Below are 56,452 nucleotides of genomic sequence, written 5' to 3' on the forward strand. Positions count from 1 at the left end.
AACACCGAAACAAGAAAAAGTTTTCCTCTTTTCGGTCTTCCTGCTAGCGTCCGCGGCCTTTTCAGGTGACTTGGCTAACCAGAGTGAAAGCGCTTCCGGTTGAAGCGGGGTGCAAAGGTAGTAAAACATTTCCAACTTCCGCAACTCTATTGGGCAACTTTTTTTTCAAGCAGCTTTCCCGGGAGAGAAGCCAGCCCGACCGCGTTCCGGTTGGGGATGCAAAAGTGCGGCATTACGCTGGATTACGCAACCCCAGGGGGTAAAATACCCGTTCAAGGCCCGCTTCGCCCCACAGAATCAGGCACTTTGTTTTTGCGGCCGACTTAGCGAATGGCTTCCGATTGGCTGAATCCGGCCGGTAGGTAGGCCGTGGGGCGGTAGCGGGTGGCTTCGTAGCGGCGGATTTGCTGACCTAGTGCGGCTAGAAAAGGCAGGCCTACGGTGTCATATTCGTAGGTGCCGTCGTTGATGACGCCGTTTTTGTTGACGTAGAGAACGGCACTAAGCATGAATTCCGACTGATTGGTGGAGTCGGCGAAGTAGGCGACGTCGGATAGGTAGCCGTGCGACATGCCTACTATGTTATAGATGCGCAGGCCGGGCTCGGCAGTCAGGGCAGGTTTACGGCCGTAGTACAGATATTTTTTATAGGCGTCGAAGTAGCGGGCGGGCTGGTACAAGGAGTAGCCCGAGCTGTGGGGCGTTTGGTACAGGTAGTAGCGCAGGAAGCTGTAATCGTCGGGGGTGAGCTGGAAACGCTGGCTGGCGGGCACGGCCTCGGGGAAGATCAGGGTACGCAACATACCGGTAATGGAATGCAGCGGCAGGTAGTTGGCCGTGGTGAAATCGTAGGGGCCGGGTACGATGCGGCCGCCGGCCTGGTGGGCGCGGCCTTTGCTGATCCGGCCCAGCGGGAAATCGAAGGGGCGGGGGTTGACGGCGGCGGGCTGCCGGTAGCTAACCTGGCCGGTGGCCGGGTCGCGGAACTCGATGGGGTTGGTATAACGGTTGGCGGCAGTGTCGCAGGGGGCAAAACGGCGCACGATACGGGTTTCGGGGTAGCCCAGTTCGGCCAGCCGCTCGTTGAGTGGGCGCTGACCCAGAAATTCGTAGAGGCGATTATAGGCTAGGTTGTCGCTGACAAGCAGCATGCGCTTGGCGTAGTTGCCGACGGTATTGACACGGTCAGAATCGGCGGTGGCAATATAGGGGACGGGCGTCTGGCAGCGGAAGGCAGTGCCGGTACTCATGGGCGAGCGGCGGGTTAGGCCGGGATGGTGCAGGCGGTTAAGTTTTTCGAGGGCCAGGGCCACGGTAGGCAGCTTCACGAGGCTGGCCGGGTTGAAGTATTGACCGGCATCGAGGCGGTAGGTGTGCTCGACGAAAGTGGGCCGCTGCTGAGCGTCGCGGTTGATTTGGGTGTAGATAATCTGCAGTTCGAACTCCTCGGCCCGCTCCACCACGGGCAGCAAACGGGCATCGGCGTGGAGCAGGCTATCGAGTAGCGGGCTGTCGGGGCGAGCTGGGGCGAGGCTACTTGGCAGGGCAGCCGGGCCGGAAGCAGACAGCAGAGTGCCAAGGAAGCCGCAGGCAAGCAGGGCAAGAGGGCGCATCATAACTTAAAGGTCGGCAAAAACTGTTCCCCCCTCCTATTAAACTACTCTGCCGCAATACCCGAAGTGTGGCCGCTGCTTTCCCCGACTTGGCGCACCTATATATAAGGTAGTACTCCGCTGCATTGGCAACGGCAGAAATACCCCAACCAGAAAGTCAGGTAACCCCTTCTTGTCTCCTACAAGAGAAAGCGCCGGGCCCCTGCTGGAACCCGGCACTGGTGTTTCTATGCTACCTCCCTGCTACTCCGCTACGGGGCTGGCGCGGCGGGCGAGCAGCAGGTTAGAATCGTTTTCGCGCCAGTTGTAGCCCGTGCCGAAGGGCAGCGGGCGAGGCGGATTGGCCTTGTCGGTGTAGGCAGCCGTCATTTCGGGCTGGTACTGTTTGGCGAACAGGTTGATGGGGCGTTTGTAGGTGCCGTAATAGGTCAGCTGCCAATCGGCGGGCTTGAAGTACTTCATGGCAATGCCCGAATCGTCCTGCAAAACGTAGTTGCTGCGCTCCAGCACCAGGTTGCGCACTTTGCTGAAGTAGGTTTTGTGCATGAGGTAGGTGGCCGACTTCACGTAGGTGGTCAGCGGACCAAGCGTGCGCACGTATTTGAGGGCCGCCTCCTGGGTCTGGCCCAGTTTCCAGTCGCTGATATCGGCCGAGAAGTACTGCACCGTTTTGGACTGGCCGCTGGCGGAGCGCAGTTTCAGTTCGACACCGGGCACGACTTTCGGGCCGGGCTTGCGGATGAGGGCCGAGTCGGCTTCAGCGAGCTGACCGTCGGGCAGTAGCTGCACGTAGCGCACGGCCTCCACCTGGTGCTGGGTGCGGGCGGCGAAAAGCAACATCAGCGGCAGCGCCCCATCCAGCTCCACCGATTTGAGGTTGACGGCCATCGAGTTGGTACGAAAGAAGCTGAAGTTCAGCACCGACCACAACGACTCCTTGAGGGCCGGGAAGAGCTTGCTGTTTTCGAGGTTGGCGCGGCTGGGCACGGTGCCCACGGGTTCGAGGCCCAGCAGCACGTAGGTTTGGCTGCCGGGGAACATGGTGGTCACGTTCAGCAGGTCGGGGCCGCTGAAGGGGTAGAAAATAGTAGGGCTGGCCGCCCGGACCGTGTCCAGCTCGGTGGCGGCCCAGGCTTCGATTTTGGCTGTGCGGGCGGCATGGTATTTCGCCCAACTCTTATCCGCGTCGGTGGCGTAGGCTTGCCAAGTGGGCTGAGCTGTCAGCTGTTGCAGGTCGCTGCCCCGGCTCACTGGCAGACCAGCCAGATAGCCAGCCACATCATGGATAGCCGCGGTATCGGGCACGGCGGGCTTGGCTGGTGCCACGGCTACGGCAGTATCGGGCGCGGCAGTTGGGGCGGCGGGCTGCTCGGTTTTGGTGGTCGAAGGCTCGTTGCAGGCCGCTAAAAGCACCAGCAGGGCTGGCAGCAGGCGTTGAGTAGTAGGAAAACGCATATAGGGATGTTGAGAAGTTGCTAATTTTTCCGCAGCCGGCTGAGGCCGTACACCAGCAGGCCGGCTACCAAGGTGGCGAGGCCGTAGAGGGTTTCTGTGGGTTTGTCGCGGGCGATGTACCAGAGCGTCCAGCCGTTGAGCAGCAGAAACAGCAGCGGCGTGAGCGGGTAGCCCCAGGCGCGGTATGGCCTTACCAGCTCCGGCTGCCGCACCCGTAGCACAAACAGGCCCAGCACCGTTAGGAAAGTGAACAGCGTCAGGATGAAGCCCGCGTACACCACCACCTGCGCAAACGATGACTCCATAACGAACAGGAGTGTGAGAGCCAACTGAAACAGCAGCGCCCGCACCGGCACACCGGCCGCGCTGCGTTTGGCCAGGAACCGCAGCGCCGGCAAATCTTCGCCCATCACCTGCACAATGCGGGGGCCGGCGAAAATCATGGAGCTGATGGTGGACACGAGCAACGCTGCAATCAGCCCGCCCATGAGCCGGCCGCCGCCGGGCCCGAATAGGCTGGTGGCCGCCACAAAGCCGACTTCCACTTGGCCCTTCAGCGCACTTATAGGCGTAGAATACAGGAAAATGAAGTTCAACGCCACGTAAAGTACCAGTACCAGCGCGGTGCCCGTCAGCAGAATCCGGGGCAGATTGCGCTGGGGCTGGTCGATTTCGCCGGTCAGGTACACGGCCGCGTTCCAGCCCGAGTAGGCATACGACACGAAGATGAGCGACACGGCGAAGGCCGGGCTCAGCAGCAGCTGCCAGTCGGCCGGGCCCTGGGGTGTAAAGGCTAGCGGCTGGGGCATGGCCACCAGCAGCCCCACCCCAATAAAGCATACCAGCACCACCACTTTCAGGGCGGTTACCGCTACTTGCAGACGGCTGCCCGCGCGGCTGCTGATGCCGTGCACCAGCGTGAGCAACAGCACCACGCTCACGGCCAGCAGCTTGGGCGGCAGGCCGGGCCACACGCTGCTGGCATACTGCTCCAGAGCCAGCGCAGCGGCGGCCGTTGGGGCGGCAAAGCCCACCGTGGCCGATACCCAGCCCGACAGAAACCCCAGCGCCGGATGGTAAATCTTCGACAAATAGTGGTACTCGCCCCCCGAGCGGGGCAGCGCGGCCGCCAGCTCGCCGTAGCTCAGGGCACCGCACAGGGCAATTATGCCGCCCACCACCCAGAGCATCAGTAGCGCGAACCCGCTTTGGATGTCGAGCACCTGAAACCCGAGGCTGGTAAAAACGCCGGTGCCCACCATGTTGGCCACCACAATGGACACGCCCGTCAGGACGCTGATTTTGTAAGCTGGGGCAGTCGGTTGGCTCATGATGGGCGGTTGGCGGGCCAAAGATGCGGAATTCAATCCGGGCCCGCCCGACCTGTCTTGGCAGGAAGCATTTCCCGGCGACGTGGCTTTTCGCTGTTTCCTGAGCATCTTTAGTTTTGCTGTTGCTCAGTCCTTCTATCAAATTCAGCTTCCGGTTTTGCGCCTCATGCCTTCTGTTGTCAAATCTGCGGCGCCCATTGTGCACGGGCTGCTGGCCGGACTACTATTCGCCCTGCCCGCTTGCAAGGCCAGTAAATCGGGGGCTGATGCGGCTAAGCGCGCACCCGTCCCGAGCGAGTATCGTTTCGACCCGGCGGCGGCTAAGCGGCAATTTGCCATCCCCCCAACCCAAGTGATGGTGTTCGGCCTTGAGCATCTGGATAATGCGGCGCCCGCTTTTCAGGTGGCGTGGCTGGAACCCATTTTGTGCCGTTTGCGGGCGTACAAGCCTGATATTATTCTAACCGAGGCCATGTCTGGCGAGCAGGTGATGGGCCTTGATGCCTATGCCGACTACCACGGCACGGCCGGCCGGTACGCCGGCCCCACGCTGCAAATGGCCAAAACAGCCCAAGCTGACCTCAAGCTGACAGCGGCCCAGGCGCTGGTGCGGGCAAATGTGCTTAGCGGGCAGCCCAACCTAACCTCCGCGCAACGGCGGCAGCTGGCCCACCTGTTTGTTGCGGCGGCAGAACCGTTTTCCGCCACCGTGCAATGGATGCGCCTGGCGAAGACAGAGCGAATGGCAGCCGACGGCATTTCGCCAAACCTGGTGAAAATGCTGAATGGCTTTGCGGGAATTCGGAGCGAGCTGGCCTCGATAGGTGTTCGGCTGGCAGTTGACTTAGGCCTGGAGCGGATTTATGGCGCCGGCGACCACCGGAGCGACGTAACGCTGCCCGCCGACTCCGCCTGGAACACCGCCCTTACCGCCGAGCCGGGCCTGAAGGATTCATTCAGCCATAGAATCCCCGCCTTCCATTCGATTCCCGAGGATACCATGAAGCTCCGGACGGCGGCCCAGGTGATGCCAGTTATGAAGTGGCACAATTCGCCACGCTATGCGGAACTGGATGCCGACGCCCAATGGCTCGCCATGCTCCGCAGTGAGAAGATGGGCCGCGTGGGCCGGCAGCGCGTGGCCGCCTGGGAGGCGCAGAACCTGCGAATGGCGGTGGCCATCCGCGAAGCAACAGCCCCGATTGCCGGCGGCCGGGCGCTCCTGATCGTCGGAGCGGCGCATAAATCGTTTATCGAAGCCTACCTGCGCACTTTTACCGATATAGAACTGGTTTCCGTTCCAGCCATGCTTGATGCCAAATCGGCGGGCTGTAATGAGTAGCAAGGCCGTTATTAATGATGGTTGAACCCCACGAAAAGACCCCGCAATCTGCATTACGGGGTCTTTTTACAAAAGATAAAGACCAGAAAAACAGGCCCGCGGAACGTCAGCTAACAGCTCAACCAACCGCTACTTTGGGGCGCTTGTAGAGCGGGACGGTGCTACACGGCTCGCCGTACATGATGCTGCTGGCGATGGGCAGCAGCTTCTGCATGATGGCGACGTAAGCGTAGGTGGGCACGGGCTTCTCGCCGCAGCCTTTAATAACCAGCTTGGCATCACGGTACTGCTCGGCGTCGATGGCGAGAATGGCCTCGTGGAACAGGTCCTGCTCCAGCGCGGCCAGGTCGCCGAACACGTAGCGGTGGGCGTGGCCCTGGAGCTTGCCGGCCAGTACCATGTAGGCCCAGGTGGGCACAATGGCATCGGCCGAGCAGATAACGGCCACGTTCTGGCCGTCGTACTGGCTCCAGTCGTGGTCTTTCACGAAGGCGCGGAAGTCCTTTTCGCGCAGCATCAGGCCCTGAAACAGGTTGTCCTTGATGTCGTACACCACCCGCTCGCCGGGGTGGATGAATTCTTCGAGGTTGAGCGTAACGAGGGCGCTTTGCGCAACCCGGTTGGTGAAGTCTTCCATAGTATTGAGATGTGAGACTGTGAGAAGTGGGAGGTGAGATGATTGAGAACTTTCGACAGCACTCAACTCTCCACTCTTATTTCTCACTTCCCTTTTGGCGTTGTCGTGTACACTTCCTTCAGGTAAAACGGCTCGTAGTAGGCCACGTCGCGGAATTCCTGGCGCTGGTAGGCTTCGAGCCCCAGCTCGCCCACGGCCACGGCCGAAGGTTCGATACCGGTCAGGAACACGGCGTGGGGCTGCCCGGCCACCAGGGGCTGGAACTTGGCGGCCCCGCTCCCAAAGAACAACACCGGCTGACCGGCCATTTGTTCGGCCAGCGTAGTTTCGTCGAGCAACAGGGGCGCGGGCGGTAGCACTTCGGTACCATCGGCGCGGTAGAGGGCGGCGTACACTTCGAGGCGGCGGGCGTCGAGCATGGGGCAGTAATGGTACTGCCCGGGCCGGGCGGTGTGGCCCGCCACCTGCCGGGCCAGCGCGGGCAGAGTACCCACGGCCAGCAACGGCACATCGAGCGCATAACATAGCCCCTTGGCCGCGGCGGCCCCGATGCGCAGGCCGGTATAGGAGCCAGGCCCGTCGGACACGGCCACGGCTGCCACATCGGCCAGCGAATGCAACGTATTTTCCAGCAGCTGGCTGATAAGTACGCTCAGGTGCGAGGAGTGCGACTTATCCAGCCGCAGTTCGGTCTGGCCCAGCAGCCGGCCCGTTTCGAGGTGATGCACCGCCACCGAGCAGATGGGCGATGAGGTTTCTAAAGACAGCAACAACGAGGACATGGCGCAAAGGTACGGCCCGGCAAGCTGGCGGGGCCTGCACCCAGGTGCGGACACGTACCTTGGCGCTACTTCTAATCTGTTCCGTTATGCGCTTCACCGTCGCGGCCGTGCAGGCTGCCCCCATTTACCTCGACCTGCCTGCCTCGCTGGCCAAAGCCGAAAACCTGATTGCCCGGGCCGCCGCCCAGGGCGCGAAACTGGTGGTGTTTCCCGAAACCTGGCTGCCCGGCTACCCCGCCTGGCTCGACTCCTGCCGCGACGTGAACCGCTGGGATTCGCCGGCCGTGAAGCAGGTGTACCGCCGCCTCGCCGACAACAGCGTGGTAGTGCCTGGCCCCGTTACCGAGGCTTTGGGGGCCGCCGCTCGCGCCCACGGCGTGGTTCTGAACATGAGCGTGCACGAGCGGGTGGAAGTCGGGCCGGCCGGGGCACGCTCTACAACACCATGCTGCTGTTCGGCGACGATGGCACCCTGCTGCACGTGCACCGCAAGCTGATGCCCACCTACACCGAACGCCTCATCTGGGGCCAGGGCGACGGCCAAAGTCTGCAGGCTGCTGCTACGCCGTTGGGTCGCGTGGGCGGGCTTATCTGCTGGGAACACTGGATGCCGCCCGCCCGCCAACGCCTGCACGAATCGGGCGAGGACGTGCACATAGCGGCCTGGCCCCACGTCAAGGAAATGAACCTGATAGCCAGCCGCCACTATGCCTTCGAGGGCCGCTGCTTCGTAGTGGCGGCCGGGGCCCTGATGGCCGTGCGCGACTTGCCAGCCGAGCTTGAACCCCTCCTCGAACTGCAAGCCGACCCCGACGCCCTGCTGCTGCGCGGCGGCAGCGCCATCATCGGCCCCGACGGCACCGTACTGGCCGGCCCCGTTTTCGACGAAGAAATCATCCTGACCGCCGAAATAGACCTCGGCCGCATCCGCGAGGAGCAGTTGACGCTCGACGTAACCGGCCACTACGCCCGCCCCGATGTGTTCGGCCCGTTTTAAAGGCCCGGTGAGGCGGGCGTTGGCCTAAGAACCACTCCTTACCGGCAGACGTTGGTTTAGGTACGCCCGGAGTTTTACTGAGTCGCCGGGCGCCCCGGCGGCTATTCGGCGGGTTGTTTTGCCATTTTCCCTCGCTTATGAAACGTGCGCTGCTTTTGCTGACTCCCGTCCTCCCGCTTGCCGCCGCCGCGCTGCTCATGAACTCCCACCCCGCACCCGGCCCGCTGGCCGCCGCAGACACCCCAATCCGGGTGCCGGTAATAGTGGAGCTGTTCACGTCGGAAGGCTGCTCTAGCTGCCCGGCGGCCGATGCGGCGCTTCGGGAGCTGGAAATAGCCCAATCGGTGCCCGGCGTGGAGATTATTGCCTTGGGCGAGCACGTGGACTACTGGAACCGGCTGGGTTGGAAGGACCCGTTTTCTTCGTCGCAATTCACCGGGCGCCAGCGCGACTACGCCGCGGGTTTTGGTACCGGCTCCTACACGCCCCAGGCCGTGGTAAACGGCCGCTACGAGTTTGTGGGCAGCCAGCGCGCCAAGCTGGCCGACGCTATAACCCGCGCCGCCCAGGCCCCACGCGCCACCGTCGCGCTTAGCCGCCCTACCGCTGGCACGCTGGCCGTCAGGGTCAGCGACCTGCCCACCGGCACCAGCGCCACCGAAGTGTTACTGGCTCTCACTGAAACCGGCCTTTCGAGCCAAGTCGGCCGGGGCGAAAATTCGGGTCGGCTGTTGCGCCACGCCGCCGTGGTCCGGTCCCTTCGCCCCCTGGGCTCCCCGGCTGCCAACGGCACGTTTGCAGCTAACGCGTCGCTCCAACTCAACCCAAATTGGAAAACCGAGAATTTGCGGGCCGTGGTGCTGGTGCAGGAAAAGGCCTCGCACCGCATTGTGGGCGTGAGGGCGCTGCCGCTGGGGATAGGGGCTGCGGTACGTCAATAAGAACAATACCCAGAACTGCTGTACAAATCAATAAAAAAGCAGCCGCGACTTGCGGCTGCTTTTTTAGTTATACACGTTTGGCCAGCCAACTTACCGCCCGCCGCTCCCATCCCCGCTACCGTTGCGCTTAGCTTCGGGGCGGGTTTTGGCTTCCACGGTGCCGGTTCGCAGCAGGGCCGTGTAGCGGGGCTGGTCGTTGAGCACGCTCAGGGCCGTCAGAATATTGGGGTCGTCGTCGAAGGTGGCCTCGATGCTGCCCTTCTGGAAGTAATAGCGCGACACGATTTCCTGCTCCAGCAACTCCCGGATTTCGGGCTTGAAGCGGGTCAGGTCGTTGGCCTTATTGGTTGTGACTTTGCGGCGCGTGGCTTCCAGCTCCGTTTTCACGTCGTCGTAGTGCTTTTCAGCCTTGAGCTTCTTAGCGAGGCTGGTCAAGGCCTTTTCAGTTTCGGTTTCGTAGCTGATGTCCTTGCCTTTGAGGTAGTCGACGAACTGCTGGTAATCGGTATCAGTAAGTTTGAACTGCCGGGCCGTAGCGATGGTCGGGTGCTGAGCGCGGTAACGGGTGGCGTAGTCGAAGAGGTAGCTTTTCTGAAGCAGTATCCGAGTGATGTCGGCAATTTCGCGCTCCTGCACCGCCACATCGGGGGCCACACCGCCGCCGTCGTACACGGCGCGGCCGGCCTGGGTTTTGAAGGCGGTACGCAATGAGTCGGGCACTTTGCCCAGCGTGCCATCGTCGGCGCGATGGGTGTAGTCGATTTCCTGGATGCAGCGCCCGCTCGGGATGTAGTATTTGGCGGTCGTCACCTTCAACTGCGAGTTATAGCTCAGCGGCCGGGTGGCCTGCACCAGCCCTTTGCCAAACGTGCGCTCTCCCACCAGCACGGCCCGGTCGTAGTCCTGCAGCACGCCCGACACGATTTCCGAGGCCGAGGCCGAGCGGTTGCTCGTAATAACCACTATTGGAATCTGGGTGTCCAGCGGCATATCCAAGGCCTTGTAGGTCTTGTTCCAATCGGCCACCTTGCCCTTGGTGCTCACAATGTCGCGGCCCTTGTCCACGAACAGGTTGGAGATGTTGACGGCCTCGTTGAGCAGGCCGCCGGGGTTGTCGCGGATATCAAAAATCAGCTTTTTGGCGCCCTGTTCCTTGAGCTTGGTAACGGCCAGCCGCACTTCCTTGCCCGCATCCACCGTAAAGCCGCTTAGCTGGAAGTAGCCGATTTCGGGCGTCAGCATGCCGTAATAGGGCACGTTGTCGACCTGGATTTTGTCGCGGGTGATGTTGATTTCCACCGGGGCCTCCTGCCCGAAGCGGGTCACGAGCAGTTTCACCACCGAGTTGGCCTGGCCCTTGAGCAGCTTGCTCACGTCGGCGTTCGACTTCTTGTCGACGACCACGCCGTTGATGTTAAGGATTTCGTCGCCGGGCAGCAGGCCGGCTTTCTGGGCCGGATAGCCCTCGTAGGCGGCCTGCACCACGGTTTTGCCGTTGCGCTTGCTCACCACCGCCCCAATGCCGCCGTACTGCCCGGTCGTCATCGTGCGGAAATCCTCGATATCGTCCTCGGCGATATAGTTGGTGTAGGGGTCGAGCGACTTGAGCATGGCGTCGATTCCCGTTTTCACCAGCTTGGCCGGCGGCACCTCGTCCACATAGTAGGTGTTCACCTCCTTGAACAGGGTGGCGAAAATGTCGAGGTTCTTGGCAATTTCGAAATACCGCTCGTTATCGGCGGCCGGAAAGATACGAGCAGCGCGGCTCCACCCAAAAAGGTGGCCGCCAGAATAGACTTTTTGCGCATAGGAAGGGCTGAATAACAACGCAACGATTCGGCCATGCCGGATTGTTCCGGTCGGCCCGCTGCAATGCGCGTCGGTTACACTAGGAACCGCTGCCGGCACCGGGGGTTGCACCGGCGTCGGTCAGTAAACGCTCCAGCCCTGAATTTAGCTTTTTTTCGAGCAGCGCCAAGGGCTTTTTTTCCTTGCCGGTATAAATAATGGCCAGCTGGGCCACCAAATGGCCGCCTTCGGCTTCCACGAGCTGGTACTTATTGAGGCGCCAGGCCTCGCGCATCAGCCGCTTGAGATAATTGCGGTCGACGGCCCGTTTGAAATTGCGCTTGCTCACGCTCACCAGCACCTGCGGCGGGGCTGTGGTGGGTTCGGGCGCGGCCAGCCACACTAGCCGCAGGGGGTATAAACCAAAAGAAGAACCCCGGCCGAAAAGCTCTTCAATAAGCTTTTTGCGGCACAGATGTTCTTCTTTCGGAAACGAATAGGAGCGCGAATCCGGCATTGAAACGAGATGATTCAGCAACGGAAACAGCGGCGTAGCGGCCCGGAGGCGCAGCTTACCGCTTGTGACGGCCTTCGTCAGATACGGTCAGGCGCTTGCGGCCTTTGGCCCGGCGGCGAGCAATTACATTGCGGCCGTTAACGGTTTCCATGCGCGAGCGGAACCCGTGCTTGTTGCGGCGCTTGCGCTGCGAGGGCTGAAAAGTACGTTTCATGGTATTGGTGATTGACTCAGTTACAACTAGGGCGGGCAAAGGTAGCGCACTGATTTTAAAAAGACAAGTTGCCGGGCAAGTTTTGGTGGACGTTGTTGGTCAGATTTGTTAGAGAACGGCAGACGGATTGAAAGCGAACGTCATGCAGAGCGGAGCGAAGCATCTCGCGTGCTGACATTGATTGACCATTACAACGTTAGCACGCGAGATGCTTCGCTCCGCTCTGCATGACGTTCTATGACTCGCATTTTATGACGTTCTATGTTATCCAACGCCTCCCCCAAACAACCAGCCCCTACCTTCGCTTAGCCTTTCCAAAGCCCTTTCCATGCTACACTACCACGTTTCCTTCGATAACCCGCTTACCGCTTACCTGCAGATTCAGATGACGTTTGAGGTGCCGGCCGACGCAGCCGCGCCGCTGGAGCTGCAACTGCCGGCGTGGCGGCCGGGGCGCTACGAGCTGCAGAACTTCGCCCAGAAGCTGCAGCACGTGGTGCTGGAGGACGCGGCCTCGGGCGAGGCGCTGGAAGCCCGCAAAATTACCAAGGACCGGTGGCGGCTGAGCGGCGCGGCGGGCCGGATGGTGCGGGTGCGCTACAATTTCTACGCCCACCAGATGGACGCCGGCGGCTCCTGGCTCGATGAAAGCCAACTCTACCTCAACCCCGTGCAGGCTTTTATGTACATCGAGGGCCGCCAGAACGAAACCTGCCAGCTGCTGCTCGACATTCCCGACGACTGGCAGATTGCCTGCGGACTGCCCCAGCGAGGTCCCCGGCTGCTGGAGGCCCAGAGCTTCGACCACCTCGCCGACTCGCCCCTGATTGCCAGTCCCACGCTGCAGTATCGCAACTACGAGGTGCAGGGCATCCCGTTCTACCTGTGGATTCAGGGCGAGTGTCCCATCGACTGGGCGCGGCTAGTGCGCGACTTCCGGGCTTTCAGCGAGGAGCAGCTGCAGCTGTTCGGCAGTTTCCCGGCCCAAGATTTCCATTTTCTGAACGAAATTCTGCCCTACCCCCACTACCACGGCGTCGAGCACCTGAACTCGACTGTTATTACGCTGGGGCCGGGCGAGCTACTGATGAGCGACGGGCTGTACAAAGAGCTACTGGGCGTGAGCTGCCACGAGCTGTTCCACGTCTGGAACATCAAGAGCATCCGGCCCATCGAGCTACAGCCCTACGATTTCAGCCGCGAAAACTATTTCCGCACCTGCTTTGTGGCCGAGGGCCTGACTACGTATTACGGCGACTACCTGCTGGCCCGCGCCGGCGTGTTTACAGCCGCGCAGTATTTCCAGGAGCTGAACGGGGTGCTGCGCAAGCACTACGACGACTACGGCCGCTACCACCTCTCGGTGGCCGACGCCAGCATGGACCTCTGGCTCGACGGCTACAAGCCCGGCGCGCCCGACCGCAAGGTGTCAGTCTACCACAAAGGCGCGCTGGCGGCCCTGCTGCTCGACCTGACCCTGCGCCAGCTTTCGGCCCACAAGAAAAGCCTCGACGACGTGCTGCGCCAGCTCTGGACCGAATTCGGGCAGACCGGCACGGGCTATACTGAGGAGGACTACCAGCGGGTGGTGACTGAGGTGGCCGGGCGCGACATGCAGGCCTATTTCGACAAGTTCATCTACGGCACGGCCCCCCTCGAGGAGCCGCTTAACCGGGTGCTGGGCTTCGTGGGCTGCCGGCTGCTGACGGAGGAAAACGTTTCGGCCGCCGAGGGCACCTACGGCTTCCGGGCCGTGCTGCGCGAGGGCCGCACCGAGGTAACCAACATTCTGCCCGATGCGCCCGCCGCCCTGGCCCTGACCGTGGACGACGAGATAGTAGCCGTAAACGGCCGCCGCGTGGCCCAAAACCTGCACACCTTGCTCGCCGATGGCGCCGACCGCCACGAGCTGACCGTGTTCCGCCAGCACCGACTGCTGACGGTGGAGCTGCAGGCCGACCCGGCGCACCGCTTCTGGCAGAAGTTCACGGTGGAGAAACTGACCACGGCCACGCCCGAGCAGCAGGCCAGCTTTAAGCAGTGGCTGAAGCAGGATTTCTAGCCTCCAATCAACTCCGGCAATCCGCGTATCGGGGGCTGCAGGCAGGCAATATGTCGGCCCCGCCCGATAATTGGCCTCATGGCAGCGGCCGGGCCGCGCGGCGCTGAAAATGTTGGGTTTATCCGAATGATTTCCCGCCGTACCATGCGTAACGAGCGGGCAGTTTTGGTACCTTTGCAGGACGGATTTTGCCTGGCTGGTGAAGTTCTGTTTTATCTGCGTAGCCCCCAATTTTGCGCCGCCGGCTTTTAGGCATTTAGTAGCTTGTTCCTATCCCTCCGCTTCCTGTCTGCCCGACAACGCCGCGCCTTCCGATTCACCTCGACTCTGCCTGTCATGTTCCGGTTTCGTACCGTCGCCGCCGCCTTGCCCCTGGCACTGGCGTTGCCGGCCTGTTCGTTGCGGATGCAGCCGGCGGAAAAGCCCCGCCCCAATATTCCGGTGTTGGCGCGCCGGCGCCCAAGCCACCCCGTATCTACCAGCTCGAGCGGCTCGATACGCTGGTGCAGCTTTCGGGCCGGGTGCTGCGCATTTACCCCGCCGCCCGCCCCGTATACGAGCGACTGAGTAGCCCCGCCTGGGTGGTAGCCAAGCCAGTCTCATCCGAGGAAGAAGAGGATTCTTTTCTGGATTTTGCGGCCGAGGAGCGGCAGCGGCTGGCTCAGGCCGGACCGCGCGTAGTACGGGTCGGCCGCACCCTGCACCTGCGCCCTGGCAAGGCCCCCGAGCTGCGGCTGGCCAACAGGCCCGCCGATGATGAGCGCCACATTGCCTACGAGTACGTGGCGGCGCTGCCCGAAATCCGGCAGTGGCTACTGTCGGTGCATCTTTACGAGGGCGGCTACTTCCTGCTCGTCGACCAGCGCACCGGCCGCCGCACCCAGCTCATGGCCGCGCCCGTTATTGCCCCCGACGGCCGCCATTTTGTGTGTGGCAACTCCGATGTGCTGGCCCACTTCGAGCCCAGCGGCCTGCAACTCTGGAGCCTCGATGAAGCCGCCCCGCGCCTGCTCTGGGAGCGGCAAACCGACTGGGGCTGCACCCAGCCGCGCTGGCTCGACAACCGCACCATCCTCTTCGAGCAGGACTTCTTCGACAAAGGCGACGTGGACACGCGGGTAGTGCGACTACAGGTTCTCCCCTAAGCTGTTAGCTGTTAGCTGTTAGCTGTTAGCTGTTAGCTGAAAAAACGAAGAAGGCCCCGCACTTGGCTAAGTGCGGGGCCTTCTTCGTTTTTTCAGCTAACAGCTTAAATTAGTTGTCCTTGCTGTTGTCGCTGCCTTTACCGGCTTTGCCGTTGCCATCAACGGAGGCAGGCTTATTGTTCTGGGGGTTGCTACGGGGCTTGTTGTAGGGCGCCTGCGTGGTTTCGTTAAGGTTGCCGCCGGCCGTGTTGCCCTTAGTGGGGTTGCCGTCCTGGGTTATCGAGTTGCGGCTCGGGTTCTGCACTACCGAATTATTACTGTCGGTATTGGCCGGATGCGTATTTTCGGCGCCGCCGTCGGGGTTTTGCAGGTTCGGTACCTCGGGGTTCTCTTTGTACTGCGTGTCCTTGCTCATGACTATAGGATTTTACGAGTGAGAAGAAAATCTTTCTGTGCTGCAGCAAATGCGTGAAACAGAGAAACGCACAGGGCTGCTTTTCAGCCGAACAAAGCGCGTTCCGTGCGCTTTCACATTCGCTACCCTGTTATTTACCCCTTCACGTCCCGAAAGGTTGTACGCCCCGGGCCTAACATTCGGGCCATAAAAAAGCGTCGCGCCGGCCAGCTGGCCAACGCGACGCTTCAGATACAATAAGTCGTAGCGGCTTTTAACCCTGCGACACAGCCATAGCGGGCTGCACGGCCACGAGGTCGGCAAAAAGCTGCTCGCGGGCCTCAATTTCCTCCTGGCTCAGGTTGAGCAGGCGCTCGGTGCCGAACTTCTCGACGCAAAACGAAGCCATGGCCGAACCGTGCACAACGGCCCGCTTCATGTTCTCGAAGCTGATGTCGTCGGTGGCGGCCAGGTGGCCGATGAAGCCACCCGCGAAGGTGTCACCGGCGCCGGTTGGGTCGAATACTTCCTCCAGCGGCAGGGCCGGGGCGTAGAACACGTGGTTGGTGTTGCCCTTACGGTGGAACAGCAGCGCACCGTGCTCGCCCTTCTTGATGATGAGGTATTTCGGACCCATGGCCATAATCACGTTGGCGGCCTTCACCAGCGAGTGCTCGCCCGAAAGCTGGCGGGCTTCCTCGTCGTTGATGCTGAGCACGTCCACCATCTCAATGGTCGTTTTCAGCTCGTCCAGGGCAATATCCATCCAGAAATTCATCGTGTCCATCACGATGAGCTTGGGGCGGTTGACGAGGCGCTGAATCACGAGGCGCTGGACCTGGGGCGAGAGGTTGCCTAGCATCAGGTACTTGCAATCCTGGTAGGAGTCGGGCAGCACCGGGTCGAAATCGGCCAGCACGTTGAGCTCGGTCACCAGGGTTTCGCGCGAGTTCAGGTCGTTGGAGTACTTGCCCGACCAGAAGAACGACTTCTCGCCCTCCTTGATCTGCAGGCCTTCGGTATCGACACCGTGCTCCTGGAGCAGCAGGATATCCGACTGCGGGAAGTCGTCGCCGACGACGGCCACAATTTTCACCGGCTTTACCGAGTACGAAGCCGACAGGCCGATGTAGGTAGCCGCGCCGCCCACGATTTTGTCGGTTTTGCCGAAGGGCGTTTCCAGGGCGTCGAAGGCCACCGTGCCGATAATTACCAGACTCATAGAGCAGAAGAGAAAAAAGGGTTCGTAGGTGAAGTTACACTGGCCGGCCAACAGCCGACGGGCCAAAATCGTCCCGCCAACGGCCGCAAAGGCCCCGAGCTAACCTGTGGTGACAAAGAAAAAAGGCCTCTACCAGAGCGGAGAGGCCTTTTTTCAGGATGGGTAAATAATGGGGCTCGAACCCACGACCTTCGGAATCACAATCCGACGCTCTAACCAGCTGAGCTATATCTACCGTGTTGGGTGTTGATGCCACAAAAGTAGCGTACTGTGGCGGATTGCCAAAGGTTTCGCGCACTTTTTTTGCGTTGTGAACCAAGTGCCGTGCTTCTACTGGCTTAGGCCCCATACTTCGTAGACCGGAAATCAAACCGCCAGCGCCCCAAATAGCAGCCAGGCCAGTAAGCCATAAGCCAGCATGGCCAGCACCAACGCCCCCAAACACAGGAGCACCCGCGTCGGCAGGCTTCTCTCGCTCCGCATGATGCCGATGTTGGTGTAGGCGGCGAATCCGCCGACCCCACCGCCCAGTATACCGCCGCTGAACACCAGAAGCAGCGGCAGCGCGGCTACAATGTACTCCCAGACTTGCAGGGGCTTGGCCAGCACTAGTGGCTGGCCATCCACTTTCACCTCTGGCACGGTGTCATAAACGATATTTTTCAGGCTTAGCTGCCGATGCGTACCATCGGGCATTAGCACGGTAAAAACCTGAACTTGGTCGAAGAGCCCTTTTTTTGGTTCCTTGATCAGTTCTCGCTCATTGGCATAAAGGCGGTTACGACCGGTTAAAAGGGAGCGTTCCAGCCGCAGTTCGGGGCTATTAGGCTCGTCGAGCAGAAAATTAAGCGTCATTGGAAAGGATGAGGAGTGATGGAGCGGTGGCTCTAAGCTAGCGCAAACTTTCCGCGAATTGGAAGCCGTACCTTTGCAGCTTACAACCCGTACCATGTCCGATTCGCCCGCGCCCGTTTCCTTTGCCGATTTCAAGCTTAATAAGCAGCTGCTGACGGCCGTGGCCGAGGCAGGCTTCACCGAGCCCACGCCCGTGCAGGTGCAAACCATTCCGCTGCTGCTGGCCGGCCACGACGTGCTGGGTATTGCCCAGACGGGCACCGGAAAAACGGCTGCTTTCGGCCTGCCGCTGCTCATGAAGGTGAAATACGCCCAGGGCATCCATCCGCGGGCGCTGATTATGGCTCCTACCCGCGAGCTGGCCATGCAGCTGGAAAAGCACCTGCAGCGCCTGGCCACCCACACCGACCTGCGCATTTTCGCCATCTACGGCGGCCTAGGACCTAAAACCCAGATTGAAACCATTGCCCAAGGCGTCGACATCCTCATCGCAACGCCCGGCCGCCTGATGGAGCTATACATGAAAGGCTCGCTGGTGCTCAAGGAGCTGAAAACGCTGGTGCTCGACGAGGCCGACAAGATGATGGACATGGGCTTCATGCCCCAGATTCGGCGGCTGCTGGAGGTTATTCCGCGCAAGCGCCAGAACGTGCTGTTCTCGGCCACCATGCCCGATAAGGTGACCACCCTGAGCGAGGAGTTCCTGGAGTTTCCGGTGCGGGTGGAGGTGACGCCAGCCGCCACCTCGGCCCAGAACGTGACCCAGAGCCTCTACGAGGTACCCAACCTCATCACCAAAATCAACCTACTGGAGTACCTGTTTCTCGACTGGGACACTTTCCACCGGGTGATGATTTTCACCCGCTCGAAGGCCAACGCCGAGAACGTGGCCAGCTTCCTGGCGCGCAAGGGCCACGGCGAGGTGCGGGCTATCCACGGCAACAAGGGCCAGAACACCCGCATCAACGCTATGGAGGGCTTTAAGGCCGGCGAGGTGCGCTTTCTGGTGGCTACCGATGTGGCGTCGCGCGGCATTGATGTGCCCGAGGTCAGCCACGTTATCAACTTCGATGTGCCGCTGATTTACGACGACTACGTGCACCGCATCGGGCGCACGGGCCGGGCCCAGCATACCGGCGCGGCCATTACGTTTGCCAACGAGGCCGAAATGCACCACATGCAGCGCATCGAGGAGCTAATTCGCCAGCCTATTCCGCTACTACCGCTGCCGCCCGAGGTGAAAGTGGTGCCGACCTCATTCGAGGAGCAGCAGGAAATGGACCGCGAAAAGGATGAGCGTCGTCAGCGCGAAGACCCCACGTTCAAAGGGGCTTTCCACGAGCGGCAGGAATGGTTGAAGCCCGGCGTAACCATCGATAAGCGCACGGGCCGCGAGTACGTGGCCCAGCCAACCCGCAGCCAGAAGGGCAGCAAGGTGAGCCCCGGCAAGGGCCGCGGCTCCTCCCCCGGCGCCAAAGCCCTCAACGCCGCCAAGGGCCGCGTCGAAAACAAGCGCAAGCGGCGGTAAAACAGTGCTGTCATTCTAAATGGCGAAGGACCGGAACAGAAGCTACCATCAAAATGGCTTCCGTTCCGGTCCTTCGCCGTTTTAGAATGATAAGGTTTACCTAATGAAAGATAGGTAGGTGGCTGAAGCGCACGACCAGCATTGTGAGGGCGAAGCCCCAGAATACGGCGCTCCAGGTCATGTGCAGCAGGATGCGCCAGCGCGGCACATGCAGCTGGGTGGCAATGACGGTGCCGCCGATGGGACTGAACAGTATCGGCGTCAGGAAGGCAATGCCAATCATGCCGAAGCGGCGGTAGATGCGCACGATGGTGCGGGTACGGCGGCTGAACAGCGGCTTGCCCTTCTCCAGCCGCCGGCGCCGCATGTGCAGCGCCCAGGCTTTTCCGACACCCGAAATCAGGATTACCGTCGTCATCATACCGGCCACCGTGAGGGCCCAGGTAACGGCCACCGGCAGGCCCGCCGCCACGCCCGTAATGGGCGCGCCGATGAACTTGAACATGCCGAAAGCAAAAACGGCGGCGTATTTCAGCAGGACTGGAAGCAAGTCTTTAAGCTATTAGCTGACAGCTGTTAGCTGTTAGCTTCTGTTTGGTAGAATTCGGTTTCGCGGAGAGCCATCATTAATGGCAATTCACCCACTCTTGGATGCGGGGTAGTTGTCCAACGCGCTTGGCGTGAAGAACTGTTCAATAGAACAAAAGCTATTAGCCAACAGCTGTCAGCTAACAGCTCCCAACATCACAGTTTACTGCCGTACGATAGGTCGCCGGCGTCGCCCAGGCCGGGCACGATGTAAGCCTGCTCGTTGAGGTCGTCGTCGAGGGCGGCCAGCCAGAGCGTGGCTTCGGGCACTTCGCGCGTGACGTACTCCACGCCCTGGGGCGAGGCAATAACGGCCGCAATGTACACCTGCCGGGGCGTGCCGAAGCGCAGCATGGCCCGGTAGGTCTGCACCAAGCTCTTGCCCGAGGCCAGCATGGGGTCCACCAGAATCAGCACCCGCCCGTCGAGGCTGGGGGCCGAGAGGTAGTCAACCTGCACCTGCACCTGGGCCGTGCCCTCGATGCGGTAGGCCGCCACAAACGCCGAGGGCGACTGGTCGAAATAGTTAAGGAAGCCCTGGTGAAACGGCAGGCCGGCCCGTAGCACGGTGGCCAGCACCGGGAAATCGGACAGGTGCATGCTGCTGGATTCGCCCAGCGGGGTGCGCACGGTTTTGGTGGTAAAATCGAGGCCGGCGCTGATGTTGTAGGCCATAATTTCGCCCAGCCGCTGCAGGTTGCGGCGGAAGCGGAGCGAGTCTTTTTGCACGTCTACGTCGCGCAGCTCGGCTAGGAAGTGGTTGGCAATGGAAGGCTGGGCGCACAGAATCCGCACGCGGGCGTTGGCGTGGGCGGCGGCAGTAGAATCGGCGGAGTTGGGTGTTAGGGCATCCATTGCAGGTACCAGGGGCGTTGGGAGGTGAACGATAAGGCCGCGTACGGGACGGGCGCGGCCCCGAAGTTGGCGAAAAAACGAGCAATGGCCGGCAGCATCCCGCCCTCGAAATCGAGTACCAGCCCCGGCGTGCCGGCGTGGCGGCGGATGGTATCGTCGAGCAACAGCAGCGGCGCGGCGGCTTTTTTGCCCTCATCAGAAGCCGCCGCGAACAAATAAATCAGGCGGCTCCGGTAGCGCACGAACAGGGCTCCGGCCAGCAGGGTGCCGGTTTCGGGCTGGCGCACGGCCCGGGCTTCGAGCAGCTGCCGGCTTTGCAGTTCGGCCAGCAGCCGGCGCAGGCGGGCGTAGTGGCGCGGGCGCAGGCCGGCGGCGGGGCCCTTTGTTTGCTGGAACAGCGCCAGCAGCGGCTCGGTATCGGGCAGTTCGATTACTATAAGCGGCGCGGCGGCGGCTTCGTGGCGCAGCAGGCGGCGGCGGTAGTCGGCGCAGTAGTCGGCCCGCAGGATTTCGTAGGCGGGGCTGAGGTCGAGCTGGTAGGTCTGCCGGGTTTCAACAGCGAACTGGCTGGGCGCGGCGGGCAGGCCGTTGGCCTCGTTGAGCTGGGTGTAGAAGCGGGCGTAGCGCTGGGTCAGCTGGGTTACTTCGGGACCGATGGTCGGGGCGCTTTCGGCGCAGGAAACCAGGCCCAGCTGCTGGGTGAAGGGCGGCTGATACACCTGCCGCCCGCCCGGCCGCCACTTCGTGGGCAGCGGCCAGACGCTGAGGTAGCGGCCGGTTTCGGGCTCGATTTGCACCAGCGCCTCCCAGCGGCCGGCCGTGGCCCGCAGCCACCAGCTATGCGCGTACGGCACCGGCTGCGCGCCCCGGCCACGCAGGCATCCCAGGCAGGCAGGTCGAGTTCCGAAAAGCGCAGCAGACGAAACGGGGGCATGGGGCAAAGGTAGGCGGTGGGAGATGAGTGAAGGAGGGATTTGGTTAACGAGCCAACCGTTCTGGCATTTACTCCTTCACTGAATCTTTCACCCACTGAAACTCCGTAGTTTTGTCTCCCCGCCAACCAGCTCCGGCGTCGCGGGCTTCAGCTTATGAAAAACACCTACCTGCTGCTGCCGTTGTTGGCGCTGCTGGCGGCCCCGGCTGCCGCCCAGGACACGCCCTCCACCCGCCCCACCGACGGCCAGGGCAACTGGCTCATATACGACCAGCCACCCAAGCCCGCCGAGCCCTACAACCCGGCGTTGGATGGGCCGCAGGTGGGCCGGGGCGCCAAAACCACGATGGGCACCACCTACGTGCCGCTCGACAACGACATCTACCGGCTCATCGACCGTTACGCCATCCTGCACGGCTCCGATGAGCTGGGCGAGATTCATACGTCGGTGCGGCCCTACACCCGCACGGCTGTGGCCCGGCTGGCCGAGCGCATGCTGGCCGACTCCAGTGCCGGCCTCTCGGTCCAGGACCGCTTCAATGCACGCTATTTCCTGCGCGACAACTGGCACGACACCCGGCTCGACTCGACCATCAATGCCCGGCCCGACCCGTTTCTGAACGTACTATACCAGCGCTACTCCGATTTGTACAGCGTGGAAACGCCCGAATTCTCGTTGCGCGTGAATCCGGTGGCGGGCCTGAGCCTGGGCAATAACGATGGGGCCAAAAACTACTCCTTCCTCAATACCCGGGGCGTGCAGGTAGAAGGTACCGTGGATCAGCGGCTGGGCTTCTATGCCTTTCTGGCCGACAACCAGATGGCCGTGCCGTTCTACGTGCAGGAGCGCGTGGAGCGCGACCGGGCCGTGCCCCACGAGGGCTTCTGGAAACCGTTTAAAACCACGCCCGGCCAGTACGATTTCCTCTCGGCCCGCGGCTACGTAACCTACGCCGCCGGCCGCCACGTGAGCCTGCAGCTGGGCCACGACCGCAACCAGATCGGCAACGGCTACCGCAGCCTCATCCTGTCGGACTACTCCTCGCCCTACCTGTTTCTGAAGGTGCAGACGCGGGTCTGGAAGTTCAAGTACCAGAACCTGTTCGCCCAGCTCATCACCGACCCCTCGGACAAGGACGCCGCCTACGACCGCAAGTTCCTGGCCATGCACCACCTGAGCCTCGACGTAATGCCCAACCTCAACATTGGCCTGTTCGAAAGCATCCTGTCAAGCTCGCGGCGCACCGATTCGGTAGTAGTAAATGGCCGGGTGCAGACACAACAGCGTAATACGTTCGAGTTGCAGTACCTCAACCCGATTATTTTTTACCGCGCCATTGAGCAGAGCGTGGGCTCGGCCGACGGCAACGCCCTGCTGGGCCTCGATTTCAAGTGGAACATCAAGAAGCGGGTGCAGGTCTATGGCCAGATCGTGCTCGATGAGTTCGTGCTGAGCCAGATCCGGTCCGGCAGCGGCTGGTGGGCCAACAAGCAGGCCGCCCAGCTGGGGGCCAAGTACATTAATGTGGCGGGCATCAAGAACTTCGATCTGCAGGGCGAATTCAACTTTATCCGGCCTTTCACCTACCAAGCCATCGACAAGTACCGCGACTATCAGCACGCCGCCCAGCCGCTGGCCCACCCGATGGGCGCCAACCTTTGGGAGCTGATTGGCATTGCCAGCTACCAGCCCCTGCCTCGCCTGCACGTAGTGGGCAAAGGCTTTTTGGTGAAGCAGGGCCTCGACCCCATCGATCAGAATTACGGCTCCAACGTGCTGCTGCCCTACACCACTCGCCCCGCCGAGTTCGGCTTCAAGGTGGGCAGCGGCATTACCTCCTACCTGCTGCACACCGACCTGACGGCCTCGTACCAGGCCGCCCACAACCTGTTCCTCGACGGTAAGCTCGTCTACCGTCACCGCACCTTCAGCGGCGACGCGCCTGCCCCCGCTTACTACACGGCCGACGGCGGCGCCCTGGCTTCCATCGCCCTGCGTTGGAACATTGCCCAGCGCCTGCACGAGTTTTAGGTCAAGGATTTAGAAAGGAACGTCATGCTGAGCTTGCCGAAGCATCTCTACCGCTTCGTTGCAACCGTCGGGGTTAGCATTGCGGTAGAGATGCTTCGGCAAGCTCAGCATGACGGTTCTGTTTTCACCTATTTACCCCAACATGCGCCACGACCCAGCCACGCTGCTGCTTTACCGGCCCGTCAATCAGGCCGAGCTGGATTTGATTGCGGCTTCTGACTGGCTGGCATTTCCGCCGCGCCTGCCAGAGCAGCCGATTTTCTATCCCGTACTCAACGAGCAGTACGCCGCCCAGATAGCCCGCGACTGGAACGTGCCCTACTACAGCGTGGGCTACGTGCTGCGCTTCGCCATCGATGCCGATTACGCCGCCCAGTTTCCGGTGCAAAACGTGGGTGGCCGGGAGCACGACGAGCTGTGGGTGCCGGCCGGGGAACTGGCCGAGTTCAACCGCCAGCTAGTGGGCCGCATTGAGGTCATCAGTATTTTCGGGGCTGACTGATCTGCCGTTGCCGCCTGCCACAAAGCCCCGCCGGTTGCGCACCGACGGGGCTTTATGCATCTTAACACCACAATTCTCAACCCGTAATACGGAGCGAGTTGCCGGTTTGCGCTACGGTGTACTGCTTAAGTGAGGCGGGCGGCGGGCCGGCCAGCACGGTACCGGTGCTGCTGTAGGTGCCGCCGTGCCGGGGGCACTGCACCTGGTTTGTACTGCTGTTGAAGCTGAGCGTCACGCCCTCGTGGGTACAGCTGGCCTGCAATGCCACGTAGGCCCCGGCGCTGGTTTTGGCCACCAGTACCTGGTTGCCGGCCCCGTACACGAAGCCCGTTCCGGCCGCCAGCTGGGCATTGGCCGGAGCGGTGAGGTCGAGCGTGAAATCGATGCTACCGGGCGTTGGGGGCGGGGTCGAGCCGCCGCCGGGTCTTACGCTGTCGTCTTTACCGCAGCTGTGCAGGGTGCCGGTGGCCGCGGCGGCCGTACCCAATACGCACAGCTGAATGAAGTCCTTACGATTCATATCTGGAAGGGAAAAACTGACGGGTAACTCACGCCAGGACAGCGTAGCTGCCCGCCCTGGGGAAGATACGGTTAACTATTAGGTTTTGGACTTGGCTGATCGCCGGATACCTTACCTTTGCGGCAGCCCATGAAAACCTACCTCCGCATTCTGCAATACGCCCGGCCCTGGGCGGCCTTTCTGCCGCAATACCTGCTGTACACCCTATTGACAACGATTTTTGGGCTGGCCAACTTCACCCTGATTATTCCGCTGCTTCAGGTTCTGTTCGAAAAAACCGATCAGGTTCCCGCCCAGGCCCCCAGCCAGCTACCCGCTTTCCATCTCAGCCTCGACTGGGTGAAAGACACGTTCAATTACTTCTTTGCCGACGTGCTGGCCACGCAGGGCACCATGGGTGCCCTGACCTTTGTGTGCATTATCGTAGTAGTATCGGTGCTGATGAGCAACCTGTTTCGCTACCTGAGCTTGCGGTTGCTGGCTAAGGTTCGGGCCCGCGTCATCAGCAACCTGCGCCACGATTTGTACCGCCGTATTCTGCAGCTGCAGTTGGGCTACTTTGCCGGCGAGCGGAAGGGTGATTTGATGTCGCGCTTCACGGCCGACGTGCAGGAAGTGGAATCGTCGGTGGTGAATACCATGACGGCCGTAATTCAGGAGCCGCTCAAGATTATTGCCTTTTTCGTGGTACTGTTCTACATGTCGGTGCCCCTGACGCTGTTTACCCTGATTCTGTTACCGATTTCGGGCATCCTGATTGCGGGTGTGGCTAAACGACTGCGCCACCAGGCCAAGCAAAGCCAAAGTACGCTTGGCTCCATGTTGTCGGTAATTGACGAAACGTTGGGCGGTATTCGCGTGATAAAAGCCTTCAACGCCCAGCAGTATATCGAGGGCAAGTTCGAAGAGCAAAACGACCAGTACGCCCGCACCTCGCGCCGTATCGACAACACCCGCGACTTGGCATCACCTTTCTCAGAATTTGCGGGGGTGGCCGTGGTGGCGGGGCTGCTGTACTTCGGCGGCACCCTGATTCTGGGCGGCCAATCCAGCCTGACGGGTGAAACCTTTATCGGCTACGTGGTGCTGTTTTCGCAGGTGCTCACGCCGGCCAAAGCCCTGTCGTCGTCGTTCGGCAACATTCAGCGCGGGCTGGTGGCCGGCGAGCGGGTGCTGAGCATCATCGACACCGAGCCGCTGATTCGCGACCGGCCCAACGCGCAGGTACTGCCGCCCTTCCAGAACCGCATCGAGTTGCGCAACCTGCGCTTCGGCTACGGCGAAGCCACGGTGCTCGACGACATCAGCCTGACGATTGAAAAAGGTAAAACGGTGGCCCTGGTAGGGCCCAGCGGCGGCGGCAAAAGTACGCTGGCCGACCTGCTGCCCCGTTTCTACGACCCTACCGGCGGCCAGCTGCTCATCGATGGCCTCGACGTGCGCGACTGCACCATTCATTCGGTGCGCGACCAGATGGGCATCGTCACGCAGGAAAGCATTCTGTTCAACGACACCATTTTCAACAACATCCGCTTCAACACCGAGGCCACCGAGGTGGAGGTAATAGAGGCCGCCCGCATCGCCAACGCCCACGAATTCATCGTGGCCACGCCCGAGGGCTACCAGACCGTTATCGGCGACCGGGGCTCGCGCCTTTCGGGCGGCCAGCGGCAGCGTCTGAGCATTGCGCGGGCTATTCTGCGCAATCCGCCCATTCTTGTTCTCGATGAAGCCACTTCGGCCCTCGACACCGAGAGCGAGCAGCTGGTGCAGCAGGCCCTCACGCGCCTCATGCAAAACCGCACCAGCCTCGTAATTGCCCACCGCCTGAGCACCGTGCAGCACGCCGACGAAATTATCGTGCTTCAACACGGCCGCATTGTGGAGCGCGGCACCCACGAGCAGCTGCTGCGCCAGCCGGGCGGCCTCTACCAGCGCCTCAACACGATGCAGGCTGCCGGCGGCGACCCGATTTAGCGCCCCTAAAATCTACCCAAGCTCAACCATAGAATTTTCGCTGCTTATTTGTAAAATGCTATATTTAGTCCGCCTATTCGTTTTAACCGTATGAATAGACCGCCTTTCTCTTCTGCTTTACCTTTGTGATATGCTTGCTCTCAAACGTCTGGTTACTATTCTGGTCATGATTTTTCTGGTGCTGGCGCTGCTGGTGCTGCTGCTGCCCTCGGTACAGACCAGCTTCGTGGGCATGGCTGGCTCGGCGGAAAGCCTTTATTACACGCTGCTGGCGGTGGCCGTAGTGCTGCTAAGCCTGCACTTGCTCACCGAAAACCTCGACAGCACCCTGCTGCGCCGCGAAATGGCCGCTTCCGACCGCAAAATCAACGAGCTAAAAGCCCGCCTCTACGACAATCAGCTGGAGCAGCAGCGCGCTGGTGAGCGTCCGCCTGTTTCGCCCCGCACTGGCGTAACCACCTACCCCGACCAGCCGCTGTATCCGCAGTCGGACCCCAGCCTGAGCAACGTGCCGATGCAACAGCCCAACACCATTATCCCGCCCGCCGACGACAGTTCCCGGCCGTTATAAGTGTTTTATTCCGTGAATTCCTCCCCTTCGCTTACCGAGCAAATTCGCGCCGAGCTGACTGAGGCGCAGACCGTGCTAACCCAGTTCGTGCAGAACCCGGCCAACCTGGCCGCCATCGAGCAGGCGGCCCGCCTGATGGCTGGCTCGTTGCGAGGAGGCGGAAAAATCCTAACCTGCGGCAACGGCGGCTCGCTCTGCGACGCCCAGCACTTTGCCGAGGAGCTCACCGGCCGCTACCGCCAGAACCGCCCCGCATTAGCCGCAATTGCCCTCACCGAAGCCTCGCACATGAGCTGCGTGGCCAATGATTTCGGCTACGAGTACGTCTTCAGCCGCTATGTGGAGGCTCTGGGCCGCCCCGGCGACGTCCTGCTGGCCATCAGCACCAGCGGCAACTCGCCCAACATTCTGCGCGCTGCCGAAGCCGCCCGCGCCGCCGGCATGCGCGTAGTGAGCCTCACGGGCAAAGACGGCGGCCTGCTGGCCGGCCTGAGCGACGTGGAAATCCGCCCCCCGCACACCGGCTACGCCGACCGGATTCAGGAAATCCACATCAAGGCCATCCACATCATGATTCTGCTGATCGAGCAGCTGGTAGCCGAGCCGGCTGGCGGCGAGCAAGGGATGAAATAAAAAGAACGTCATTCAGAGCGAAGCGAAGAACCTGGCGTGCAATAGTAATCTAAAAGCCAGGTTACTATTGCACGCCAGATTCCTCGCTTCGCTCTGAATGACGTTCTTTTGCCAGCAGAGAAGCTATCAGCTAATAGCTACGGGCTAACAGCTCAACCCATGCATATTGCCGTTTTCAGCCAGTACCACACCAATCCCGACTGCCCGGCTACCAGCCGGCACTACTCGCTGCTGGCCCGGCTGGCCCAAACGCACCGCATCACGCTCATTACCACCCGCACCTGGGAGCCGCAGCGCCTGACCCACGAGTTTCCGTGGGTGCCGCCTGGTGTGGAGCTGCACGCCGCCAACATTGCCTACGAGAACCGCATGGGCGTGGCCCGGCGCGGGCTGGCCTTCGCGCAGTACGCGGCCTACGCCGTGCGTGAGGGCCTGCGCATCGATAGGCCCGATGTTATCTGGGGCATCAGTACGCCGCTTACGGCCGCCTGGGCTGCGGCGCAGGTGGCGCGGTGGCGGCGGGTTCCCTGGGTGTTCGAGGTGCAGGATTTGTGGCCCGAATTCCCGATTGCCATGGGCGCCGTGCCCAGCCCGCTGGCCCGACGGGCGCTCTACGGGTTCGAAGGCCGGCTCTACCAGCAGGCGCGGGCCATCGTCACGCTCTCGCCCGATATGAGCCGCCACGTCCGCCATATCGGCCAGGCCGCCGGCTCACGCTGGCCCTTCGACCCGGCCAAAGTACACACCAGCCTAAATGGCACCGACCTGGAACTGGCCGCCCGCGCCACTGATGCAGCCGTGGCCACGTTGCGCCGCGAGCAGCAGTTGGAGGGCAAGCGCGTGATTCTGTACGCCGGCACCTTCGGGCGGGCCAACGCCATTCCGCTGCTGCTGGCCGCCGCCGAGGCGCTGGCCGCCACTCAGCCCGATGTGGTGTGGCTGTTTATGGGCCTGGGGTTTTATGCCGAGGAGCTGGCCGCCGCCGCCCGCCGTAGCCCCAATATCCGGGTGGTGCCGCCGCAGCCGCGCCACGCGGTATTCACCTGGTTTCGGCTGGCGGAGGTGTCGGTGGCACCCTTTCTTGGTCTGCCGGTGCTCAATTCCAACTCGCCGGCCAAGTTCTACGACAGCTTGGCTGTGGGCACCCCGGTTATCGTAACCAATACGGGCTGGACGCGGGCGTTGGTGGAGCGCCACGGCTGCGGCTGGTACTCGCCCGCCGACGATGCCCCGGCGCTGACCCGGCTACTGACAGAACTGCTGGCTCAGCCGGCGCAGCTACAAGCCGCCGGAGCACGGGGCCAGGAGTTGGCCGCTGCCGAGTTCGACCGCCAGCAGCTCGGTAAAACAATGCAACATATTCTGGAGCAGGCTGCTGGCTAAACCAACCAATACATGTACTCTCTAGGACTACTTATTTACTTTGTTGTACTCGATTCGTTCTTAATCTGGCCTTTAGCTGCCTTAGAAGCTGACTTGCTCACCACATCAGCGTAGTATTTGCACCACCCTGTAAGGGGGCATTGAGCACATTTGGGTTGCCGGGCTACGCACACGTAGCGGCCGTGCAGAATCAGCCAGTGGTGGGCCTTGGGGATGAGGACTTCGGGAATGTGGCGAACCAGCTCCTTCTCCACTGCCAGGGGCGTGGTGGCCGTTTTGGGCACCAGCCCCAGCCGGTGCGACACCCGGAAAACGTGCGTATCGACGGCCATAGCCGGCTGGTTGTACACCACCGACACGACCACGTTGGCCGTTTTGCGCCCCACGCCGGGCAGCCGCTGCAATTCCTCGATAGTACCGGGCACTTCGCCCCCGAAATCCTGCGCCAGCATCCGCCCCAACCCGGCCAGGTGCTTGGCCTTGTTGTTAGGGTAGGAAATGCTGCGGATAAATGGGAAGATTTCCTCAACTGAAGCCGCTGCTAAGTGCTCGGGCGTTGGGAACTGCGCCAATAGCGCGGGCGTCACCATATTCACGCGCTTATCGGTGCACTGGGCGCTGAGCACCACGGCTACTAGCAGCTCGTAGGGGTTAGCATAGGTCAGCTCGGTTTCCGGCTCCGGAAAGTGGGTGGTGAAATAGTCGATGAAATGACGGTACCGCTCGGCTTTGCGCATGGGGCAACATTACGAATAAACCCGAACACCACCGCCCCTACCGAGGCCCAAAACCGTAAAAGCCGCGCCACTGCCGGTTAAGGCAGCAGCGCGGCCAGGGCCGGCAGGGCAGGGAAAGCAGGTTTATTTTAACCGCGGAAACGTGCGGGAGTATTGCAAAATGGTGTCGGTAGTGCGGGCCGAGGGTGTGGTGCGCAACTCGTCGAGGCTGCGCTGGGCCAGCAGCAGATCGGCGCAGGTAGTCGCCAGTTCGGGGTCGTGGAGCAGGGCTTGCTCTACGTCGCGCTGCTCATCAGCCGGCAACTCGTTGTACACGTACCGGAGCAGGGTCTCTTGGGTAAAGATTTTGATCATAGAAAACGGGTTGCGCGGCCATTTTTTTCCGCAGGTTGATAAGCGCATAGCGCATCCGCCCCAGCGCTGTGTTAATGCTGACCCCCGTTGCATCGGCAATTTCCTGGAAGCTCATATCGCCATAATGACGCATGAGCAATACCTCCTTTTGCGCGGCGGGCAGCTCCTGAATCAGGCCCCGCAGCCGCTCGTGGGTTTCTTCCCGCGTAAGCATAGCCTCGGTTCCCTCTTCTGCCATCGACAACGAATTGAAGTGGTGACTTGTTGTGTCGAGGGCTACCAAAGGGCTACGTTTTTCGCGGCGGAAGCTGTCGATGGCCATATTATGGGCAATCCGGCAAATCCAGGAAGAAAATTTACCCTCTTCGTTGTAGCGCCCGCTTTTCAGGGTGTGGATAGCCTTGATGAAGGTATCCTGCAACAGGTCTTCGGCCGTGTCGGGGTCGCGCACTATCAGTTGGATAGTGGTAAACACGCGGGCCTTATGCCGCTCCAGCAGTTGGGCAAACGCCCCTTCCTGACCAGCAATGTAGAGGGAAATGAGCGCGGAATCGCTCGGCTGCGGGGTATCCATAAAGGCCATGAGTTGATAAAGACTACGAAAAAATCTTGAAACGTAGAGCTTTAAACCATAGAGCGCAGTTGGGGAACGGGGCCGGATGAAGGGTTGATGAATAACCGGCAGAATCCAAATGTAAAGAACCGTCCCGCCATTCACAATGGCCCGCCACCGAAAATGCCAAAATATTTTTCGATCTACTTATACTACTGTATTGCCCGGCGGCCATATTCCGGTGTTGCGCCTGCCGCCACCGCCGCGCCCCGGCATAACCTCACCGGCTATGGGCCGGGCACAAACAAGGCTTCCGGGCTTCACTCCAAAAAGAAGTGAAGCCCGGAAGTTCGAAAAAAACAACCCTGATAGTAGCCGGCTTTAGCGGCTCAGCTGGGCGCTTAGAGCCTGGATTTCCTTTTCCAGACCGGGCGCGGGAGTAGTGCCACCAGCCAGTGCAGCCGTGCGCTGCTCCAGTAATGCGGTTAGCTGCCGCAGCTGCGCGAGGCGGCTGGCGGTGCGCTCGAACTGCGGAACCAGCGCCGCCATGTTGGCCGCGGCCGGAATGCTGACACTGGTGGTGCTGCCGCCCGTGGCAGCCTTATCGGCGCGGGCAATAGCGGCGGGCGTGAGCATATCGTCGCGCAGCAGCACTACGTTGCCTTCCATTGTAACGGCCTGGCCGTTTTGCAGCAGCTGCCGGGTTACGCCGTTACGCACGAGCGGCCATCGGGCCGGAGCTCGAAACCGTTACCCAGCGCCAGGGTTTCGGTGAGGCGGGTTTGCTGGCCCCCGAGCAGCCGGTAGGTCTGGCCGGCGCGGCGGAAGGCCCCATCCTTGAGCTGGGTAGCAGCCGGGAAGGCCTCCAAAGCGGTTTGGGCATGGGCGGCAAAGGCAGGAGGCAGGAGCAGGCCGGCTGCCAGAAACAGGCGGGGCAGAAAATGGGCGTTGGGCATAGCAGACGAAGAATTGATAGATAGTAAACGGTATTCTGCCCCGGAAGATACGGGTACGGCTGGGTTTTGGGTTGCCGGCCGCGAAGTAGCGCAAAATCCGGGCCCGGGTTGCCGACTTCAGCTACTTGGCTCCGATGACACCGCCCAAAATACGGCGCGTACCTTTGCCCGGCCGTCGTTTTTCCGGCTGTTTGCTCTATGCCCTCCCCCGCTTCCGGCACCGCCCGGCACGACCCTTACGCCGCGCTGCGGCTGCCGGATTTCCGCCGCTACCTGCTGGCCCGCATCAGCCTCACGCTGGCCACCCGCATTATGGGCCTGGTTATCGGCTGGCAGATTTTCAAGCTCACCAACGACCCGCTGGCCCTGGGCCTGATTGGCCTGGCCGAGGCCGTGCCCAGCATCGGCGTGTCGCTCTACGCCGGCCACGTTGCCGACTCGGTGAATCGCAAAAATATTATAGTAGCCACGGTGGGCGGGCTGCTGCTGTGCGCGGTGGCCCTGTGGCTGCTGGCTTCGCCGGCCGGTGGGCAGCTGTTGTCCCGCGACGCATTTTACACGCTGCCGCTGTACGCCGTCATCTTTGTAAGTGGCATTGCCCGGGGCTTTATGGGGCCGGCTACGTTCTCGTTTATGCCCCAGCTGCTACCCGGCCGCGAGCATCTGGCCAACGCCATTACCTGGAACAGCACCACCTGGCAGGCCGCCTCAGTAGTAGGCCCCGCCATCGGGGGCTACCTGATTGCCCATCTGGGCATTGCGTCTGCCTACCTTACAGCCACAGTGCTGCTGGCAGTAGCCCTACTCCTGTTTGCCGGCATTGCGCCACGGCCACTGCCTGCGCCGGTGGGGGCCAAAGAAGACCTTAAGACCAGCGTACTCAGCGGCATCCGCTTTATTTGGGGCAACCAGCTGATTATGGCCGCTATTTCGCTCGATTTGTTTGCCGTGCTGTTTGGCGGGGCGGTGGCGCTGCTGCCGGTTTTTGCGGTCGATATTCTGAAGGTGGGGGCCGCCGGACTGGGCCACTTGGAGGCTGCCCCCGCCGTGGGTTCGGTGCTGATGGCCACGCTGCTCACCTACTTCCCGCTGCGCCGCCACGCCGGCCGTAAGCTGCTGTGGGCCGTGGCTGGTTTCGGGCTGGCTACTATCGGCTTCGCGCTATCCACCAACATCTGGCTCTCGCTGGTGCTGCTGTTCTTCACCGGCGTCTTCGATTCGGTGTCGGTTATCGTGCGCTCCACGCTACTGCACACCTTCACGCCCGAGCACATCAAGGGGCGAGTATCGGCCGTCAACAACATCTTCATCGGCTCTTCCAACGAAATCGGCTCCTTCGAGTCGGGCGCGGCGGCCCGCCTGATGGGCACGGTTACCTCGGTGGTGTTTGGCGGCACCATGACGCTGATAGTCGTAGGTCTGACGGCCCTGAAAGCCGATAAGCTGCGCCGGCTGGATATGACGCCCGTGAAGGAGTAAAGGCGGTTATATAGTAAGGACCAGGAGCCCGTCATGCTTCAACAAGCGGACGCCAGATGAAGCATGACGGGCTTCTTTCTTTACCGTGCTACCGGCTTACTTTCCCACCGCCACCGCTGCTATTGCCTTTTACCAACTGCTTTTTCGGCTGCTCGCCGGTAGTAGGAGCCGGTTGGGGGCGCTCAGTTTTGCGGAACACCCACTCCCTGATTTCGTCCAGGGCTTTGGGCGAGAACACGGGCTGCGGATCGCCATTTACCACCGGCCAGGCCTTCATGGGGGGCTGAAACCAGTGGTTGACGCCCGGCAGGCGCAGGGCTCTTGCGGCGCTGTTCTTCAGACCCTTTTTCAGGGGAGGAAGGTTCTGGCTCGTGGCTACCTGCAAATCGTCGGTGCCGCCGAGCAGCAGTATGGGGCACTTCACGGCCGACAGCGTGCGTAGCGGATCGAAATCGAGGAAGTAGCGCGACCAGGGCGAGGTAAGCTGCACGGCTCGGGCGCGGGCCATGTGCGGGTCGAGGTCGGTGTTATGGAAGCGCAACAGGGCCGCCACCTTGCCGCGGGCCTGGTTGTCGTTAGGCGTCTGGCGGATGATGCGAATCATCTCCTGGTTCAGGTTGAGAGCCGCCTTCACCTGGGCGGGGTTCGAGCCAATGAGGCGCATAATCTCCAGCTGTTGCCGCCTGATTATATCGCGGCCCGGTACGCCGTAGGGCGCCAGCGCTACCACGAAGGCCGGGGCAGCCGGGGTAGGCTCGGCCGCCGCCATTAGTGCCACGTTGGCCCCTTCGCCGTGCCCGAGCAGGCCCAGGTAGCGCGTATCGAGCAAGCGGCGGGTGCGCAGAAATACCAGCGCCGCCTGCGCGTCGCTCACCACATCGGCGGTGGTGGTGTTGAAGTGGCTGCCCTGTGACTGGCCCACGCCCCGGTCATCAAACCGCAACACGGCAATGCCGCGGCGGGTGAGGTGGTCGGCCAGCGAACCGAACAGGCGGTAGTCCTGTTCGGTCACGTCGCGGTCGTGGGGGCCCGAATCGGAGAGCAGCACCACGGCCGGAAACGGGCCTGGACCGGCGGGCGTGGTGAGCGTGCCGGCCAGCCGGATTTGAGCCTCTTTGTTATAAAAGCTGACTGCCTCTTCGCGGTAGGGCGGCGTGAGACGGGCCTTGCCGGCTACCGCGGCGGGCTTGGGAGCTTCGAGACGGCTTAGGGTGAGGGGCGCTTTCAGGCCCGGCTGGCTCCAGGTGCCCTGCAGGGTGGTACCATTTTTCAGGATTTTACCCACGAAGCGGCTGCCCGCCTGCTCGATGCTCACTGTAACATCGAGGCCCTTTACCGTAGCCGTGGCCGGCATGCGGCTGATGCGCTGCTGGGGCGCGTCGAGGGCCGCGTAGTAGCTGCCGTTGGACAGCGGCACGATGGTGAGAATGAGTTTCAACTCGCCGCCGGGCACTTTCAGCGGCCCGGCCCACTGGCCGTTCAATTTAGGTGGTTCGGCCGCCCAAATCGGGCTAACAACCAAGCTGAACAGTAGAAAAAGGAGTAGCATCTTCTTCATAAAGTCAAATTCAAAAGTGGTTTTCTCTGCTTACAGAGGGCTAACGAATTGAAATTATAGAATTTGACGCAAATTCTCCTTATGATATTGCGCCACCAACTGCGAAGCCGCCAAATCAGCCGTTCTGGCCAAAAAAAACTTAACTCAGTGGCGTCTGCGTGCTGCTTGCATACCGGCTCGCAGAATCCGGCATGCAAGCAGCACGGCCGCGGCCTACCAGCGTGCTTTCAGGCCGGACAGCCGCAGTTTCGGGCACCAGGCTGCCCGGCAGGCACAGGCAGCGGCACCAGGAAACAGCGGTTTTGGGTAAGGCGAGTAGGGAAGCGAGTGACAGCCCTTAAAAAGCAATGGCCGCTACTGCCGTATCGGGGAGCAGCCGGAGCACATGCAGGGCGTTGGCCACGCAGCTGGCCGCGCTGTAATTGGTGTGGATATAAAGCGGCCGGCCGTGCAGGGTGGTTTCCTTGTAGCCGATTCCATCCTTTGGTTTGTTCCAGCTAAATAAGGAGGTCTTTTTACCCGCTTTATCGGGATGCGGAACAGGGGTTGACGGGCGCTGCTGGAGCACGTATAGGCTGAGCTGCACCAACACGTCTTTCCAGGTTTTGATGGGCACCACCGAGCCATCGGGCAACTGCAGGGTCGTGGGTTTCTGGCCGGGCGTTAAGGCCAGCGTGCGTACTTGCGCCAGCTCGACGAAAGCGGGCTTGTTGTTGGCTGCCGGGAACGGGAGCGTCGGATTGGGGCTTTTGATTGCGGCCGTTGTGCCAGTTGCCGCCGCCGGTTTTGCCACCGGCCCCGCAGGTTCAGCTGCCGGAATGCCGTGGCCGCTCTGGGCAGCATCCAGCCACTGTACCAGCTGCAGCGCAGCCTCGACGAGCGGCGTTTTCAGGAGGGAAATAGTTTCGACCGGATGGAAGTTGGAATGCCCGGGCGAGTAGTAGTGCCAGTTTATCCCGTCGGTGATGAGCAGTTTTTTGGGTTTAAGCGAAAACGCGTAGCCGATAGCGGCTCCGATGTGCCCGAGCTTATCGAGGCTTTCACCCAGCTTCTTGGCCTCTATCACCACCGAAACAGCGCCGGCAGCGTCGTAGAGCACGTAGTCCAGGGCCTGCTTAACGCCAATCGTTTTTTCGGGCTCCACCATTCGCACATCGGCCGTATCCCAACCCAGCGCCCGCAATACCGGGTCGATGAGGGCGGCGCGGGTGGCAGCCTCGTTTTTGCGTAGCAGTTGGGCGTTGGTGTCGGCGCTGGTGCGCACAGCCTGCAGAACGGTACAGAGGGCGGCTAATGGGCTAAGAGCAAACATCGAAGGATACATAACGAGGCGAGCCGCAATGTTAAGGCTTTGCGCGCTTCCCCGCTACACGGGTTCTGTGCCTTTCCTGCTGGCCTCCGCTACTCTCGCAGCAAGCTACTCCGGCCTGTAGCAGGGGCGCGGCCGCAGCTACCTCCGCTGCCTCGGCCGCCCCACCAATATTTAGGGTGAAGCTAACAATTCGATTATTGCTGCAGCAATAAGTAAACTATTTCAGAATGAAGATTCACTTGCAGAAATAGCTTTGTCATTGGCAATGATTTTTCTTCTGACGATTAATCTATTGTTGAAAAAATAAATAACAGAATACATCCATAATATACGATTCTCAATTGGTATAATAATTTTATAAACAGCTTGCTCTACGCGATATAGAGACGAAGCTGTTTAGAAAGTCCAGTTTTTTTGCTGGTTTATCATCCTGAGCTTGCGAAGGAACTGGTGAGAAGCTATTACTTGATGTTCGCTTCTCACCAGGTCCTTCGCTCCGCTCAGGATGACAGATTTTTTGACTTCCTAAACAGCTTCGACACCAAATTTTGCATTTCGTCGCTGAATGGCAGATTCTCTCAAGATTATCCTTAGCAACAACGAGACACAAAATATTGCATTTATACGATAATACACATCATTTATTAAATAGCTACATTTCTATTTCTCAATTCTATGTCAATTTCCTTTATACTATTATAGCTTATAAATAATATAGGCAGCAATCCAAGTCCAAGAAAGATAAAACTTATTCCAATTCCTCCTTTTTTGATTGCCAGAAAAACTGCCACAACAAGCAAAAAAGTTAGTACACCTCCTAACATGCCTGTAACCATTTTTGTGATTTTTCTTTTTTTAATCAATTCCTCTGTCGCTAATTCACTAAAATTTTCCTTTTTCATTTTTATCAGTGTTTTCATTATGACTGTTTTTTTTATGCTTACTGCCAACATCAGGACTACCGCTACGCCCTGCCGCGTTAACCCGAGCTAAGTACGCAAAATAGTGGCGTAATCCAAACCAACGGTGGGGCGCTTGCCGCTACTGAAGTACCAAGCTGCAGTAGCGGCAAGCAGCCGTACCTTCGCCTGCCTCAATCCGTGCCGGGCCGAAACCAAATCCGGGCGGCTCGTTGTTACTGCTTCTATGGCCGACAATTCCGCTTTGCAACTCGCCGCCCCCGCGGCCGACCCGATTGACCAGCTCGACCCCCGCGAGTTCATTCTCATCAAAAACGCGCGGGTTCACAACCTTAAAAACCTCAGCGTAGCCCTGCCGCGCAACAAATTCATCGTCGTGACCGGCCTTTCGGGTTCGGGCAAGTCATCGTTGGCGTTTGATACGCTCTATGCCGAGGGGCAGCGCATGTACGTGGAGAGCCTGAGCTCCTACGCCCGCCAGTTCCTGGGCCGCATGGACAAGCCCGACGTGGACTACATCCGGGGCATCTCGCCGGCCATTGCCATCGAGCAGAAGGTGAGCATCAAGAACAACCGCTCCACCGTCGGCACCAGCACCGAAATTTACGACTACCTCAAACTGCTGTTTGCCCGCGTGGGCCGCACCTACTCGCCCGTCAGCGGCGAGCTGGTGAAGAAAGACAACGTGGCCGATGTAGTGGACAACCTCATGCGCCTGCCCACCGATACGCGGGTGATGCTGCTGGCTCCGCTGCTGCCCTCCGAAGAGGGCCGGCCGCTGCGTAAGGAGCTGGATTTACTGCTCCAGAAAGGCTACAGCCGGGTGGTGTTGAACGGCGCAACCGCCTTCATCGAAGACCTGCTCGCCGAAGGGCAGCCTGAGCCCGCGGGCGAGATTTTCATCATGATTGACCGCACCGTCATCATTCCGAATGATGAGGACCTGGCTTTCCGGCTCGCCGACTCGGTGCAGACGGCCTTTTTTGAGGGCCACGGCAGCTTAATTGCCAGTTGCCAGCTGCCAGCAGTGGGTGAAGGCGACCAGCCCCAGCCCATTGAAAAGACCTTCTCGGATAAATTCGAGCTGGATGGGCTGGCGTTTGAGGAGCCGAGCGTGAACTTCTTCTCTTTCAATAACCCCTATGGCGCCTGCCAGACCTGCGAGGGGTTTGGCTCGGTGCTGGGCATTGACGAGGATTTGGTGATTCCCGACAAGAGCCTGACGGTGTACGAGGGGGCCATTGCGCCCTGGCGCACCGACAAGCAGAGCGAGTGGCTCAAGCCGCTTATCAAAAACGGCATCCGATTCGATTTCCCGATTCACCGGGCTTACAACGAGCTAAGCGAGGCCGAGCGGGCGCTGCTGTGGAAGGGCAACAAGTACTTCGACGGCTTGGACGACTACTTCAAGTGGGTATCGACCCAAAGCCACAAAATCCAGTATCGGGTGCTGCAAAGCCGCTACCGGGGCCGCACCACCTGCCCCGACTGCCGCGGTAGCCGCCTGCGCAAAGATGCCCAGTACGTGAAGATTGCCGACCACAGCATTACCGATCTGGTGCTGCTGCCGGTAAGCGAGGCCTTAGCCTTTTTTGACGGCCTAGACCTGCCCGAGCACGAGGCCAAAGTAGCCGAGCGGCTCGTGACGGAAATTGCGAACCGGCTGGGCTACCTCAATCGGGTGGGCCTGGGCTACCTCACGCTCAACCGGCTCAGCAGCACGCTGAGCGGCGGCGAGAGCCAGCGGATTTCGCTGGCCACTTCGCTCGGCTCGGCGCTGGTGGGCTCGATGTACATTCTCGATGAGCCCTCGATTGGCCTGCACCCCCAGGACGCCGAGCAGCTGATTGGCGTGCTGCGGTCCTTGCAGCAGCTGGGCAACACCGTGATTGTGGTGGAGCACGAGGACAAAATGATGCAGCAGGCCGACCAGATTATCGACATCGGCCCCGAGGCCGGTTCGGGCGGCGGCATCCTGCAATTCCAGGGCACCTACGCCGAAGTGCTGACTTCCGACACGTACACCGGCGAATACCTGAGCGGCCGCCGCGAAGTGGCGGTGCCCAAAACGCGCCGCCCCTGGCGCAACGCGCTGGAGCTAACGGGTGCCCGCGAGAACAACCTGAAGAACGTGAGCGTGAAGTTCCCGCTGAACGTGATGACGGTGGTTACTGGCGTATCGGGCTCGGGCAAGAGCACGCTAGTGAAGCGCATTCTGGCCCCGGCCCTACTCAAGCAGCTTGGCGGCGGCGCGGGCGAAAGCACCGGCAAGTTCGACCGCCTCACCGGCGCGGCCGGGCAGGTAACGCACGTGGAGTTCGTTGACCAGAACCCGATTGGTAAGAGCAGCCGCTCGAACCCGGTCACGTACGTGAAGGCCTACGACGCCATCCGGAGCCTGTTTGCCGACCAGCCGCTGGCCAAGGCCCGGGGCTTCAAGCCTTCGCACTTCTCGTTTAATGTGGAAGGCGGGCGCTGCGAGGTGTGCCAGGGCGAGGGCCAGGTGAAAATCGAGATGCAGTTCATGGCCGACATCTTCCTGACCTGCGAAGCCTGCGAGGGCCGCAAGTTCAAGCAGGACGTGCTCGACGTGCAGTTCCAGGGCCAGAGCATCAACGACGTGCTCGAGATGACCATCGAGGACAGCCTGGACTTCTTTAAGGAGCAAACCAAAATCATCGAGCGCCTCAAGCCGCTGGATGATGTGGGCCTGGGCTATATTCGCCTGGGGCAGTCGGCCAACACGCTGAGCGGCGGCGAGGCCCAGCGGGTGAAGCTGGCTTCATTCCTGACCAAGGGCAACACGCTGCAGAACGATAAAATCCTGTTCATCTTCGACGAGCCCAGCACCGGCCTGCACTTCCACGACATCAACAAGCTCATGCTGGCCCTCAACGCGCTGGTCGAGCAGGGTAACTCGGTGCTCATCATCGAGCACAACATGGACATCATCAAGTGCGCCGACTGGCTCATCGACCTCGGCCCCGAAGGGGGATTGAACGGCGGCCACCTGCTATTCGAAGGCACGCCCGAGCAGTTCATCAAGCTGAAAGACACGAACTCCACGGCAAAGTTTTTGGCGGAGAAGCTGTAAGCACAGCAGGACACTCGCCACATTGAACAGGTAGGGGCGGAGCTTGCCCCCGCCCGCCGCATGCACGGTTCTAATCGGGTTCCGTTCATGCGGTGGGCGGGGGCAAGCTCCGCCCCTACCTGTTCACTGTAGCCTGCGCACGGCAACCGCCGGATTTTGCGGTTATTGAAGCATGAACTCTACCGCTACTATCCCTTCCGAGGCCCTAACTTCTACCGGCCGCGCCTGGCGCTGGGCCGCTACCGCCGCTACGGTGGGCAATATCTTTCTCAACTATTGGTCGCAGGCCTACCCTTTCAACGGGCAGACCAACGCCGTAGTGTCGGGCAAATACCCCACGCCGGTTACGCCGGCCGGCTACGCGTTCAGTATCTGGGGAGTGATTTTCCTGAGTCTGCTGGCTTACTCGGTGTGGCAACTGCTGCCGGCCCAGCGCCGCAACCCGCTACCTGATTTGCTGGCCCGGCCGCTGGTGCTGGTGAATGTGCTGACTGGCATTTGGTTGGTGATATTCGCCTATGAGTTGCTGCTGCTGAGCGCGCTGGTGATGGTGGGGATTCTGGCGGCGTTGGCGCTGGCTTACGGCCGGCTGCGGCGGCAGGCCCGCTACGAGCCGGACACCGTGCCGTTGTGGGTGAACCTGCCGTTCGGGCTGTATCTGGGCTGGATTTCGGTGGCGCTGGTGGTGAATGCCACGGTGGCGCTGGGCCAGTACTGGCAGCCCGAGCCGGCCCGGGGTATCAATCTGGCCGTTATTCTGATGGGCATTGTGGCCGGACTAGCCCTGAATGTAACCGGTCGGTCCCGGGAACTGGCCTACCCGGCGGCCGTTACCTGGGGCCTGGTGGGCATCTGGGTGGCCCGCAACGGGGTGCCCGACACCCAGTTTCTGGCCGGCGCGGCGCTGCTGGCTGCGGCTGTAGTGGCCGTTGGGTCGCTGGGGTTGGTGTGGGCGGCCCGGCGCTGACCCCGCCCCACCCACTGCCCGGTGGGAGGGGTGCCAGACGCGAGTGTAACGATTCGTTTAACGCACCCCTCCCCACCGGGGAGGGGCCGGGGGTGGGGTAAGCGGGCAAGCGCTAACTTGCGGACTAATCCCACCACCCCAACCCTTTCCGCTATGCGTAAGAATATTGTGGCCGGCAACTGGAAGATGAACACCACGTTGTCTGAGGCCCAGGCCCTTATTTCCGAGATTGTGCACATGGTGCAGGACGAAACGACCGGCTCCCCGCAGGTGGAGGTAGTTGTGTGTCCGCCGTTTCCGTTTTTGCTGCCGGTGGGCAAGCTGATGCCCCAGGGCAGCAGCTTCCACCTCGGCGCGCAGAACTGCCATCAGAAAGCCAGCGGCGCGTTTACCGGCGAGGTATCGGCCGCCATGCTGCAGTCGGTGGGTTGCGAGTACGTGATTCTGGGCCACTCAGAGCGGCGGCAGTATTTTCGCGAGGACGATGAGCTGCTGAGTCAGAAGCTGAAGGCGGCGCTGGCCGCTGGCCTCAAGCCCATCTTCTGCGTGGGCGAAACGCTGGAAACCCGCGAGCAGGGCGACACTTTCTCCCACCTTGAAAAACAGCTCAAAGACGGCCTGTTCCACCTCTCCAACGAGGAGTTCGACCAGGTAACTGTGGCCTACGAGCCCATCTGGGCCATTGGCACCGGCAAAACGGCCACCACCGAGCAAGCCCAGGAGGTGCACGCCTTCATCCGCGAGCAGATTGCCCGTGCCTACGATGCCAAAGCGGCCTTGGCTACGAGCATCCTATACGGCGGCTCCTGCAACGCCCAGAATGCCCGCGAGCTGTTCAGCCAGCCCGACGTAGACGGCGGCCTCATCGGCGGCGCGGCCCTCAAGTCGCGCGACTTCACAGACATTATCAAGTCGTTTTAGTTGTTGGTGCGTGGTTGATTGAGCTTCGTGCTTGGTTTGGATGAATTCGGTATCATTTATGAAGCTGCGCTTTTATACCCCACCCGAACACTGAGCACGAAGCTCAATCAACTAAGCACCAACTATCATGCTTTCCCCCCTCCTGCTTTCCGGACTGCTGGCGCTGAATCCGTTTGCTGCGCCGCCGCGGGTGCCGCTGGTAGCGTCGGCGGCCGTGCTGGGCTCCATTGACCCCTGTCGCATCTACGGCTCGGTGTATCTGGAGCGCGACCCCAGCCGCCGGAACTTCTGTTTCGCCACGGTGTATATCGAGCCAGAGGAGGCGTTTGCCGATTTGCTGGTGTACCCCGAAACCAACAAGCTGTTCGCCGACCGTGCCGGCCTTTGGTACCTAACCGAAGCCCGCGACTTTGCCGATTACGCCCTGTTCGTAACCGACAACCGCAACCTGGCCGACTTCTCGTTTCAGTACACCAAAGTGCGTAACTACGCCGGCTGCCGGCAGCGGTGAAATGCTGACTCGGTGAACCATCGCGAGGCGAAACCCGAACCCAGAAAAGCCCCCGACGTCGACACGGACGTTGGGGGCTTTTTGCTTTTTATTGATTTGCCGCTGGTGCTCTAACTTGCCGCTGCACCGGCGCTGGCCGCCGGATTAGCTACCGATGCGCAACTGCTAAACAATGGAATTAGAACTACGGAATCTGACCAAATCGTTCGGGCCGAAAACGGTGCTGAGGGACCTGACGCTGCGGGCCGAAACGGGGTATTGCGTGGGCGTGGTGGGCCGCAACGGGGCCGGCAAAAGCACCCTGTTTAATCTGCTGGTGAATGTACTGCTGCCCACTTCGGGCGACATTGTGCTGGATGGAGAAGTGCTGGGCGAAACGTTTCCGGTGGCCGTGAAGCGGCGTATCGGGGCGCTTATCAACCAAGGCCACCTCGTCGAGCAACTGACGGCCGAGGAGTACCTGCAGTTTGTGGCCCGCATTTACGAGCTGCCCGACGCGGCGCCGCGCATCGCGAGCCTGCTGGGGCACTTGCTGGAGGAGTTCGACCAGGTGCGCCACAAGCAGCTAAGCGCGTTTTCGACCGGCATGAAGCAGAAAGTGGCCGTGGCCGCCTGCCTGCTGCATCGCCCCGAGCTGCTGATTCTGGACGAGCCGCTCAACGGCCTCGACGTGTTTTCGGCCGAGCGGGTGCTGGCGCTGCTGGGCAGCTACCGGCCCCAGGCGCTCACGTTCATCTCCTCGCATAACCTGTCTCACCTCGAGAAGATTGCCACTCACCTACTCATCATCGACGAAGCCGAAGTGAAGTTCTGGGGCACTATGACCGAGTTCATGGCCGGCCGCGAAACCATCCTCTCCGATGCGCTGCTGCAGCTGCTGGCCCCCACCACATCCACCCACGACCTCACATGGCTCACGCATCAGGCCAGCTAGGCCACTTTCTGCCCTACCTGTTGGGCCGGCAGCTGCGGGCTACCTTCTGGCCCTCGGCGGGCGAAACCCGGGCGGTTGTCGTACTATTCGGGTTGCTGACCGCCGCTTATGGACTGGGCGTAGGCTACCTGCTCAACCATGCCGGTACTATGCCCGCCGGCATGCTACCCAAACTGCTGGCCGGCATCAACTCTTTGCTTTTCGCCGCAGTTTTGCTGGCTGACTTTTTACCCTCCTATCGGGCCGTGCAAAGGCTATTGCCCGAGCCGATGCCGGTATCGGCCCGCCTGAACGTAGTAACGGCCTTCGTGCTCGATTTGGCGTCGATTAGGCGGGGCCTGTTGTTGTTGTTTGTGCTGCTAGTACTCGCCGTGGCACCCACTTTCTGGCGGCCGCTGGGCCTGAGCCTGCTGGTGTGGCTGAGCGCAGCCGGCCTGAGTTTCAACCTGCGGTTGCTGCTATCGGTGGGGCGCTGGCGGCATCCGCTGTTCTGGCTGAACCTGCTGTGTCTGGGCACGGCGGTGGCCTGGCTGAACCGGGAATTTGCGGCTGATGCCGGCGCCCTGACTAATTGGCTGGCCGCGCTGGCCGTAGCCGGGCCGCTGCTGCTGTGGGCGGCGGCGCTGTACTTGGTGGCGCCCCGCTTCAGCGCCCGCTATATGCCCGACCAGGCCGAGGTGCTGCCTATCGGCAGTGGGTGGCTGGCCCGCCTCTCGCCCGAGTGGAAGCTATACCTGCACAAAACCCGGCCTGCCCTGCTGATGGGACTGGCGATAAAGGTAATTTTTCTTGTCTTTTGCGCTTACATGCTCCACAGCAACGACAACAAAGAAGTGGCTATCCGCCCTCTGTTCTATTTTGCTTTTTTGCCAATTGTAGGCTTTACCTACATCAACAACAATTTACTGGGCTACATCTGGACGGCGGCGGCTAACGAACTGGAGCGTCTGGGCCTAACCCGGCGTCTGCTGACGCTGTATCTACGGCTCGCCGTGCCAATCATGCTGGCTGAATGCCTAGTTTCCGCCGTTTTTCTGTTGGTTTTGTTTCCGCGCTTCATGTGGCACCACTTGCTGCTGTTGCCTTTGGCCGCTGCGCCAGCCCTGGCGCTGGGCCTCTGGGGCAGCTTTGCCAAGCCGAAGCCAGTGCGCGAGGCCATCACGTTCAGCACCATGCGCCACAACGCCTCTACGCTCATCAACATTATCACTATGCTAACCGCTGCCGCCCTCTATTTCATGCCCTGGTGGTGGGCGCGGGTGGCGCTGGCGGCGGCAGTTACACTCTCGGCAATAGTGCCCGTACGTCGCATCCTCAGCAACCACGGCCCCACTCGCCGCCGGCTCTGGCAGGCCCTCATGCACGCCTGATTCTATGTCCTACTGATAATCACAAAGCCCCTGACGTCCGCACGGACACCAAGGGCTTTGTGATTACAAGGCTTTTGCACTCGGAGTACCGAGTACCTCCGCATTACTTGAATTTAAGCATTCACCAGCGCCCGCATTCACCGTTTCACCAACTCCACGCGGCGGTTCTGGGCGCGGCCGGCTTCGGTGGCGTTATCGGCCAGGGGCTGGGTTTGGCCGAAACCAGCCGCCTGCAGGCGCCCTGCGCTGATACTGGCGGCGGTGAGGGCGGCCACGACTGACTTGGCCCGAGCCTCGGACAGTTGCTGGTTGTGGGCGGTCGTGCCCTCGTTGTCGGTGTGGCCCTGCACGGCCAGACGTAGCGGAGGGCTTTGCTCCAGCAGCTTCTGCACTTCAGCCAAAACGGTCTGGGCATCGGGGCGCAGGGTAGCCTTATCCGTATCGAAATTCAGGTAGAGCGCGACGTGGCCATCCGCCGCTAGTTTTTTTTTAAGTCGGCGGCGGGCTGCACGGTGGTTAGATTGGGCATCACGGCTTTCTCCACTACATCCATCCCGTAATCGCCTCCCGACTGGCTGTTGAGCTGCACCCATACCTCTTTATCCTTCTGGCGAATGAGGTATGTATCACTGGCATCGTTGTCATTGGTGCCGAATCCCCTATGCTTATAAAACTCGTCGTTCCCGATTTTATCGACGGATTCCCTCGGGATTATGCCTGTCCAAACCTTAACTGCTCCTAACTCTTTAAGCTGGTTTTCAAGGTTGCGGTCAATCGCCAGCTCAGATACGGTTTTGCTATTTCCATCCGACCGATCCACATCAAACAAGCGGCGCGATACCTTCCCTTCAATGGGCAGCAGGGTTTTTCCGTCGTACACATAGGCCCGCTCGAAATCGTACTCTTTGCTATTGCTGGTATTGAGGGTGAAGCCTTTGAGCCCGGCGATGTACGGAAACCGCCCCAGATTGGCCGTTGAAATGGGCACCGTCGTGACATCGAACGCGGCAGTAGAAGCAGCTGCTTCGGGCGATGTAGCCGCGGCGGCAGTTTCAGGTACTATTGGAACTTCCGTGCGCGTCGTTTCAGTCGTGGTAGTTACGTCGGTGGCCGTTTCGCCGGCCGTGTCTTTGCTGCCGCAGCCGGTAAGCAGCGGAGCCAACAGGGCGGCGGACAATAGGTGGCGCAGGGAGTGCTTCATAGGAGAGAGGGGAGTTACTGGCTCAAATGAAAGAATATTTCTATAAACAAATACTTGCATCCTTTTTCCGACCAACCGGGCCGGGTCGGAAAACGCGCTTTTTGCCCGACCTTTGCCGCTTCTGCCCGGCAGCCCCTGCCAGCTTCTTACTCTATAAACTTCGCACCTCCCCCATGGATTACGTTGAACTGCGCGTGCAAGCGCCCCGCGAGCTGGCCGACATACTGGTAGCCGAGCTGGCCGAAGTGGGCTATAATACTTTCGAAGACAACGACGAAGGCTTCTGCGCCTACATCGACGAAGACCAGTTTTCGCCCGACGATGTGGCCGAAATCATGGCCCGCTATCAGGGCCAGGGCGAAGTCGAGTTCGACCACCGCATCATCACCCGCCAGAACTGGAACGCCGAGTGGGAGAAGAACTTCGAGCCCCTCGTTATTGCCGAGCACGTATCGGTGCGGGCGCCCTTCCACCCCGCCCGGCCCGATCTGGCCCACGACATCGTGATTATGCCCCGCATGTCGTTCGGCACCGGCCACCACGACACCACGGCCCTGATGCTCACCAACCAACTCGACGTAAACCATCAGGGCAACGGGTGCTTGATATGGGCTGCGGCACCGGCATTCTGGCCGTGATGGCCGCCCAGCTCGGCGCGGCCTCGGTGCTGGCCGTGGATGTGGAGCCCTGGACGGCCGAAAATGCCGCCGACAACGCCCGCGAAAACAACGTTGAAAGCACCGTGGAGGCCCGCCTGGGCGACATTACGGCGCTTGAGGGCGAGGAGCCGTTCGACATCATCCTGGCCAACATCAACCGCAACGTGCTGCTCGACGATATGCCGGCCTACGCCCGCTACCTCCGGCCCGGCGGCCCCATCCTGTTCTCGGGCTTCTACGAGGAAGACCTGGCCCAGATCCGGGCCGCCGCCGAGCAGGCCGGCTTCCGCTACGAAAGCCACCGCGTCCAGAATCACTGGGTGTCGGCCATTTTCCGGCAGCCGGCGTAAGGCGCAGGCCCAAACGCAGAAATCCGTTTTGCCCGACACCGGGCGAAACGGATTTCTGCGTTTGGGGCGCTTCACAAGCGGGTGGCTATCAGAATATAAGTAAAATTGGGAAGAGTAGGAATGTATGTAGGCGGCCGGCCGACAGCACCGGAAAGTGCTGGCTTTTACCGAAATTGTAGGCGGTTAGCTGACTTAATGCGCGAAAACCCTGCCAGGGTCTATGCGCAGGGCTGCCGGCAAGAGTACAATTTCAGCGGTATGCGCCGGTTGCCGGCCGGCCCGGCTTATTTATGGTTGCTTTGACGAAGACGCTACACACTATGAAGCAGGTTGCTTTCACTTGGGTTTGGATGCTGCTGCTAAGCCTGGGGCTGGTGGCCCCGGCGCTAGCCCAGCAAAAACCGGCCCCGGCCGCCAAACCCGGCGCGCCCGTGGCCGCACCGGTGCCGCCCAAGTTCACGGGCAAGTTCAGCTCGGAGCCCGAGCAGTTTATGGTGGATGTACAGGCCCTGATGGCTACCACCAACAACGCCGCCGCCAAAGCGGCCGGTACGCGCCTGCAGCAGGTGTGGGCCAGCAACCGCCTCACGGCCACCCAGCAGCGCTATATTGTGTCGCTGAGCCAGTACATGCTGGCGCGCAAGCTGCGGGCGCGGCCCCACTTCGAGGATTTCTTTACGGCCATTGCCGCCGGGGCGCTGGTGCAGAACCTGAGCGACGACCAGATGACCCAGCTGCTGAATGCCGTGGGCAAAACGCTGGAGAAGGATTCGCCGGCTGATGCCGCGAAGTTTGTGGCCACGGCCGCCCAGTTCCTCGATACCAAGTTTCTGCACCGCTCCCGCTACAGCTCGCTGCGCGCCGTAGGCGGGCAGTTCCGCTTCGCCTACAACGCCACCGACCTGCCGCCGCTGGCGCCTGCGGCCACCCCGGCGCCGGCCGCACCCGCGGCCCCGGCTGCCAAAGCCAACCCTAAAAATGCCGGCTGGGGCAATGAAGACCCCTGGGCCACCGACGATGCACCCGCTAAAAAGGGGGCCAAACCAGTCGACTCGGGTTGGGGTGACGCGGGCGCAACCTATGCTGCCGGCTACGTAACCCCACCTACCCGCGGTGCGGTTATCATGCTCGATAACGCCGATTTGTTTCTGATTACGGCTTCCGATTCGGTATACATTGCCAAAACCAGCGGCGTAGTGGTGCCGGCCCAGAACCGCTTTGTGGGCTATGGCGGCACGTTTGCCTGGGAGGTAAACGGCAACCCTGCCTCGGCCGCCCTGGCCAGCTTCGACTTCGATATCAGCAAGGCCGAGTTCATGGCCAACCCCGTAACGCTCACGTATCCGGCCGTGCTCGAGAATCCGGTGCAGGGCTGGCTGGCCTTTAAAAGCGTGCAGCGCAAGGCCGGCGACAAAAAGGATACCGGCTATCCGCGCTTCATCTCGACCACCAACGACGCCCGCGTAAAGAACATCGGCGACAATATCCGCTACTTCGGGGGTTTCTCGCTGGCGGGCACCCAGGCCCTGTCGTCGTCGCTCGACGGCTCGCTGTCGCACATTATTGTGGATGTAGCGGGGCAGCCCAAGTTCCGGGCCTCCTCGCGCTCCTACCAGCTGGGCGACTCGCTGATTACTGCCCAGCACGCGGCCATTTCCATCTTCCAGGGCAAGAGCGACTCGGTTACGCACCCCGGCGTGAAGCTCAAGTACAACAAGAGCACCCAGCTGCTGCAGCTCACCCGCGAGCAGGGCCTCTACAAGAACACGGCCTACTACGACTCCTACCATCAGATGGAGATTACGACCGAGCTGCTGAGCTGGCCGGTTCGTACGCCTTTCATCGATTTTTCGATGCTGACGGCCAAAAACCAAGTGGCCGCCGGCTTCGAGTCGAAGGAATTTTACACCAACACCCGCTACCAGCAAATCAAGACGATCAACAAGCTGCACCCACTGCAGATGATGGTGGGCTACAGCCTCGAAAACGGTAACAAACGGCTGTTTACGGTGCAGGATGTAGCCAGCTTCCGCAAGCTGAAGGTGGAAAACGTGCGCGCCGTGGCTTCCGGCCTGGCCCGCGACGGCTACGTGGGCTGGTATCCGCAAACCGACCAGGTAGTGCTGCTGCCCAAGGCCATGCACTACGTGAACTCCTCGCGCGGCAAGAAAGACTACGACCACATTTCGCTGAAAAGCCTCTCGCCTTCGGGTAAAAACGCCACCCTCGACCTGAACTCCAACGACCTGATTGTGCGGGGCGTGGACCGTTTCAACTTCTCCGACGACTCGGTAACGGTATTCGTGAAACCGGATTCGAGCATCGTCCGGATTCAGAAAAACCGGGGCGTGCTGTTCAACGGTACGGTGGTGGCCTCGGCTTTCATTTTCAAGGGCAAGGAGTTCAAGTTCGATTACGACGGCTTCTACATCGATCTGGCGAAGATTGACTCCATTATTGTGAAGGGCAAGGGCACGAAGGGCTCGGTGATGCGGGCGCGCAAAGACCCCGACTGGGCCCTGACCAACAAGGGCCGGACCTCGACCGGCCGGCTTTACATCAACGCACCCAACAACAAATCGGGCCGTAAGAAACTCGGGGCCTATCCGTCGTTTGATGCCAGCACCGGCGCCTACGTGTTCTTCAACAAGCCCGAGGTGCTGGGCGGCGCCTACGACACCACGCTGTACTTCGACATCCCCCCCTTCAAACTCGACTCGCTTAACAACAAAAACCGGGCGGCGGTGGGCTTCAAGGGCACCTTTGTGTCGGGCGGTATCATGCCCGATTTCAAAACCAAGCTCAGCATGCAGGAAGATGGCTCGCTGGGTTTCGTGTATGATGTACCCAAGGCCGGTTTCCCGCTCTACGGCACCAAGGGCACGCTCTACAACAAAGTCAGCATGAGCAACCGGGGCCTGCAGGGCATCGGCAACATCAAGTACCTGACTGGCAACTTCAGCAGCGACGAGTTCATCTTCTATAAAGACTCGGTGGTGACGGTGGGCAAATCGGCCAGCATCCTGCCGGGCCCGCTGAGCGGTACCGAGTTTGCGAAGGTGGATCTGCTGCCCGGCTACCAGATGAAGTGGGCCGTGCGCCAGGATTCGATGTACCTGACCAGCCAGCCTAAGGGCGAGGCATTCCGCATCTACGACGTGGCCTACGGCTTCCGGGGCACGCTCACGTACTCGCCCGGTGGCCTGCACGGCAACGGCGCAATGGACGGGCCGCAGTCGTTTGTGCGCTCCACGTCCTTCCGGTTCAAACCCACCCAGTACAGCGGCCAGCAGGCCACGTTCAACATCAAGTCGGCCGAAGTGAACAAGCCGGCCCTGACGGCCAACAACGTAAACTTCGTCTACGACCTGAAGGCCGGCAGCACCGAGTTTGCCCGCGAATCGTCGGACAACAAGTCGAGCATCGATTTGCCCTACTCCGATTACCGCACCACGCTTTCGGGCGGCAAATGGGATTTCAAAAAGAAGCTCGTGCAGCTGCGGGTGGCCCCCGGGGCCGATTCGTCGCGTTCCTACTTCTACAGCACGCTGCCCGAGCAGCAGGGCCTCAAGTTCCAGGCCTCCACGGGTCAATACGATTTGAGCCGCTACCAGCTGGTGGCCGGCGGCGTACCGCGCATCGCGGCCGCCGACGCCTGGATTGTGCCTGACTCGAACCGGGTGTACGTGCTGCCCAACGCCCGCATGCGCGAATTCAAGAACGCGGGCATTGTGATGGACACGCTGCGGAAGTACCACCAGCTGTACCAGGGCCAGATTCGGGTGCTTTCGCGCACGGCCTTCAGCGGTAACGCCCTCTACAACTACAAAACCTCGGCCGACTCGTTCGCCATCAAGTTCGCCAGTTTCCGGGTCGACTCTATGGCCACGGCCGTAGCCATGAACACCGGTGGCAAGAAGGGCGGCGGCTTGCTAAAGCGCGGCCCCGACCCCGGCGATGCGCCGGTTTCGCCGCCCACGCTGGCCGTGGCCACTATTGCGGCGGCCGACAAGTTCAACCTGGCCCCGCGCATTGGCTTCCGGGGCGGGGTGAAGATGAACTCGCAGAAAAAAGGCTTTTCGTTTGATGGTCAGGCCAAGCTCAACTTCGTGAAGGCGGCTTCGGCTTCCGACTGGTTTGCCGTGCAGGACACCATCGACCCGCAGCGCATCCGCATCAGGTTGAGCGAGCCCAAGGACGAAAGCGGCACCCCCATGCTCTCGGGCCTGTTTCTGTCCGAAAGCACGGGCAAAGTGTACCCGCTGTTTGTGGCCACCAAGCCCGGCGTAACCGACATGAACCTGTTTACGGTGGATGGCACCCTGAGCTACGACCAGCGCCGCCGCCAGTACGCCATCAGCCGCCACAACTACACCGACCCCGACATGTACGAGGGCTCGGTGCTGACGCTGCAGGACTCGACCGGGGCGCTGAATTTCCGCGGTAAACTCAGCTTTATCAACTCCAACAAAGATTACACCCTCACGGCCGCCGGCTTGGGCTATGCCAAGCCCGACAGTGCCATTTACGACATCGATACGTTTATGGCCTTCGACATCAACCTGCCCGAGAAGGCGGTGGAGGCCATGGCCCAGGACCTGGCGACCGGTGCCCGCGGCAACCCTGAGGCCCTGAATACCGCTTCGGGCCAGCTCTACAAAATTGGGGAACTGGCGGGAAACGCGGCTGCCCGCGACTACGCCACCCGCAAGAGTGGGGCGCTGTCGTTGCAGAAGCTCTCGGCCAAATTTCTGCACACCCTGGTGCTCAACCAGGTAAACATGCGCTGGGATGAGAAGCGCCGGGCCTGGTACTCGGTGGGCAAAATTGGCCTGGTGAGCGTAGGTAAGAAGGACATCAACGCCATGGTTGACGGCTATATCGAAATCAAGCGCGAAAGTACCGGCGACGCGGTAGACATTTACCTGGAGGCCGAGCCCCGCACCTGGTACTACCTTAAGTACACCAACAACGTGATACTGGCCAAGGCCCAGCACGGCTCGTTCGACGAAATCATCGGCCTGAAGGCCAAAGGCGACTACAACACGGCCACCGAATATGGCTTCTACCTCGGCGACGAGCAGGAGGTGCAGCTTTTCCTCAACCACTTCCGCAAAGACTACCTCAACGAAACCACCAAGCGCCGACTGGACGTAACCCAGCCCCAGCCGACCGGCAACTTCGACTTCATGGAGGACACGGGCAAGAAAAAGAAGAAGAAGAAAAACGACCCCGTGGATGATGTGATGCAGGATACGCCCCCTCCGGCCGAAGAAACCGGCCGCAAAGGCCGCAAGCAGAAAGCCGACCCCGCCGCCGACACCCCACCGCCCGCCGCACCTGCGGCCGCCCCGGCCGATGACACCGGCAAGAAAAAGAAAGCGGTAGAAGCCACGCCGCCCGCCGACGAACCCCCGGTAGAGGATTCGAAGAAAGAGAAGAAGCGCAAGAAGAAAGCCGGCGACGACCCCTTCGCCGATTAACCAAAAAGGCCCGTAAGCTAAGCTTACGGGCCTTTTTAGCAGAGTATTGGCCGCTCTGATTTCGGGGCTACAGAGCAAGGCATTTGTGCCATACAGCCCGGTTTTAGGAGGATAATCTCGCTACCTGCAGCATCCTCATGATTACAGCACCAGAATCTGTTATCAATCTAAGCTTACGAAAACGCTGTAGATCCTCCGAAAATACAGGATGACAATTGGTTTTCAGCAACGCCACAGTTCCCAGACCCCTAATCTCCCCATTAACCTGTACTTTTGAAGCGGCGCGCGGCGCGCCTCGCTTTTCAGTTCATTCCCTAAGCACCATCCCATGAATCTGCCCGCCTCCCTGAAGTATTCCAAAGAGCACGAGTGGGTCCGCGTTGAGGGCGACGTGGCCTACATCGGCATCACCGAACACGCCCAGAAAGAGCTCGGCGACATCGTGTACGTCGACATCGACACCGTTGACAAAGAGGTATCCCAGAACGACGTGTTTGGCACCGTAGAAGCCGTTAAAACGGTTTCCGACCTGTTCAGCCCCCTCAGCGGCACCGTGCTCGAAGTAAACGACAAGCTCGACGGCAGCCCCGAGCTGGTGAACTCCGACCCCTACGGCGACGGCTGGATTATCAAACTCTCGATAAGCGACGCCTCCGAGCTGGAGGGCCTGCTCACGTCCGAAACCTACGGTGAGCTGGTAGGCGCCTAAGCGCCGCTCCTGCCGTTGGTTTTGCCTTCCGCAACGCCGCCCACGCCGCGTCGGCGCCCTCTGGTAGGGCTGCCGCTGGCGTGGGCGGCGTTTATTTTGGTGAGCACCCTTGCGCCCGCCGCCGACATGCCCGTTACGCCCCGCTGGGAGTTCCTCTCTTTCGACACGGCCGCCCACGCCGTCGTGTTCGGGGTGTTCACGGTGCTGGCCACCTTCTCGGCCCGGCGGCAACGGTGGTTGGAGTGGCTGCGGGCGCAGGCGTTCAGCCTCGTGCTGGGGCTGGCCGTGGGCCTGGGCGCGCTGGTCGAAGTGCTGCAGCACCTGCTGGCTATGGGCCGCCACGGCGAGTGTCCGACCTGTTGAGCGACGTGCTGGGCGCGGCGGCCGGCACGGCCTTCATGTGGTTTACCCGCCGTTGCTGGCAATAAGTATGTATCTGAATCGAACCCGTACTTTTTCCGCCGCCCGGCCCCTGGCGGCCCTGGGCCTGCTGCTCGGCAGTGCGCTGGCCCGGCCCGCTCCGACAACGGCGCAGGACATGGCCCGCGTCCGGCAGACGATTGCCCGGCTCACGGCCCCCGACCTGCACGGCCGGGGTTACGTAAGCGGCGGCGAGCAGCGGGCCGCGGCCTACCTGCAGGGCCGTTTCCGCGACTTGGGCCTGCAGCCCCTCGCCCCCGACTACTACCAGTTCTTCACGCTGCCCGTCAACACCTTTCCCGGCCGCGCCGAGCTGCGCGCCGACGGCCAGCCGCTGCGTCCCGGCCTCGATTTCATTGCTGCACCCAACTCGGGTCCCGGCGAAGTGCGCGGCCCGGTGTACCGGCTCGATTCCCTGGTTTTCGCGCAGCCTGCGGCCCGGCAAAAGCTGCTGGCCACGCCGCTGGCAAAGGCGGTGCTGGTGCTGACTCAGGCCCAGGCCGGGCGGCTAACCGAACTACCGCCTGTGGTGCAGGCGCACCTTGCCACGGCCGGCGCCCAGCTCACGCTGGTGCCCGGTAAGCTAACGGCCAGCATAGCCGGCGAGCAGGCCCCTCGGCCCCGGCTGGAGGTGCGGGCCGCCGCCTGGCCCGCCGCTGCCCACACCGTGCGCCTGCGCCTCGATGCCCGCCTGCGGCCCGCCTACCGCACCCAGAACGTAGTCGGTTACTTACCCGGCACCGCCCGCCCCGATTCGTTCGTGGTGGTATCGGCGCATTATGACCACCTGGGCCGCCTAGGGCGCGACACCTACTTCCCGGGGGCCAACGACAACGCCAGCGGCGTAGCTATGCTGCTGGAGCTGGCCGCCCACTATGCCCGGCCCGAAAACCGCCCGGCCTACTCCATTGCCTTCCTGGCATTTGGGGCCGAGGAGGCCGGGTTGGTTGGCTCGCGCTACTTCGTCGAGCACCCGCTACTACCACTGCCCGCCATTCGGGTATTGGCCAACCTCGACCTGCTCGGCACCGGCGAGGAAGGCCTTATGGTGGTGAACGGACGGGTATTTGAGGACCAGTTTGCCCGCCTGCAGCGCCTTAACGCGGCGGGCGGATACGTGGCCTCGCTGGCAGCCCGGGGCCAGGCCGCCAACTCCGACCACTTCCCCTTCTCAGAGCGCGGCGTACCGGCCCTGTTCTTCTATACCCGCGGCGGTATTGCCGCCTACCACGATGTGCAGGACCGGTCTGAAACCTTGCCCCTCACGGCCTTCCGCGCCGTTTTCGGTTTGTTGCGCGACTTTCTGAACGGCGCGGGCGCAACTCCTGGTAAGTGAGGTTATGAAAAGTAAGTTGGCTGTCATTCTGAGCGGAGTGAAGAATTTCGTGGACCAAAGCACTTCCTGACAACAAGGATTACCATTGCCCGCGAGACTCTTCGCTCCGCTCAGAATGACACCCGTCTCATAGCAAACTCTCACTACCCCCAGAAGCACTTCACCCGGAATCTGCCTTGCGGCAAACTCCGGGTGAAGTGCTTCTGGGGGTAGATGCCGACGGGCGGCAGCAGTTTAGCTGTTGCTCTTGAACGAGCCCATGATCTGTTTGGCTACGTTCTCCCACTCCGGCTTCTGACGGTCGGCGCAGGTGAAGGTGCACATCAGCAGCTTGCCTTCCACATCGGTGAAGAAGATGAAGGTGTAGGACTCGCGGCCCAGCTCCGGCTTCATAAGCTCGAGGTAGCCCACTTTGCGGCCACTCACTTCCTTTACGCCGTGGCTGAACCAAGTAGCACCCTTGTACTGCTTGGCGTAGATCTTATAGAAGTTGTCGTGGTACATGTCCATCATGTCCTGATCCGCCGTGTTATCGGTGTAGGAAAAGGCCAGGCTAACTTCCTTATTATTGGTGTAGATGACGCTCGGACGGCTCTGCGACTTGGCGTAGTTGAAGTCCATCTGCTCCTCGCTCATCACATCAAACCCCTTCGGGATGAGGATTTCGACCCGCTCACTCAGAACGCGTTTTTTGATCAGCTCTACCTCGGCAAAGGGACGGGCTGCCATCAGCAGCACCATCAGGAAGAGTACAGGTAAGGTAAGTAGTGCTTTTTTCATAGAAGTAGGCTGAAAAAAGGTGGGTTGCGAAGTGAGGAAATCCAGCGGGAGGGCATTTGCCGGGCTGCTTGGATAACACAATTTACGATGAAAAACTTAAAGTGCAAGTTATTTACAGAAAACAACCTGACACCCGACTCTATACAGGTTCCTTTTTATTAGAAAATCCCGCTTTGGAAGCAGTATGGATAGATTATGAGCCTAATATGATTTTTACATTATTCCAGCTAATGCCAGGAAAAGTTCAAGTATATATCAAGAACAACCTATGCATGATAATATTCTTAAAATTACATTCGGCACCTACGAGAGCAGCCCTAATCCGGTTTGAGTGCTAGAGTATATTGTTGATCTGCTCCTTGATTTTCTCCAGTTCCTCCTTCATACTCACTACCAAATGCTGCATGGTCGAATCGTTGGCTTTAGAACCGATGGTATTTATCTCCCGACCAATTTCCTGCGAAATAAACGCTAATTTCTTGCCCGTGGGTTCGGGTAGGTGGGCCGTTTCGATGAAGTAGCGCAAATGGTTGCCCAACCGCACCTTTTCCTCGGCAATGTCAAGCTTCTCGATATAGTGCAGAATCTCCTGCTCGAAGCGGATGCTGTTGAAATGCTCGTTGGCCGAGATGTCGGCCAGGTGGCTTTGCAGGCGCTGGCGGACCTGCGCGACGCGGCTGGGGTCGTGGCGCTCCACCTCGGCCAGCAGCCGGCTGATGTGCTCCACGTAGCCCAGGATTTCGGTGGTGAGGGCCCGACCCTCGGCGCGGCGGAACTCGTGCAGCCGCTCCAGCGCCTCGTGCAGCAGCGGCAGCAGCTCGTCCCAGCTGGTTTCGGTTTCCAGGGGCTCGGCGGCGGCGGTAGTATCGGCGGCGGGCAGGCGCAGGGCCCCGGGCAGGGCGTGGGCCACGGCCGTTACCTGATCGAAGGACAGGCCGGTGCGCAGGCTTAGGGCCTGCAGCTCCTGGCAGGCGGCCGTGAGGGCGGCCTCATTCACAATGGAGCCGCTCATGCCCGTAGCGCGGGGCCG

53 protein-coding genes and 1 tRNA gene (1 of these 54 cut by a window edge) are annotated in these 56,452 nt (G+C 60.9%); 26 read left to right on the forward strand and 28 right to left on the reverse strand.

What is annotated here, in order from left to right; genetic code table 11:
- Positions 1–323: 323 nt before the first annotated feature.
- The 3 genes from D0N36_RS08850 to D0N36_RS08860 form a co-directional block, all read right to left on the reverse strand.
- Positions 324–1,616 carry a serine hydrolase gene (locus D0N36_RS08850; RefSeq protein WP_116941043.1) on the reverse strand — a complete coding sequence of 431 codons (1,293 nt, stop codon included), beginning with the start codon at positions 1,614–1,616 and terminating at the stop codon, positions 324–326.
- A gap of 240 nt (positions 1,617–1,856) precedes the next feature.
- The gene (locus D0N36_RS08855; protein ID WP_116941044.1) at positions 1,857–3,068 is read right to left on the reverse strand and encodes a hypothetical protein; all 1,212 of its coding nucleotides are present in this window, start codon (positions 3,066–3,068) and stop codon (positions 1,857–1,859) included.
- Between the two features lie 20 nt (positions 3,069–3,088).
- Positions 3,089–4,399, reverse strand: coding sequence for an APC family permease (locus D0N36_RS08860; protein WP_116941045.1), 1,311 nt, complete (start codon positions 4,397–4,399; stop codon positions 3,089–3,091).
- A 166-nt stretch (positions 4,400–4,565) separates the two neighbouring features.
- Here D0N36_RS08860 and D0N36_RS08865 point away from each other — a divergent pair, with 166 nt between their 5' ends.
- Entirely contained in the window at positions 4,566–5,741 is a 1,176-nt protein-coding gene (locus tag D0N36_RS08865) for a DUF5694 domain-containing protein (protein WP_147320806.1), read from the forward strand.
- A gap of 118 nt (positions 5,742–5,859) precedes the next feature.
- On the opposite strand, the gene D0N36_RS08870 is transcribed toward D0N36_RS08865, so the two are convergent.
- Positions 5,860–6,378, reverse strand: a complete 519-nt coding sequence (locus tag D0N36_RS08870; protein ID WP_116941047.1) for a DUF2480 family protein — start codon at positions 6,376–6,378, stop codon at positions 5,860–5,862.
- Positions 6,379–6,461: 83 nt separating this feature from the next.
- Positions 6,462–7,160, reverse strand: coding sequence for a tRNA (adenosine(37)-N6)-threonylcarbamoyltransferase complex dimerization subunit type 1 TsaB (gene tsaB, locus D0N36_RS08875; RefSeq protein WP_116941048.1), 699 nt, complete (start codon positions 7,158–7,160; stop codon positions 6,462–6,464).
- Positions 7,161–7,246: 86 nt separating this feature from the next.
- On the opposite strand from tsaB, the gene D0N36_RS19935 reads away from it, so the two are divergent.
- From D0N36_RS19935 to D0N36_RS08890, 3 genes are all read left to right on the forward strand, one after another.
- A complete protein-coding gene (locus D0N36_RS19935; protein WP_199798320.1) occupies positions 7,247–7,657 on the forward strand; it encodes a nitrilase-related carbon-nitrogen hydrolase in 411 nt (136 codons plus the stop codon).
- Complete coding sequence (locus D0N36_RS19940; protein ID WP_199798321.1) at positions 7,606–8,157, forward strand: nitrilase-related carbon-nitrogen hydrolase; 552 nt, start codon at positions 7,606–7,608, stop codon at positions 8,155–8,157. Before D0N36_RS19935 ends, D0N36_RS19940 begins: the two co-directional genes overlap by 52 nt.
- Positions 8,158–8,294: 137 nt before the next feature.
- Positions 8,295–9,098 carry a DUF1223 domain-containing protein gene (locus D0N36_RS08890; protein WP_116941049.1) on the forward strand — a complete coding sequence of 268 codons (804 nt, stop codon included), beginning with the start codon at positions 8,295–8,297 and terminating at the stop codon, positions 9,096–9,098.
- 90 nt (positions 9,099–9,188) lie between these two features.
- Here the strand turns inward: D0N36_RS08890 and D0N36_RS08895 are convergent, their stop codons facing one another.
- The 3 genes from D0N36_RS08895 to rpmH all read right to left on the reverse strand — a co-directional run bounded on the left by D0N36_RS08895 (position 9,189) and on the right by rpmH (position 11,617).
- A complete protein-coding gene (locus D0N36_RS08895; RefSeq protein WP_242478854.1) occupies positions 9,189–10,925 on the reverse strand; it encodes a S41 family peptidase in 1,737 nt (578 codons plus the stop codon).
- A gap of 61 nt (positions 10,926–10,986) precedes the next feature.
- The gene (locus tag D0N36_RS08900; RefSeq protein ID WP_116941050.1) at positions 10,987–11,403 is read right to left on the reverse strand and encodes a ribonuclease P protein component; all 417 of its coding nucleotides are present in this window, start codon (positions 11,401–11,403) and stop codon (positions 10,987–10,989) included.
- A 55-nt stretch (positions 11,404–11,458) separates the two neighbouring features.
- Entirely contained in the window at positions 11,459–11,617 is a 159-nt protein-coding gene (gene rpmH, locus D0N36_RS08905; protein WP_092743544.1) for a 50S ribosomal protein L34, read from the reverse strand.
- A 328-nt stretch (positions 11,618–11,945) separates the two neighbouring features.
- On the opposite strand from rpmH, the gene D0N36_RS08910 reads away from it, so the two are divergent.
- Together D0N36_RS08910 and D0N36_RS08915 are read left to right on the forward strand one after the other, a co-directional pair.
- Complete coding sequence (locus tag D0N36_RS08910; RefSeq protein WP_116941051.1) at positions 11,946–13,679, forward strand: M61 family metallopeptidase; 1,734 nt, start codon at positions 11,946–11,948, stop codon at positions 13,677–13,679.
- A gap of 503 nt (positions 13,680–14,182) precedes the next feature.
- Positions 14,183–14,824, forward strand: a complete 642-nt coding sequence (locus tag D0N36_RS08915) for a hypothetical protein (RefSeq protein ID WP_116941052.1) — start codon at positions 14,183–14,185, stop codon at positions 14,822–14,824.
- Between the two features lie 109 nt (positions 14,825–14,933).
- On the opposite strand, the gene D0N36_RS08920 is transcribed toward D0N36_RS08915, so the two are convergent.
- The 4 genes from D0N36_RS08920 to D0N36_RS08935 form a co-directional block, all read right to left on the reverse strand.
- Entirely contained in the window at positions 14,934–15,239 is a 306-nt protein-coding gene (locus D0N36_RS08920; RefSeq protein ID WP_116941053.1) for a hypothetical protein, read from the reverse strand.
- A 253-nt stretch (positions 15,240–15,492) separates the two neighbouring features.
- Positions 15,493–16,440: a PfkB family carbohydrate kinase gene (locus D0N36_RS08925; RefSeq protein ID WP_116941140.1), complete on the reverse strand. Its 948-nt coding sequence runs from the start codon at positions 16,438–16,440 to the stop codon at positions 15,493–15,495.
- Between the two features lie 161 nt (positions 16,441–16,601).
- Positions 16,602–16,675 (reverse strand) — tRNA-His (locus D0N36_RS08930).
- A gap of 131 nt (positions 16,676–16,806) precedes the next feature.
- A complete protein-coding gene (locus tag D0N36_RS08935) occupies positions 16,807–17,295 on the reverse strand; it encodes a hypothetical protein (RefSeq protein WP_116941054.1) in 489 nt (162 codons plus the stop codon).
- A 94-nt stretch (positions 17,296–17,389) separates the two neighbouring features.
- On the opposite strand from D0N36_RS08935, the gene D0N36_RS08940 reads away from it, so the two are divergent.
- Positions 17,390–18,823, forward strand: a complete 1,434-nt coding sequence (locus D0N36_RS08940) for a DEAD/DEAH box helicase (protein ID WP_116941055.1) — start codon at positions 17,390–17,392, stop codon at positions 18,821–18,823.
- A 100-nt stretch (positions 18,824–18,923) separates the two neighbouring features.
- On the opposite strand, the gene D0N36_RS08945 is transcribed toward D0N36_RS08940, so the two are convergent.
- The 3 genes from D0N36_RS08945 to D0N36_RS08955 form a co-directional block, all read right to left on the reverse strand.
- Positions 18,924–19,373 (reverse strand): hypothetical protein, encoded by a 450-nt coding sequence (locus D0N36_RS08945; protein ID WP_116941056.1) that lies wholly within the window; start codon positions 19,371–19,373, stop codon positions 18,924–18,926.
- A gap of 194 nt (positions 19,374–19,567) precedes the next feature.
- On the reverse strand, positions 19,568–20,266 hold the full coding sequence (gene upp / locus D0N36_RS08950; protein WP_116941057.1) for a uracil phosphoribosyltransferase: 699 nt from the start codon (positions 20,264–20,266) through the stop codon (positions 19,568–19,570).
- Positions 20,254–21,120 carry a GNAT family N-acetyltransferase gene (locus D0N36_RS08955; RefSeq protein ID WP_116941058.1) on the reverse strand — a complete coding sequence of 289 codons (867 nt, stop codon included), beginning with the start codon at positions 21,118–21,120 and terminating at the stop codon, positions 20,254–20,256. Before D0N36_RS08955 ends, upp begins: the two co-directional genes overlap by 13 nt.
- Before the next feature lie 234 nt (positions 21,121–21,354).
- On the opposite strand from D0N36_RS08955, the gene D0N36_RS08960 reads away from it, so the two are divergent.
- Together D0N36_RS08960 and D0N36_RS08965 are read left to right on the forward strand one after the other, a co-directional pair.
- Positions 21,355–23,232 (forward strand): hypothetical protein, encoded by a 1,878-nt coding sequence (locus D0N36_RS08960; protein ID WP_116941059.1) that lies wholly within the window; start codon positions 21,355–21,357, stop codon positions 23,230–23,232.
- A gap of 109 nt (positions 23,233–23,341) precedes the next feature.
- The gene (locus tag D0N36_RS08965; RefSeq protein ID WP_242478855.1) at positions 23,342–23,734 is read left to right on the forward strand and encodes a hypothetical protein; all 393 of its coding nucleotides are present in this window, start codon (positions 23,342–23,344) and stop codon (positions 23,732–23,734) included.
- A 76-nt stretch (positions 23,735–23,810) separates the two neighbouring features.
- On the opposite strand, the gene D0N36_RS08970 is transcribed toward D0N36_RS08965, so the two are convergent.
- Positions 23,811–24,254 (reverse strand): QcrA and Rieske domain-containing protein, encoded by a 444-nt coding sequence (locus D0N36_RS08970; protein ID WP_116941060.1) that lies wholly within the window; start codon positions 24,252–24,254, stop codon positions 23,811–23,813.
- A gap of 129 nt (positions 24,255–24,383) precedes the next feature.
- Between D0N36_RS08970 and D0N36_RS08975 the strand changes: the two genes are divergently transcribed.
- The 4 genes from D0N36_RS08975 (at position 24,384) to D0N36_RS08990 (ending at position 28,818) form a co-directional block, all read left to right on the forward strand.
- The gene (locus tag D0N36_RS08975; RefSeq protein WP_116941061.1) at positions 24,384–26,231 is read left to right on the forward strand and encodes an ABC transporter ATP-binding protein; all 1,848 of its coding nucleotides are present in this window, start codon (positions 24,384–24,386) and stop codon (positions 26,229–26,231) included.
- Positions 26,232–26,361: 130 nt separating this feature from the next.
- Positions 26,362–26,802, forward strand: a complete 441-nt coding sequence (locus D0N36_RS08980) for a hypothetical protein (RefSeq protein WP_116941062.1) — start codon at positions 26,362–26,364, stop codon at positions 26,800–26,802.
- Between the two features lie 12 nt (positions 26,803–26,814).
- Positions 26,815–27,435, forward strand: a complete 621-nt coding sequence (gene lpcA, locus D0N36_RS08985) for a D-sedoheptulose 7-phosphate isomerase (protein WP_116941142.1) — start codon at positions 26,815–26,817, stop codon at positions 27,433–27,435.
- A 159-nt stretch (positions 27,436–27,594) separates the two neighbouring features.
- The gene (locus D0N36_RS08990) at positions 27,595–28,818 is read left to right on the forward strand and encodes a glycosyltransferase family 4 protein (RefSeq protein WP_116941063.1); all 1,224 of its coding nucleotides are present in this window, start codon (positions 27,595–27,597) and stop codon (positions 28,816–28,818) included.
- Between the two features lie 35 nt (positions 28,819–28,853).
- Here D0N36_RS08990 and nth read toward each other — a convergent pair whose 3' ends face one another.
- The 5 genes from nth to D0N36_RS09015 form a co-directional block, all read right to left on the reverse strand.
- Complete coding sequence (nth, locus tag D0N36_RS08995; protein WP_116941064.1) at positions 28,854–29,555, reverse strand: endonuclease III; 702 nt, start codon at positions 29,553–29,555, stop codon at positions 28,854–28,856.
- A gap of 123 nt (positions 29,556–29,678) precedes the next feature.
- Entirely contained in the window at positions 29,679–29,870 is a 192-nt protein-coding gene (locus tag D0N36_RS09000; RefSeq protein WP_190242590.1) for a hypothetical protein, read from the reverse strand.
- Complete coding sequence (locus tag D0N36_RS09005; RefSeq protein WP_116941143.1) at positions 29,848–30,483, reverse strand: RNA polymerase sigma factor; 636 nt, start codon at positions 30,481–30,483, stop codon at positions 29,848–29,850. Before D0N36_RS09005 ends, D0N36_RS09000 begins: the two co-directional genes overlap by 23 nt.
- Before the next feature lie 360 nt (positions 30,484–30,843).
- Entirely contained in the window at positions 30,844–31,182 is a 339-nt protein-coding gene (locus D0N36_RS09010) for a hypothetical protein (RefSeq protein WP_116941066.1), read from the reverse strand.
- Complete coding sequence (locus tag D0N36_RS09015) at positions 31,167–31,418, reverse strand: hypothetical protein (RefSeq protein WP_116941067.1); 252 nt, start codon at positions 31,416–31,418, stop codon at positions 31,167–31,169. Before D0N36_RS09015 ends, D0N36_RS09010 begins: the two co-directional genes overlap by 16 nt.
- A gap of 198 nt (positions 31,419–31,616) precedes the next feature.
- Between D0N36_RS09015 and D0N36_RS09020 the strand changes: the two genes are divergently transcribed.
- Positions 31,617–32,897 (forward strand): MFS transporter, encoded by a 1,281-nt coding sequence (locus D0N36_RS09020; RefSeq protein WP_116941068.1) that lies wholly within the window; start codon positions 31,617–31,619, stop codon positions 32,895–32,897.
- An 88-nt stretch (positions 32,898–32,985) separates the two neighbouring features.
- Here the strand turns inward: D0N36_RS09020 and D0N36_RS09025 are convergent, their stop codons facing one another.
- From D0N36_RS09025 to D0N36_RS09035, 3 genes are all read right to left on the reverse strand, one after another.
- Positions 32,986–34,446, reverse strand: coding sequence for an alpha/beta hydrolase family protein (locus tag D0N36_RS09025; RefSeq protein ID WP_190242591.1), 1,461 nt, complete (start codon positions 34,444–34,446; stop codon positions 32,986–32,988).
- 346 nt (positions 34,447–34,792) lie between these two features.
- Positions 34,793–35,767, reverse strand: a complete 975-nt coding sequence (locus D0N36_RS09030) for a hypothetical protein (protein ID WP_147320808.1) — start codon at positions 35,765–35,767, stop codon at positions 34,793–34,795.
- Positions 35,768–36,411: 644 nt separating this feature from the next.
- Complete coding sequence (locus D0N36_RS09035; protein ID WP_190242592.1) at positions 36,412–36,687, reverse strand: redox-active disulfide protein 2; 276 nt, start codon at positions 36,685–36,687, stop codon at positions 36,412–36,414.
- A gap of 226 nt (positions 36,688–36,913) precedes the next feature.
- Here D0N36_RS09035 and uvrA point away from each other — a divergent pair, with 226 nt between their 5' ends.
- From uvrA to D0N36_RS09065, 6 genes are all read left to right on the forward strand, one after another.
- A complete protein-coding gene (gene uvrA / locus D0N36_RS09040) occupies positions 36,914–39,781 on the forward strand; it encodes an excinuclease ABC subunit UvrA (RefSeq protein WP_116941072.1) in 2,868 nt (955 codons plus the stop codon).
- 172 nt (positions 39,782–39,953) lie between these two features.
- Positions 39,954–40,748 carry a tryptophan-rich sensory protein gene (locus D0N36_RS09045; protein ID WP_116941073.1) on the forward strand — a complete coding sequence of 265 codons (795 nt, stop codon included), beginning with the start codon at positions 39,954–39,956 and terminating at the stop codon, positions 40,746–40,748.
- Positions 40,749–40,901: 153 nt separating this feature from the next.
- The gene (tpiA, locus tag D0N36_RS09050) at positions 40,902–41,669 is read left to right on the forward strand and encodes a triose-phosphate isomerase (RefSeq protein WP_116941074.1); all 768 of its coding nucleotides are present in this window, start codon (positions 40,902–40,904) and stop codon (positions 41,667–41,669) included.
- A 127-nt stretch (positions 41,670–41,796) separates the two neighbouring features.
- Entirely contained in the window at positions 41,797–42,180 is a 384-nt protein-coding gene (locus tag D0N36_RS09055) for a DUF6150 family protein (protein WP_242478856.1), read from the forward strand.
- 172 nt (positions 42,181–42,352) lie between these two features.
- Positions 42,353–43,114 carry an ABC transporter ATP-binding protein gene (locus D0N36_RS09060; RefSeq protein ID WP_116941075.1) on the forward strand — a complete coding sequence of 254 codons (762 nt, stop codon included), beginning with the start codon at positions 42,353–42,355 and terminating at the stop codon, positions 43,112–43,114.
- Positions 43,090–44,484, forward strand: coding sequence for a hypothetical protein (locus D0N36_RS09065; RefSeq protein ID WP_116941076.1), 1,395 nt, complete (start codon positions 43,090–43,092; stop codon positions 44,482–44,484). The genes D0N36_RS09060 and D0N36_RS09065 overlap by 25 nt, the downstream gene beginning before the upstream one ends.
- A gap of 137 nt (positions 44,485–44,621) precedes the next feature.
- On the opposite strand, the gene D0N36_RS19585 is transcribed toward D0N36_RS09065, so the two are convergent.
- Complete coding sequence (locus D0N36_RS19585) at positions 44,622–44,876, reverse strand: OmpA family protein (protein WP_242478857.1); 255 nt, start codon at positions 44,874–44,876, stop codon at positions 44,622–44,624.
- An 86-nt stretch (positions 44,877–44,962) separates the two neighbouring features.
- Complete coding sequence (locus D0N36_RS09075; RefSeq protein WP_116941078.1) at positions 44,963–45,685, reverse strand: hypothetical protein; 723 nt, start codon at positions 45,683–45,685, stop codon at positions 44,963–44,965.
- 173 nt (positions 45,686–45,858) lie between these two features.
- Here D0N36_RS09075 and D0N36_RS19945 point away from each other — a divergent pair, with 173 nt between their 5' ends.
- From D0N36_RS19945 to D0N36_RS09100, 6 genes are all read left to right on the forward strand, one after another.
- On the forward strand, positions 45,859–46,323 hold the full coding sequence (locus D0N36_RS19945; protein ID WP_262895309.1) for a 50S ribosomal protein L11 methyltransferase: 465 nt from the start codon (positions 45,859–45,861) through the stop codon (positions 46,321–46,323).
- Positions 46,293–46,694 (forward strand): 50S ribosomal protein L11 methyltransferase, encoded by a 402-nt coding sequence (locus D0N36_RS19950; RefSeq protein ID WP_262895310.1) that lies wholly within the window; start codon positions 46,293–46,295, stop codon positions 46,692–46,694. Before D0N36_RS19945 ends, D0N36_RS19950 begins: the two co-directional genes overlap by 31 nt.
- A 320-nt stretch (positions 46,695–47,014) precedes the next feature.
- Positions 47,015–52,177, forward strand: a complete 5,163-nt coding sequence (locus tag D0N36_RS09085; protein WP_116941079.1) for a hypothetical protein — start codon at positions 47,015–47,017, stop codon at positions 52,175–52,177.
- Between the two features lie 328 nt (positions 52,178–52,505).
- Positions 52,506–52,886 carry a glycine cleavage system protein GcvH gene (gene gcvH, locus D0N36_RS09090; protein WP_116941080.1) on the forward strand — a complete coding sequence of 127 codons (381 nt, stop codon included), beginning with the start codon at positions 52,506–52,508 and terminating at the stop codon, positions 52,884–52,886.
- A gap of 21 nt (positions 52,887–52,907) precedes the next feature.
- Positions 52,908–53,249, forward strand: coding sequence for a VanZ family protein (locus tag D0N36_RS09095; protein ID WP_147320810.1), 342 nt, complete (start codon positions 52,908–52,910; stop codon positions 53,247–53,249).
- A gap of 67 nt (positions 53,250–53,316) precedes the next feature.
- The gene (locus tag D0N36_RS09100; RefSeq protein ID WP_116941082.1) at positions 53,317–54,642 is read left to right on the forward strand and encodes a M28 family metallopeptidase; all 1,326 of its coding nucleotides are present in this window, start codon (positions 53,317–53,319) and stop codon (positions 54,640–54,642) included.
- A gap of 234 nt (positions 54,643–54,876) precedes the next feature.
- Here D0N36_RS09100 and D0N36_RS09105 read toward each other — a convergent pair whose 3' ends face one another.
- Positions 54,877–55,422, reverse strand: coding sequence for a hypothetical protein (locus D0N36_RS09105; protein WP_147320811.1), 546 nt, complete (start codon positions 55,420–55,422; stop codon positions 54,877–54,879).
- A gap of 334 nt (positions 55,423–55,756) precedes the next feature.
- Positions 55,757–56,452, reverse strand: partial view of a YicC/YloC family endoribonuclease gene (locus D0N36_RS09110; protein WP_116941084.1) — the 3' portion only. The gene runs 207 nt beyond the window's last position; the window shows 696 of its 903 coding nt (coding positions 208–903); the start codon falls outside the window, past its right edge; the stop codon is at positions 55,757–55,759.

The organism is Hymenobacter lapidiphilus (assembly GCF_003417065.2).
In the GTDB taxonomy this organism is placed as follows: Bacteria; Bacteroidota; Bacteroidia; order Cytophagales; family Hymenobacteraceae; genus Hymenobacter.

Coding starts and splice junctions, on each gene's coding strand:
- D0N36_RS08850 (WP_116941043.1), bottom strand. CDS start 1,616: ATGATGCGCCCTCTTGCCCTGCTTGCCTGCGGCTTCCTTGGCACTCTG.
- D0N36_RS08855 (WP_116941044.1), bottom strand. CDS start 3,068: ATGCGTTTTCCTACTACTCAACGCCTGCTGCCAGCCCTGCTGGTGCTT.
- D0N36_RS08860 (WP_116941045.1), bottom strand. CDS start 4,399: ATGAGCCAACCGACTGCCCCAGCTTACAAAATCAGCGTCCTGACGGGC.
- D0N36_RS08865 (WP_147320806.1), top strand. CDS start 4,566: ATGCCTTCTGTTGTCAAATCTGCGGCGCCCATTGTGCACGGGCTGCTG.
- D0N36_RS08870 (WP_116941047.1), bottom strand. CDS start 6,378: ATGGAAGACTTCACCAACCGGGTTGCGCAAAGCGCCCTCGTTACGCTC.
- tsaB (WP_116941048.1), bottom strand. CDS start 7,160: ATGTCCTCGTTGTTGCTGTCTTTAGAAACCTCATCGCCCATCTGCTCG.
- D0N36_RS19935 (WP_199798320.1), top strand. CDS start 7,247: ATGCGCTTCACCGTCGCGGCCGTGCAGGCTGCCCCCATTTACCTCGAC.
- D0N36_RS19940 (WP_199798321.1), top strand. CDS start 7,606: ATGCTGCTGTTCGGCGACGATGGCACCCTGCTGCACGTGCACCGCAAG.
- D0N36_RS08890 (WP_116941049.1), top strand. CDS start 8,295: ATGAAACGTGCGCTGCTTTTGCTGACTCCCGTCCTCCCGCTTGCCGCC.
- D0N36_RS08900 (WP_116941050.1), bottom strand. CDS start 11,403: ATGCCGGATTCGCGCTCCTATTCGTTTCCGAAAGAAGAACATCTGTGC.
- rpmH (WP_092743544.1), bottom strand. CDS start 11,617: ATGAAACGTACTTTTCAGCCCTCGCAGCGCAAGCGCCGCAACAAGCAC.
- D0N36_RS08910 (WP_116941051.1), top strand. CDS start 11,946: ATGCTACACTACCACGTTTCCTTCGATAACCCGCTTACCGCTTACCTG.
- D0N36_RS08920 (WP_116941053.1), bottom strand. CDS start 15,239: ATGAGCAAGGACACGCAGTACAAAGAGAACCCCGAGGTACCGAACCTG.
- D0N36_RS08925 (WP_116941140.1), bottom strand. CDS start 16,440: ATGAGTCTGGTAATTATCGGCACGGTGGCCTTCGACGCCCTGGAAACG.
- D0N36_RS08935 (WP_116941054.1), bottom strand. CDS start 17,295: ATGACGCTTAATTTTCTGCTCGACGAGCCTAATAGCCCCGAACTGCGG.
- D0N36_RS08940 (WP_116941055.1), top strand. CDS start 17,390: ATGTCCGATTCGCCCGCGCCCGTTTCCTTTGCCGATTTCAAGCTTAAT.
- upp (WP_116941057.1), bottom strand. CDS start 20,266: ATGGATGCCCTAACACCCAACTCCGCCGATTCTACTGCCGCCGCCCAC.
- D0N36_RS08960 (WP_116941059.1), top strand. CDS start 21,355: ATGAAAAACACCTACCTGCTGCTGCCGTTGTTGGCGCTGCTGGCGGCC.
- D0N36_RS08965 (WP_242478855.1), top strand. CDS start 23,342: ATGACGGTTCTGTTTTCACCTATTTACCCCAACATGCGCCACGACCCA.
- D0N36_RS08970 (WP_116941060.1), bottom strand. CDS start 24,254: ATGAATCGTAAGGACTTCATTCAGCTGTGCGTATTGGGTACGGCCGCC.
- D0N36_RS08975 (WP_116941061.1), top strand. CDS start 24,384: ATGAAAACCTACCTCCGCATTCTGCAATACGCCCGGCCCTGGGCGGCC.
- D0N36_RS08980 (WP_116941062.1), top strand. CDS start 26,362: ATGCTTGCTCTCAAACGTCTGGTTACTATTCTGGTCATGATTTTTCTG.
- D0N36_RS08990 (WP_116941063.1), top strand. CDS start 27,595: ATGCATATTGCCGTTTTCAGCCAGTACCACACCAATCCCGACTGCCCG.
- nth (WP_116941064.1), bottom strand. CDS start 29,555: ATGCGCAAAGCCGAGCGGTACCGTCATTTCATCGACTATTTCACCACC.
- D0N36_RS09005 (WP_116941143.1), bottom strand. CDS start 30,483: ATGGATACCCCGCAGCCGAGCGATTCCGCGCTCATTTCCCTCTACATT.
- D0N36_RS09015 (WP_116941067.1), bottom strand. CDS start 31,418: ATGCCCAACGCCCATTTTCTGCCCCGCCTGTTTCTGGCAGCCGGCCTG.
- D0N36_RS09020 (WP_116941068.1), top strand. CDS start 31,617: ATGCCCTCCCCCGCTTCCGGCACCGCCCGGCACGACCCTTACGCCGCG.
- D0N36_RS09025 (WP_190242591.1), bottom strand. CDS start 34,446: ATGCTACTCCTTTTTCTACTGTTCAGCTTGGTTGTTAGCCCGATTTGG.
- D0N36_RS09030 (WP_147320808.1), bottom strand. CDS start 35,767: ATGTTTGCTCTTAGCCCATTAGCCGCCCTCTGTACCGTTCTGCAGGCT.
- D0N36_RS09035 (WP_190242592.1), bottom strand. CDS start 36,687: ATGAAAACACTGATAAAAATGAAAAAGGAAAATTTTAGTGAATTAGCG.
- uvrA (WP_116941072.1), top strand. CDS start 36,914: ATGGCCGACAATTCCGCTTTGCAACTCGCCGCCCCCGCGGCCGACCCG.
- D0N36_RS09045 (WP_116941073.1), top strand. CDS start 39,954: ATGAACTCTACCGCTACTATCCCTTCCGAGGCCCTAACTTCTACCGGC.
- tpiA (WP_116941074.1), top strand. CDS start 40,902: ATGCGTAAGAATATTGTGGCCGGCAACTGGAAGATGAACACCACGTTG.
- D0N36_RS09055 (WP_242478856.1), top strand. CDS start 41,797: ATGCTTTCCCCCCTCCTGCTTTCCGGACTGCTGGCGCTGAATCCGTTT.
- D0N36_RS09060 (WP_116941075.1), top strand. CDS start 42,353: ATGGAATTAGAACTACGGAATCTGACCAAATCGTTCGGGCCGAAAACG.
- D0N36_RS09065 (WP_116941076.1), top strand. CDS start 43,090: ATGGCTCACGCATCAGGCCAGCTAGGCCACTTTCTGCCCTACCTGTTG.
- D0N36_RS09075 (WP_116941078.1), bottom strand. CDS start 45,685: ATGAAGCACTCCCTGCGCCACCTATTGTCCGCCGCCCTGTTGGCTCCG.
- D0N36_RS19945 (WP_262895309.1), top strand. CDS start 45,859: ATGGATTACGTTGAACTGCGCGTGCAAGCGCCCCGCGAGCTGGCCGAC.
- D0N36_RS19950 (WP_262895310.1), top strand. CDS start 46,293: ATGGGCTGCGGCACCGGCATTCTGGCCGTGATGGCCGCCCAGCTCGGC.
- D0N36_RS09085 (WP_116941079.1), top strand. CDS start 47,015: ATGAAGCAGGTTGCTTTCACTTGGGTTTGGATGCTGCTGCTAAGCCTG.
- gcvH (WP_116941080.1), top strand. CDS start 52,506: ATGAATCTGCCCGCCTCCCTGAAGTATTCCAAAGAGCACGAGTGGGTC.
- D0N36_RS09100 (WP_116941082.1), top strand. CDS start 53,317: ATGTATCTGAATCGAACCCGTACTTTTTCCGCCGCCCGGCCCCTGGCG.
- D0N36_RS09105 (WP_147320811.1), bottom strand. CDS start 55,422: ATGAAAAAAGCACTACTTACCTTACCTGTACTCTTCCTGATGGTGCTG.